Origin of the sequence: Streptomyces sp. NPDC002573, from assembly GCF_042889625.1 — a bacterium.
In the GTDB taxonomy this organism is placed as follows: domain Bacteria; phylum Actinomycetota; class Actinomycetes; order Streptomycetales; family Streptomycetaceae; genus Streptomyces; species Streptomyces gibsoniae.
In genome coordinates this window covers 1-55415 of sequence record NZ_JBIARC010000037.1, presented here as the reverse complement: position 1 = coordinate 55415, position 55415 = coordinate 1, and the positions used below count along the sequence as shown (strand labels likewise).

General features: G+C 71.9%; 54 protein-coding genes. 29 read left to right on the top strand and 25 right to left on the bottom strand.

The features are described from left to right. Nucleotides 1-45 precede the first annotated feature (45 nt). A complete protein-coding gene (locus tag ACFYX0_RS29750) occupies nucleotides 46-540 on the bottom strand; it encodes an FBP domain-containing protein (RefSeq protein WP_388974588.1) in 495 nt (164 codons plus the stop codon). A 125-nt stretch (nucleotides 541-665) separates the two neighbouring features. On the opposite strand from ACFYX0_RS29750, the gene ACFYX0_RS29745 reads away from it, so the two are divergent. Then, a complete protein-coding gene (locus tag ACFYX0_RS29745) occupies nucleotides 666-1655 on the top strand; it encodes a DUF3626 domain-containing protein (RefSeq protein ID WP_388974586.1) in 990 nt (329 codons plus the stop codon). On the opposite strand, the gene ACFYX0_RS29740 is transcribed toward ACFYX0_RS29745, so the two are convergent. Together ACFYX0_RS29740 and ACFYX0_RS29735 are read right to left on the bottom strand one after the other, a co-directional pair. Continuing rightward, nucleotides 1598-2236: a PAS domain-containing protein gene (locus ACFYX0_RS29740; protein ID WP_388974584.1), complete on the bottom strand. Its 639-nt coding sequence runs from the start codon at nucleotides 2234-2236 to the stop codon at nucleotides 1598-1600. The genes ACFYX0_RS29745 and ACFYX0_RS29740 overlap by 58 nt on opposite strands. A gap of 77 nt (nucleotides 2237-2313) precedes the next feature. Further along, complete coding sequence (locus tag ACFYX0_RS29735; protein WP_388974582.1) at nucleotides 2314-2592, bottom strand: hypothetical protein; 279 nt, start codon at nucleotides 2590-2592, stop codon at nucleotides 2314-2316. 271 nt (nucleotides 2593-2863) lie between these two features. On the opposite strand from ACFYX0_RS29735, the gene ACFYX0_RS29730 reads away from it, so the two are divergent. The 3 genes from ACFYX0_RS29730 to ACFYX0_RS29720 all read left to right on the top strand — a co-directional run bounded on the left by ACFYX0_RS29730 (nucleotide 2864) and on the right by ACFYX0_RS29720 (nucleotide 7867). After that, nucleotides 2864-6031, top strand: a complete 3168-nt coding sequence (locus tag ACFYX0_RS29730) for a cytochrome P450 (protein ID WP_388974580.1) — start codon at nucleotides 2864-2866, stop codon at nucleotides 6029-6031. 190 nt (nucleotides 6032-6221) lie between these two features. Beyond that, nucleotides 6222-7511, top strand: coding sequence for an ROK family protein (locus ACFYX0_RS29725; RefSeq protein ID WP_388974578.1), 1290 nt, complete (start codon nucleotides 6222-6224; stop codon nucleotides 7509-7511). Nucleotides 7512-7642: 131 nt separating this feature from the next. After that, nucleotides 7643-7867, top strand: a complete 225-nt coding sequence (locus tag ACFYX0_RS29720; RefSeq protein WP_388974576.1) for a hypothetical protein — start codon at nucleotides 7643-7645, stop codon at nucleotides 7865-7867. Between the two features lie 67 nt (nucleotides 7868-7934). Here ACFYX0_RS29720 and ACFYX0_RS29715 read toward each other — a convergent pair whose 3' ends face one another. The 3 genes from ACFYX0_RS29715 to ACFYX0_RS29705 form a co-directional block, all read right to left on the bottom strand. Then, the gene (locus ACFYX0_RS29715; RefSeq protein WP_388974574.1) at nucleotides 7935-8903 is read right to left on the bottom strand and encodes an SDR family NAD(P)-dependent oxidoreductase; all 969 of its coding nucleotides are present in this window, start codon (nucleotides 8901-8903) and stop codon (nucleotides 7935-7937) included. Nucleotides 8904-9265: 362 nt separating this feature from the next. After that, nucleotides 9266-9928, bottom strand: a complete 663-nt coding sequence (locus ACFYX0_RS29710) for an HAD family hydrolase (RefSeq protein WP_311695299.1) — start codon at nucleotides 9926-9928, stop codon at nucleotides 9266-9268. Nucleotides 9929-9979: 51 nt separating this feature from the next. Then, nucleotides 9980-11008, bottom strand: a complete 1029-nt coding sequence (locus ACFYX0_RS29705; protein WP_388974573.1) for a PHP domain-containing protein — start codon at nucleotides 11006-11008, stop codon at nucleotides 9980-9982. Nucleotides 11009-11107: 99 nt separating this feature from the next. Here ACFYX0_RS29705 and ACFYX0_RS29700 point away from each other — a divergent pair, with 99 nt between their 5' ends. After that, nucleotides 11108-11356, top strand: coding sequence for a hypothetical protein (locus tag ACFYX0_RS29700; protein ID WP_355915822.1), 249 nt, complete (start codon nucleotides 11108-11110; stop codon nucleotides 11354-11356). A 118-nt stretch (nucleotides 11357-11474) separates the two neighbouring features. Here the strand turns inward: ACFYX0_RS29700 and ACFYX0_RS29695 are convergent, their stop codons facing one another. Further along, on the bottom strand, nucleotides 11475-12713 hold the full coding sequence (locus tag ACFYX0_RS29695) for a ricin-type beta-trefoil lectin domain protein (RefSeq protein ID WP_388974571.1): 1239 nt from the start codon (nucleotides 12711-12713) through the stop codon (nucleotides 11475-11477). A gap of 186 nt (nucleotides 12714-12899) precedes the next feature. Further along, on the bottom strand, nucleotides 12900-13508 hold the full coding sequence (locus tag ACFYX0_RS29690; protein ID WP_388974569.1) for a VanZ family protein: 609 nt from the start codon (nucleotides 13506-13508) through the stop codon (nucleotides 12900-12902). A 252-nt stretch (nucleotides 13509-13760) separates the two neighbouring features. Between ACFYX0_RS29690 and ACFYX0_RS29685 the strand changes: the two genes are divergently transcribed. Genes ACFYX0_RS29685 through ACFYX0_RS29660 form a run of 6 tightly spaced genes read left to right on the top strand, consistent with a single transcriptional unit; the run spans nucleotide 13761 to nucleotide 17513 of the window. Then, nucleotides 13761-13943: a hypothetical protein gene (locus ACFYX0_RS29685; protein ID WP_355915831.1), complete on the top strand. Its 183-nt coding sequence runs from the start codon at nucleotides 13761-13763 to the stop codon at nucleotides 13941-13943. Beyond that, nucleotides 13940-14392, top strand: coding sequence for a monovalent cation/H+ antiporter complex subunit F (locus tag ACFYX0_RS29680; RefSeq protein ID WP_355915947.1), 453 nt, complete (start codon nucleotides 13940-13942; stop codon nucleotides 14390-14392). The genes ACFYX0_RS29685 and ACFYX0_RS29680 overlap by 4 nt, the downstream gene beginning before the upstream one ends. Then, nucleotides 14385-14648, top strand: a complete 264-nt coding sequence (locus ACFYX0_RS29675) for a DUF4040 domain-containing protein (protein WP_355915834.1) — start codon at nucleotides 14385-14387, stop codon at nucleotides 14646-14648. The genes ACFYX0_RS29680 and ACFYX0_RS29675 overlap by 8 nt, the downstream gene beginning before the upstream one ends. Further along, entirely contained in the window at nucleotides 14645-15409 is a 765-nt protein-coding gene (locus ACFYX0_RS29670) for an MnhB domain-containing protein (protein WP_388974567.1), read from the top strand. The genes ACFYX0_RS29675 and ACFYX0_RS29670 overlap by 4 nt, the downstream gene beginning before the upstream one ends. Further along, nucleotides 15406-15753 (top strand): sodium:proton antiporter, encoded by a 348-nt coding sequence (locus tag ACFYX0_RS29665; RefSeq protein WP_355915840.1) that lies wholly within the window; start codon nucleotides 15406-15408, stop codon nucleotides 15751-15753. The genes ACFYX0_RS29670 and ACFYX0_RS29665 overlap by 4 nt, the downstream gene beginning before the upstream one ends. Continuing rightward, nucleotides 15753-17513, top strand: a complete 1761-nt coding sequence (locus ACFYX0_RS29660; RefSeq protein ID WP_388974565.1) for a complex I subunit 5 family protein — start codon at nucleotides 15753-15755, stop codon at nucleotides 17511-17513. The genes ACFYX0_RS29665 and ACFYX0_RS29660 overlap by 1 nt, the downstream gene beginning before the upstream one ends. A gap of 25 nt (nucleotides 17514-17538) precedes the next feature. On the opposite strand, the gene ACFYX0_RS29655 is transcribed toward ACFYX0_RS29660, so the two are convergent. After that, nucleotides 17539-18219, bottom strand: coding sequence for a DUF4230 domain-containing protein (locus ACFYX0_RS29655; RefSeq protein ID WP_311695291.1), 681 nt, complete (start codon nucleotides 18217-18219; stop codon nucleotides 17539-17541). Between the two features lie 301 nt (nucleotides 18220-18520). On the opposite strand from ACFYX0_RS29655, the gene ACFYX0_RS29650 reads away from it, so the two are divergent. Both ACFYX0_RS29650 and ACFYX0_RS29645 read left to right on the top strand, forming a co-directional pair. Then, nucleotides 18521-19474, top strand: a complete 954-nt coding sequence (locus ACFYX0_RS29650) for a ribose-phosphate pyrophosphokinase (protein WP_311695289.1) — start codon at nucleotides 18521-18523, stop codon at nucleotides 19472-19474. Between the two features lie 154 nt (nucleotides 19475-19628). Continuing rightward, nucleotides 19629-21878 carry a DUF1996 domain-containing protein gene (locus ACFYX0_RS29645; protein WP_388974563.1) on the top strand — a complete coding sequence of 750 codons (2250 nt, stop codon included), beginning with the start codon at nucleotides 19629-19631 and terminating at the stop codon, nucleotides 21876-21878. Nucleotides 21879-21972: 94 nt separating this feature from the next. On the opposite strand, the gene ACFYX0_RS29640 is transcribed toward ACFYX0_RS29645, so the two are convergent. Beyond that, nucleotides 21973-22359: an anti-sigma factor antagonist gene (locus tag ACFYX0_RS29640; protein ID WP_355915850.1), complete on the bottom strand. Its 387-nt coding sequence runs from the start codon at nucleotides 22357-22359 to the stop codon at nucleotides 21973-21975. A 138-nt stretch (nucleotides 22360-22497) separates the two neighbouring features. Continuing rightward, a complete protein-coding gene (locus tag ACFYX0_RS29635) occupies nucleotides 22498-23451 on the bottom strand; it encodes an NADP-dependent oxidoreductase (protein ID WP_388974561.1) in 954 nt (317 codons plus the stop codon). Nucleotides 23452-23522: 71 nt separating this feature from the next. Here ACFYX0_RS29635 and ACFYX0_RS29630 point away from each other — a divergent pair, with 71 nt between their 5' ends. Then, nucleotides 23523-24470, top strand: a complete 948-nt coding sequence (locus ACFYX0_RS29630) for a GlxA family transcriptional regulator (RefSeq protein ID WP_388974559.1) — start codon at nucleotides 23523-23525, stop codon at nucleotides 24468-24470. A gap of 12 nt (nucleotides 24471-24482) precedes the next feature. Here ACFYX0_RS29630 and ACFYX0_RS29625 read toward each other — a convergent pair whose 3' ends face one another. Next, nucleotides 24483-25046 carry a TetR/AcrR family transcriptional regulator gene (locus tag ACFYX0_RS29625; protein WP_388974557.1) on the bottom strand — a complete coding sequence of 188 codons (564 nt, stop codon included), beginning with the start codon at nucleotides 25044-25046 and terminating at the stop codon, nucleotides 24483-24485. Continuing rightward, a complete protein-coding gene (locus ACFYX0_RS29620; protein ID WP_388974555.1) occupies nucleotides 25043-25405 on the bottom strand; it encodes a DUF1304 domain-containing protein in 363 nt (120 codons plus the stop codon). The genes ACFYX0_RS29625 and ACFYX0_RS29620 overlap by 4 nt, the downstream gene beginning before the upstream one ends. A gap of 196 nt (nucleotides 25406-25601) precedes the next feature. On the opposite strand from ACFYX0_RS29620, the gene ACFYX0_RS29615 reads away from it, so the two are divergent. Continuing rightward, nucleotides 25602-25994 carry a VOC family protein gene (locus tag ACFYX0_RS29615; RefSeq protein ID WP_355915865.1) on the top strand — a complete coding sequence of 131 codons (393 nt, stop codon included), beginning with the start codon at nucleotides 25602-25604 and terminating at the stop codon, nucleotides 25992-25994. A gap of 31 nt (nucleotides 25995-26025) precedes the next feature. On the opposite strand, the gene ACFYX0_RS29610 is transcribed toward ACFYX0_RS29615, so the two are convergent. Both ACFYX0_RS29610 and ACFYX0_RS29605 read right to left on the bottom strand, forming a co-directional pair. Then, a complete protein-coding gene (locus ACFYX0_RS29610) occupies nucleotides 26026-26334 on the bottom strand; it encodes a DUF4235 domain-containing protein (RefSeq protein ID WP_311695280.1) in 309 nt (102 codons plus the stop codon). Nucleotides 26335-26406: 72 nt separating this feature from the next. Next, complete coding sequence (locus ACFYX0_RS29605; protein ID WP_388974553.1) at nucleotides 26407-27417, bottom strand: glutathione S-transferase family protein; 1011 nt, start codon at nucleotides 27415-27417, stop codon at nucleotides 26407-26409. 244 nt (nucleotides 27418-27661) lie between these two features. Here ACFYX0_RS29605 and ACFYX0_RS29600 point away from each other — a divergent pair, with 244 nt between their 5' ends. After that, the gene (locus ACFYX0_RS29600; protein WP_388974639.1) at nucleotides 27662-28606 is read left to right on the top strand and encodes a cation diffusion facilitator family transporter; all 945 of its coding nucleotides are present in this window, start codon (nucleotides 27662-27664) and stop codon (nucleotides 28604-28606) included. 38 nt (nucleotides 28607-28644) lie between these two features. Here ACFYX0_RS29600 and ACFYX0_RS29595 read toward each other — a convergent pair whose 3' ends face one another. Continuing rightward, nucleotides 28645-29076 carry a DUF3291 domain-containing protein gene (locus tag ACFYX0_RS29595; protein WP_388974551.1) on the bottom strand — a complete coding sequence of 144 codons (432 nt, stop codon included), beginning with the start codon at nucleotides 29074-29076 and terminating at the stop codon, nucleotides 28645-28647. A 156-nt stretch (nucleotides 29077-29232) separates the two neighbouring features. Here ACFYX0_RS29595 and ACFYX0_RS29590 point away from each other — a divergent pair, with 156 nt between their 5' ends. Both ACFYX0_RS29590 and ACFYX0_RS29585 read left to right on the top strand, forming a co-directional pair. After that, nucleotides 29233-29865: a MerR family transcriptional regulator gene (locus ACFYX0_RS29590; RefSeq protein WP_355915877.1), complete on the top strand. Its 633-nt coding sequence runs from the start codon at nucleotides 29233-29235 to the stop codon at nucleotides 29863-29865. A gap of 174 nt (nucleotides 29866-30039) precedes the next feature. Beyond that, entirely contained in the window at nucleotides 30040-32373 is a 2334-nt protein-coding gene (locus tag ACFYX0_RS29585) for a SpoIIE family protein phosphatase (protein ID WP_388974550.1), read from the top strand. Between the two features lie 63 nt (nucleotides 32374-32436). Here the strand turns inward: ACFYX0_RS29585 and ACFYX0_RS29580 are convergent, their stop codons facing one another. After that, nucleotides 32437-32883: a nitroreductase family deazaflavin-dependent oxidoreductase gene (locus tag ACFYX0_RS29580; RefSeq protein ID WP_388974548.1), complete on the bottom strand. Its 447-nt coding sequence runs from the start codon at nucleotides 32881-32883 to the stop codon at nucleotides 32437-32439. A gap of 152 nt (nucleotides 32884-33035) precedes the next feature. Beyond that, nucleotides 33036-33668, bottom strand: a complete 633-nt coding sequence (locus tag ACFYX0_RS29575) for a LysE/ArgO family amino acid transporter (protein WP_388974546.1) — start codon at nucleotides 33666-33668, stop codon at nucleotides 33036-33038. A 400-nt stretch (nucleotides 33669-34068) separates the two neighbouring features. Between ACFYX0_RS29575 and ACFYX0_RS29570 the strand changes: the two genes are divergently transcribed. Both ACFYX0_RS29570 and ACFYX0_RS29565 read left to right on the top strand, forming a co-directional pair. Beyond that, on the top strand, nucleotides 34069-35277 hold the full coding sequence (locus tag ACFYX0_RS29570; RefSeq protein ID WP_388974544.1) for a cytochrome P450: 1209 nt from the start codon (nucleotides 34069-34071) through the stop codon (nucleotides 35275-35277). A gap of 31 nt (nucleotides 35278-35308) precedes the next feature. Further along, complete coding sequence (locus ACFYX0_RS29565; protein WP_311695364.1) at nucleotides 35309-35527, top strand: ferredoxin; 219 nt, start codon at nucleotides 35309-35311, stop codon at nucleotides 35525-35527. A 168-nt stretch (nucleotides 35528-35695) separates the two neighbouring features. Here the strand turns inward: ACFYX0_RS29565 and ACFYX0_RS29560 are convergent, their stop codons facing one another. After that, nucleotides 35696-36250, bottom strand: coding sequence for a TetR/AcrR family transcriptional regulator (locus tag ACFYX0_RS29560; RefSeq protein ID WP_388974542.1), 555 nt, complete (start codon nucleotides 36248-36250; stop codon nucleotides 35696-35698). A gap of 105 nt (nucleotides 36251-36355) precedes the next feature. Here ACFYX0_RS29560 and ACFYX0_RS29555 point away from each other — a divergent pair, with 105 nt between their 5' ends. Both ACFYX0_RS29555 and ACFYX0_RS29550 read left to right on the top strand, forming a co-directional pair. Then, nucleotides 36356-36886, top strand: coding sequence for a flavoprotein (locus ACFYX0_RS29555; protein WP_388974540.1), 531 nt, complete (start codon nucleotides 36356-36358; stop codon nucleotides 36884-36886). Nucleotides 36887-36921: 35 nt separating this feature from the next. Then, complete coding sequence (locus ACFYX0_RS29550; RefSeq protein ID WP_388974538.1) at nucleotides 36922-37809, top strand: alpha/beta hydrolase; 888 nt, start codon at nucleotides 36922-36924, stop codon at nucleotides 37807-37809. Between the two features lie 30 nt (nucleotides 37810-37839). Here ACFYX0_RS29550 and ACFYX0_RS29545 read toward each other — a convergent pair whose 3' ends face one another. Beyond that, entirely contained in the window at nucleotides 37840-38298 is a 459-nt protein-coding gene (locus tag ACFYX0_RS29545) for a TetR/AcrR family transcriptional regulator C-terminal ligand-binding domain-containing protein (RefSeq protein ID WP_388974536.1), read from the bottom strand. On the opposite strand from ACFYX0_RS29545, the gene ACFYX0_RS29540 reads away from it, so the two are divergent. Then, on the top strand, nucleotides 38188-39951 hold the full coding sequence (locus ACFYX0_RS29540) for a TIGR03086 family metal-binding protein (protein WP_388974534.1): 1764 nt from the start codon (nucleotides 38188-38190) through the stop codon (nucleotides 39949-39951). The genes ACFYX0_RS29545 and ACFYX0_RS29540 overlap by 111 nt on opposite strands. Nucleotides 39952-40369: 418 nt before the next feature. Further along, nucleotides 40370-42409, top strand: coding sequence for a ricin-type beta-trefoil lectin domain protein (locus tag ACFYX0_RS29535; RefSeq protein WP_388974532.1), 2040 nt, complete (start codon nucleotides 40370-40372; stop codon nucleotides 42407-42409). Nucleotides 42410-42427: 18 nt separating this feature from the next. Here ACFYX0_RS29535 and ACFYX0_RS29530 read toward each other — a convergent pair whose 3' ends face one another. Further along, nucleotides 42428-44812: a SpoIIE family protein phosphatase gene (locus tag ACFYX0_RS29530; RefSeq protein WP_388974637.1), complete on the bottom strand. Its 2385-nt coding sequence runs from the start codon at nucleotides 44810-44812 to the stop codon at nucleotides 42428-42430. A gap of 251 nt (nucleotides 44813-45063) precedes the next feature. Between ACFYX0_RS29530 and ACFYX0_RS29525 the strand changes: the two genes are divergently transcribed. The 3 genes from ACFYX0_RS29525 (at nucleotide 45064) to ACFYX0_RS29515 (ending at nucleotide 47897) form a co-directional block, all read left to right on the top strand. Then, nucleotides 45064-45309 carry a hypothetical protein gene (locus tag ACFYX0_RS29525; protein ID WP_355915910.1) on the top strand — a complete coding sequence of 82 codons (246 nt, stop codon included), beginning with the start codon at nucleotides 45064-45066 and terminating at the stop codon, nucleotides 45307-45309. A gap of 3 nt (nucleotides 45310-45312) precedes the next feature. Then, nucleotides 45313-45690 (top strand): toxin Doc, encoded by a 378-nt coding sequence (locus ACFYX0_RS29520; RefSeq protein WP_388974530.1) that lies wholly within the window; start codon nucleotides 45313-45315, stop codon nucleotides 45688-45690. Nucleotides 45691-46226: 536 nt separating this feature from the next. Beyond that, a complete protein-coding gene (locus ACFYX0_RS29515) occupies nucleotides 46227-47897 on the top strand; it encodes a ricin-type beta-trefoil lectin domain protein (RefSeq protein ID WP_388974528.1) in 1671 nt (556 codons plus the stop codon). Between the two features lie 101 nt (nucleotides 47898-47998). Here the strand turns inward: ACFYX0_RS29515 and ACFYX0_RS29510 are convergent, their stop codons facing one another. After that, nucleotides 47999-48976 (bottom strand): 2-hydroxyacid dehydrogenase, encoded by a 978-nt coding sequence (locus ACFYX0_RS29510; RefSeq protein WP_388974526.1) that lies wholly within the window; start codon nucleotides 48974-48976, stop codon nucleotides 47999-48001. Further along, entirely contained in the window at nucleotides 48973-50142 is a 1170-nt protein-coding gene (locus ACFYX0_RS29505) for a lactate 2-monooxygenase (protein WP_388974524.1), read from the bottom strand. Before ACFYX0_RS29505 ends, ACFYX0_RS29510 begins: the two co-directional genes overlap by 4 nt. 114 nt (nucleotides 50143-50256) lie before the next feature. On the opposite strand from ACFYX0_RS29505, the gene ACFYX0_RS29500 reads away from it, so the two are divergent. Next, nucleotides 50257-51426, top strand: coding sequence for a PucR family transcriptional regulator (locus ACFYX0_RS29500; RefSeq protein WP_388974522.1), 1170 nt, complete (start codon nucleotides 50257-50259; stop codon nucleotides 51424-51426). A 78-nt stretch (nucleotides 51427-51504) separates the two neighbouring features. Here the strand turns inward: ACFYX0_RS29500 and ACFYX0_RS29495 are convergent, their stop codons facing one another. Together ACFYX0_RS29495 and ACFYX0_RS29490 are read right to left on the bottom strand one after the other, a co-directional pair. After that, nucleotides 51505-52185: a cyclase family protein gene (locus tag ACFYX0_RS29495; RefSeq protein WP_388974520.1), complete on the bottom strand. Its 681-nt coding sequence runs from the start codon at nucleotides 52183-52185 to the stop codon at nucleotides 51505-51507. Continuing rightward, nucleotides 52185-53774 (bottom strand): purine-cytosine permease family protein, encoded by a 1590-nt coding sequence (locus ACFYX0_RS29490; RefSeq protein WP_388974518.1) that lies wholly within the window; start codon nucleotides 53772-53774, stop codon nucleotides 52185-52187. The genes ACFYX0_RS29495 and ACFYX0_RS29490 overlap by 1 nt, the downstream gene beginning before the upstream one ends. 454 nt (nucleotides 53775-54228) lie before the next feature. Here ACFYX0_RS29490 and dnaK point away from each other — a divergent pair. Further along, a partial coding sequence (gene dnaK, locus ACFYX0_RS29485; protein WP_388974516.1) for a molecular chaperone DnaK occupies nucleotides 54229-55415 on the top strand: 1187 nt, incomplete at its 3' end.

The following is a 55415-nucleotide window of genomic DNA, read 5'->3' as shown; positions in this document are numbered from 1 at the left end:
GTGCCGTGCCGTGCTGGCGCGGCGGGTGGCAGCCGCCGCCCCACGTCAGGCGTGCAGCTTGTCCAGGAAGGCCGACAGGTTGTCCGTCATCCGGGCGAGCTGCTGCTCCGTGGTGAGCGTCTCCTCGAAACGACCGCCGGCCTCGGGCACCTTCTTCCCGCGTATGTACAGAGGGCAGGCGAGGTCGGTGCACATGTAGATCCCGACCGAGTTCCCCTCGCGCCCCGCCGCGCCCGCCTTGCGGGCGGTCATCAGAGAGACGCCGTTGCCGGAGTGGGTGGTCAGACAGAGCGAGCACATGCTCCGGTGCAGGAAGCCGCGCTGCGAGGACGGGAAGCGCAGCGCGATGCCGACGAGCCGGCCGGTCCGCTCGGTGACGAGGTAGCTGCGGTCCGGTGCCCCGGGGTCCCGCCAGCCCAGGAAGTCAAGGTCGGCCCAGGGGCGCTCGTCCAGGTCGCGGGGGATCGCCAGCCGCTTCGCCTCTCCCTTCGAGCAGTTGACGAACGAGCTGCGGATGTCCTGCTCGGTGAGCGATCTCATGAGGAGTCCTTCTGCGGAACGGTGCTGAATCCGGAAAACATGAGCCCTGGGTCCCAGGCCTGACCTTGAAACCTAGGGTCCATAGTTTCGTGCCTAAATTAACAAGGTGGATCGGGGGAGGACCAATGAATTTCCGAAGTGACCCGGACACGGTCTCGGCGGCCGAGCGCGCCCTGCGTCATGTGGCCGCCCGCTCAGCGGGGCCCGTGGTGAGCCGCGGGCTGCGGCTGACACTCAACTTCCATCCCGACCGGCTCGCCGGCGACCGGCCGATCCTCGAGGCCCTGGCCGCGGACGGCGCGTACCGCTCGCAGTTCGTCACCGGCACCAGCAACGGCGGGCTCACCGCACACCCCGGCGGCGATCGCCGGCGGTGGGAGAGCCGGATCTTCGGCGGGGCGTACGACACCGCGCCGGCGCACCAGCGGCCGGTGTACGGGGCGCTGAACTTCCGGCATCAAGTGGTGGGCGCGGCGCCACGCTTCGGCTCCTCCCACTTCCGACTGACCGCCGACACGCTGGAGCGGGCCACGTTCTGCTACCCGGACAGTGCGGCCGAGCCGTCCCACTTCGGGGTGGCCACAGGGATGGATCTGATCGAGCGCGCCGAGGCGGACGACCGGGACACCCTCGACGACTACATCGAAGCGCATGTGCACGGTCCTGTCGTGCCGGCGCTGCACGCGGAGGCCCTGGTCCTGGACGCGAGCTACCGCGGCACCCCGGTCGAGGCCGCCGCCCGCCGGCTCCCCTGCCCGCTGGAATGGCACCCCGGGTACCGACTCTCCGTCGCCGAGTTGCGCCGTCATCCGGACTTCCGCGGTCCGCAGTACGTCGAGTTGGGGGCGCACATCGCCGAGGGGGGAGACCTCGACCCGAGGATCATCGGTGACGCCGTGCGCACGGGCCGATACGACCCGCACGACCTGAAGAAGGTATGGCACTGCCTGGCGCGCTTCGGTGCGCCGGAGGGTGCGGGGACGGCGTCGGTGGCGCGAGCGGTGCCCGGCGAGCCCGGCGTGATCCGTACGAGCGGTGGGTCCGAGGCGCTCGTGCCTCAGCGCCCCGCCGCCACCGGCGGCCACGCGCCCGGAACGAGAACGCCCAGTGCGTAGGCGCGCGCCACCAGCTCCGTACGGTTCGCCGCGCCCCAGCGTTCGGACAGGCGCCGCAGATGGTAGGCGACGCCGTCGGTGGTGAGACCGGTCTCCCGCGCCGCCTGGGCCGTGGTCGCGCCCCCGGCGAGCAGGGCGAGGATCCGGGCCTCGGCGGGGCTCGCCTGCGGAGCCGGGGAGCACTGCTGCGCCGCGGGCCGCTCGCCCAGTACGCGCACCACGACCAGCAGCGCGGTCGTCGCCTCGGCGGAGTCGCTCACCGGGTCCGCGGTCAGCTCGCCGTGGCGCGGCACACCGTCGGCCGCGTCCCAGCACACGGACACCGGATAGCGCGAGCGGTGCCGCAGCCGCAGTGCATGGGCGATGCGCTCGATCTGGGTCGGTTCCTGTGGCCGGAACAGGTCCAGTACGTTCCGCCCCCGCAGGCTCCCCGGCGTGCCGCCCCACTCGGCCGCCATCGCCGGATTGGCCAGTACGACGGCCCCGTACACATCGCACACCGCGACCGGTATCGGGATCCGGTCGAAGAGCGTCAGGGCCCGATTCCGCCACACGACGTCGGGCGCCTGCCCCGACTCCATCCGCACCCCTTCCAGCCGCCTGGGCAACGATAGACGCCCGGGTGAGGGGTTGAGGACGAGGCCGCACGGCGAAGTCGTCAGGCGTCCTCCTCCGGAACGCCCGCCTGCGTTCGCGCCTCGGCCTCGACGTCGCTGCGCGTCCTGCCGTGCTCCTTCGCGTACTCGGCGATCTCGACCTGAAGATCGCGGTCGAGGTCCCGCCACGCCCGCAACGCGGTCTCGTACAGGTCGGACTGCCGCTTGGTCCACGTCGTCGCGGTGGGCGGCCCGTACATCTCGCGCAGTCCGGCCGCCTTCGTCTCCGCCTCGCTCGCCGCCCGCTGCATCTCCACGATTTCTTCAAAAGTCTTCGCCACGGCCGGATATTAGGCGGGCTTCTGGGGGCCGTCTTCCATGACCCGCTCGACAGGCGCGGAGATCGACCGGTCGGCCCTGGGGCACGCCATCGTGCGCGCACGACCCGCCCCTTGCGCACCCGGGCCGACTTGGCAAGGGGCGGCATCCGGATTGCCAGTGCAGATTCCTGTAGTGCGGAGCCACGGACCGCACGGGTCCGGCCCGCAGGCTGGGAGCAGTACTCCCTCACTGGGAGCTGTACTCCCTTACGGCGAGAGGAAGTTGTCGCCCATGCCCCCCGCCCTGTCCCCGCAGCCCCTTCACACGTCGCACGGCGTCCCCGTGGTCGATGTGTCCGGCGAGGGCCCGCGTCGCGATCCCATCCAGCAGATCATGGAGCTGATGCGCCGACACGGACCGGTGCTCGTCCGCCGGCTGCACGGACGGGACGCACTGTTCGTGAGCGATCCCGACCTGGTCACCGAGCTCGCCGACGAGACGCGGTTCGCGAAAGCCGTCGGGCCGGCGCTGGAGAACGTCCGTGAGTTCGCCGCCGACGGCCTGTTCACGGCGTACAACGACGAACCCAACTGGGCCAAGGCCCACGACATCCTGATGCCCGCCTTCGCGCTGGGATCGATGCGCGCCTACCACCCCGTGATGGTGCGCGTCGCGCGTCGCCTGATCGACTCCTGGGACCGGGCGAGCCGGGAGCACCGTCCGGTGGACGTCGCCGACGACATGACGCGCATGACCCTCGACACGATCGGGCTCGCCGGGTTCGACTACGACTTCGGCTCCTTCGAACGGGACGAGCCGCACCCCTTCGTCGCGTCGATGGTCCGCTGCCTGGAGTGGAGCATGACCCGGCTGAGCCGGAAGCCGGGCGAGGACACCACGGTGGCGGACGAGGCCTTCCGCGTGGACGCCGCCTACCTGGCCGAGGTCGTCGACGACGTCATCTGCGCACGTACGGCGGACCCGGGGCAGACCGATGCGGAGGATCTGCTGGGCCTGATGCTCACCGCCCGGCACCCCGGCGACGGTACGACCCTCGACACCGCCAACATTCGCAACCAGGTCATCACCTTCCTGATCGCCGGGCACGAGACCACCTCCGGCGCGATGTCCTTCGCCCTGCACCATCTCGTCAAGGACCCCGCCGCGCTCCAGCTGGTGCAGCGGGAGGCCGACGCCCTGTGGGGCGACACCGCCGACCCCGAGCCCACGTTCGACGAGGTGGGCAGGCTCACCTACACCCGGCAGGTGCTCAACGAGGCACTGCGGCTGTGGCCGACCGCCGCGGCGTTCAGCCGGGAGGCCCGCGAGGACACCCTGCTCGGCGGACGCATCCCGGTGCGCGCCGGACAGGCCGTCACCGTCATCGCGCCGATGCTGCACCGGCAGCCGCTGTGGGGCGACAACCCCGAGCTGTTCGACCCCTCCCGCTTCACGCCCGAGGCGGAGGCGGCCCGCTCACCGCACGCCTTCAAACCCTTCGGCACCGGTGAACGCGCCTGCATCGGACGGCAGTTCGCCCTGCACGAGGCGACCATGCTGCTCGCCATGCTGGTGCACCGCTACCGCCTGCACGACCATGCCGACTACCGGCTCACGATCAAGGAGACGCTCACCCTCAAGCCCGAGGGCTTCACCCTCACCCTGACCCCGCGCGCGGCGGCCGACCGGGAGCACGCGCCCTTGCCTGGCGCCGTTCCCGCCGCCCAGGAGTCCCCGGTCGACGCCGCCGCCCTGCCCGCCCGGGTGCGCCCCGGCACCCGCGCCCTCTTCCTGCACGGCAGCAACTACGGCACCTGCCGTGCCTTCGCCGCGCAACTCGCCGACGAGGCGGCCGCGCTGGGCTGCGAGACGGAGGTCGCGCCCCTCGACGCCTACGCAGCAGGGCTCCCCACCGACCGCCCCGTCGTGATCACCGCAGCCTCCTACAACGGGCAGCCCACGGACGACGCCACCGCCTTCGCGGCCTGGCTGTCCGCGGACTCCTCGACCGCGGCGGACGTCGGCTACGCGATCCTCGGCGTGGGCGACCGCAACTGGGCCGCCACCTATCAGCACGTCCCGGTCCGGATCGACGAACGCCTGGCGGAGCTCGGCGGCACCCGTCTACTGGAGCGCGAGGCGGCCGACGCCTCCGGAGACCTCGGCGGCGCCGTGCGCGCCTTCACCGCGCGGCTGCGCACCGCCCTCCTGGAGCGGTTCGGCGACCCGGACGCCACCACCGCGGCCGAGGAGCCCGCCCGGGTCTACGAGGTCCGGACCCTCACCGGCGGGCCCCTGGACGCGCTCGCCGAGCGGCACGAACTCGTCCCCATGACCGTCACCGCCGCGGACGACCTGACTGCTCCCGGCCACCCCCGGCTGAAGCGGTTCGTGCGCCTCGCGCTGCCCGAGGGCACGACCTACCGGACCGGCGACCATGTGGCGGTCCTCCCCGTCAACGACAAGGCCCTCGTCGAGCGGGCGGCCGACGCGCTCGGCGTGGACCTGGACACCGTACTGGACATCCGCGCGGCCCGCCCGCGCCGGGACGGCCTCGCCGTCGACCGTCCCCTGACCATACGTCAACTGCTCTCATACCACGTCGAGTTGCAGGAGCGGCCCACATCTGGCCAACTGGCCGCGCTGGCCGAGGCCAACCCGTGCCCGCCCGAACGCGCGCGTCTGGCCGCCCTCACCGACGACCCGCGTACCCTCCTGGAGGTGATCGAGGCCCACCCCGCGCTGCGCGGCGCCCTGGACTGGCCGACGCTGCTCGACGTCCTCACGCCCCTGCGCCCCCGGCACTACTCGGTGTCCTCGTCGTCCGCTGCCGACCCCGGTCATATCGACCTCATGGTCTCGCTGCTCCAGGCCCCGGCCCGGTCCGGCAACGGTACGTACCGGGGCGTGGGCTCGGGCCATCTCGCCACCGTCCAGCGCGGTGACACCGTCCTGGCGCGGATCCGGCCCTGCCGCGAGGCCTTCCGCGTGGACCACACGGCCCCGACGATCATGATCGCCGCGGGCACCGGTCTCGCCCCGTTCCGCGGTGCCGTGGCGGACCGCGTCCGGGCGCTGGCCGAGGGCGCCCATCTCGCGCCCGCCGTCTGCTACTTCGGCTGCGACGCGCCGGACGAGGACTTTCTGCACGCCGACGAACTGCGCGCGGCTGAGGACGTCGGCGCGGTCTCGCTGCGCCCCGCCTTCAGCGCGGCGCCCGTCGACGGCGTCTCCTTCGTCCAGCACCGCATCGCGGCCGAGGCCGACGAGGTGTGGCGGCTGCTCGACGCCGGAGCCCGGGTCTATGTGTGCGGCGACGGCTCCCGTATGGCGCCCGGCGTCCGCGCGGCGTTCCGGGCGCTGCACGCCGAGCGCGCGCCGGGCGAGCACTCGGAGCGATGGCTCAACGAGCTGGTCGCATCCGGCCGTTATGTGGAGGATGTGTACACGGCGGGCTGATCAGCGAACCGAACGTGTCGCCGGGGCTCGCAGCGCGTGACGAGCCCCGGCGACACGGCATTTCGGACGGCGAAATCGGCCCCACGATTGTCATGTCTTAAATTAGGTCCTGATTTAAGATCGCGTTAAGGGGCGCCCGGAGGGCGGCGCGACGGTATCGTGCAGGTCGTGCAGGGCCGGAAGGAGTCACATGGCGGGGCGGAACGGGCGCACGGTACGTGACCTGCGTCGGGGCAATCGCGCCGAGGTGCTGCGGCGGTTGTACTTCGACGGCCCGATGAGCCGGTTCGAGCTGGGCCCGGTGACCGGCCTGAGCTCGGGGTCCATCAGCAACGTGGTCGCCGAACTGGTCGCGGACGGACTGGTGGAGGAGGCTGGCAGCGTCGACTCCGACGGCGGCCGCCCGCGCACGCTGCTGCGTGTCGCGCCCGCCAGCGGGCACATGATCGGCGTCGATGTCGGCGAAACCCGGGTCCGCGTCGAGCTGTTCGACCTGGCCCTCACCGAACTCGCCCGGGCGGACAGGCCGTTGGAGCATCAGCGGTACGACGTCGAGGTCGTCGTCGGGCACATCCGCGACGGCATCGCGGAGGTCCTGGCCGCCGCCGACATCGCCCCCGAACGGCTCCTCGGCGTCGGCATCGGCGTACCCGGCATCGTGGCCCGTACCTCCGAGCAGGGGGCCGTCGTGCACGGCCAGACCATCGGCTGGGACGCCGTACCGGTGGAGTCCCTGCTCCGTTCCACCTCCCGGCTCCCGGACTCCGTCCCGTACTTCATCGACAACGGGGCCAGGACCCTCGGCCAGGCCGAGATGTGGTTCGGCGCCGGGCGCGGCGCCCACAGCGCGGTCGTGGTCCTCTTCGGCTCCGGCGTCGGGGCCTGCCTGGTCACCGAGGAGGGCGGCAGCGGGCAGGCCGTGGAATGGGGCCACCTGACGGTACGGGTGAGGGGGCGACGGTGCCGCTGCGGGGCCCTCGGCTGCCTGGAGGCGTACGCGGGTGCGGAAGCGCTCATCGACCGCTGGCGCGAGCAGGGCGGCAGGCCGCCCGAGCACACCGACGAGGAGACGGCGCTGACCTCCCTGCTGGCCGCCGCCTACCCGCCCGAGGGCACCGAGGCGGACCCGGTGGCGCTCGCCGTCCTGGAGGAGACCGCCGAGTACCTGGGCGCGGGCCTGTCCGACCTGATCAACCTTTTCCAGCCCGAGCGGATCCTCATCGGCGGCTGGGCGGGGCTGCAGCTCGGTTCCCGCTTCCTGTCCTCGGTGCGCCGGCACGCCATGGCCTACGCCCTGCGCTATCCGGCCGAGCGGGTCTCCCTCGACATGGGCAGGCTCGGTCCCGACGCGGTGACGGTCGGGGCGGCGATCCTGCCGCTCGCGGACTTCTTCGCCCGCGGCGGGCGGCGTGCGGAGCCCGCGGACGAGGGACGATGGCCGACCTGGCGGACGGCGCTGGAGGAACGAACGCCCCGCTGACCGCTGCCTCTAGGTGCGTCGGGCACCGTTTTGCCGATCCCTGCCGGGGTACCCGGGGCTCGCCCGGAAAGGGGCCCGCTTCCCGCTCGCGGGCCCCGTCAGCCGGGCGAGCGAGGAACGGAGTGAGCGCCGTGACCGAACAACGGCCCCAGGGTCCCGGCGAGCGCGCCCGTCGGATCCCACGGGACATGCCGGACCAGCAGGCCAGCAGGGTCGAGGACCCGTGGGACGTCCGCGCCGGCAGACACGGCCGCGCCCACCCGCCGGACACCGCCGAGTCCGCGAAGGACGTACCCGACACCGACGAGGACATGGCCCCCACGGACCACCCCGTCCCGGACGAGCCTTCCGACTGACCCGCCCCGCACGGGCAGCGCCGGAAACGGACCGGGGCCGCACTGCGGCCGGCCCCGGTCCGTCGTCTCAGGCGCGGGACGCGAACGCGTTGATTCCGGTCAGTTCCGCCGACAACGCCCACAGACGTGCAGCCTGCTCCGGGTCCGTCGCCCAGGCCTTGACTCCACCGCGACCGCCGTCCGCCGGCGCGGGCTCCGCGATGTCACAGTCCTCGCAGTACACCCCGCCCATCCCGGCGAGCTGCGGCGAGGTCGCGGCCCACACCTGGGTGGCCGCTCCCTGCTCGGGGGTCTTGAAGGCGTCGGGGTCCACCAGTGCGCCGGTCTCGTCGATCCAGCCGCGCTCGACCATCTCCTCGCGGCTGAGGTGGCGCTGCAGCGGGGTGAGGATGCCGCCGGGGTGCAGGGAGAAGGCGCGCACGCCACGGTCCCTGCCGAGCCGGTCCAGGTGCACCGCGAACAGCACGTTCGCGGTCTTGGCCTGGCCGTACGCCTCCCACTTGTCGTAGCCCTGCTCCCAGTGCGGGTCGTCCCAGCGGATCGGGGAGCGGTGGTGACCGGCGGACGACACGGACACGACCCGGGCCCCGCCCGGCTCGATGGCCGGCCACAGGTGGTTGACGAGCGCGAAGTGGCCCAGGTGGTTGGTGGCGAACTGGGCCTCCCAGCCCGGACCCACCCGGGTCTCGGGGCAGGCCATGACGGCGGCATTGTTGATCACGAGATCGAGGCTGCGGCCCGAGGCGAGGAAGCGTTCGGCGAAGGCGCGCACGCTCGCGAGGTCACCGAGGTCCAGCTCGTCCACCTCGACCTGGTCGAGGCCCGACAGCGCCGCCTCGGCGGCGGCACGGCGCCGCGCCGGGACGACGACCCGGGCACCCGCCTCGGTCAGCGCCCGCGTGGTCTCGAGACCGAGCCCGGAGTAGCCGCCGGTCACGAGCGCGAGCTTGCCGGAGAGGTCGATCCCGTCCAGGACGTCCTTCGTGGTGCTCCTGGCGCCGAAGCCCGACCCGATTCTGTGCTGTGCAGTGCTCATACGTCGCACGCTACGAATTGGAGCGCGCTCGAAGTCAACCCGGGAACGGCCCCGGCCCTCGTCGGGCCCAGGGCGAACGCGCCTGTCCCGTTCCGGGCAGAAAAGAGCCCCGACCGGACGGGGGGATCGCGGTCGGGGCCGACTGTGGTGGGGGCGCACGGCGGTCGCCTCTCGGCGAGACGCTCCACAGGGCTTCAGCCGAACGATCGTCCCTGTGGGCTGGAGTTGAGGCCCGGGGACGCTGTCCCGTCCGCTCCCACGGCTGGTTCAACGGAAAACTATCGGTCGGTGTTCCGGAAATCCGGCGACCCAAGAGTGATCTGTGTCACCTTGCGTATCCGCCGGGGATTCGGGCCTCGGAGCTACGCGTCCGGCGCCAGCGGACTGTCGCCCAGCCTGGCCAGCAGATGGGCCGGATCCCGGAAGACGGAACGGGCACCCGCCTCCCGCAGATCCGGCTCCGGAATGCCGCCCGACAGCAGACCGACGCAGGTCACCCCGGCCCGGGTGCCAGCCCGCATGTCCCAGACGGTGTCGCCCACGAACACCGCCGACTCGGGCGGCACCCCGGCCAGCTCCAGGGCGTGCTCGACGGGCTCGGGCGCCGGCTTCCCGGCCTGCACGTCGTCGGAGCTCGCCGTCGCCGCGATGGCGTCGTCCGCCCCGATCGCCCGGCGCAGCGCCGACAGCTCCCGGCCGCTCGCCGACGTGGCGAGGACGACGTTCCAGCCGTCGTGGTCGAGGCGCCGCAGCAGCCGCCCGGCGTCCTTCAGCGGCGGCAGACGGTCGAAGTACGTCCCGTACAGGGCCGTGTGCGTGGCGACCAGCAGATCGACCTCGTCCCGGTCCCGGCCGCCCAGAAGATGGGCGATCAGGTCCTCCGACCCGAGGCCCACCGACCGGTGGATCGCATGCATCGACACCTGGTGGCCCGCCTGCCGAAACGCCTCCCACCACGTCGTGACATGGAGATGATTGGTGTCGACAAGGGTCCCGTCCACGTCGAACACGGCCGCCCGTCCCATGATGGATCTTCCTCCCTCGCGTACGGGCTCGGGTACCACGGGACATGCCCGTCACACGCGCGAGGGCACTGTCCGCTCCCGGGTCCAGGCCAGCAGCTCCTCGGCGGTCCAGGTGGTGATCACACGCTCGGCGGGCACCCTGCACTCCTCGGCCCGGGCACAGCCGTGGATCTGCCAGTCGAGCTGACCGGGCGCGTGCGCGTCGGTGTCGATCGAGAACAGCACGCCCGCGTCCACGGCCCGGCGCAGCAGGCGGCGCGGCGGGTCGAGCCGCTCGGGCCGGCTGTTGATCTCCACGGCCGTACCGGACTCGGCGCACGCGGCGAACACCGCGTCCGCGTCGAACTCCGACTCGGGCCGCCCGCGGCCGGTGACCAGCCGTCCCGTGCAGTGGCCGAGCACGTCGGCCCGCGGATTGCGGACGGCGGCGATCATCCGACGGGTCATCGAGCGCGCGTCCATCCGCAGCTTCGAGTGCACCGAGACCACCACGACGTCCAGCCGGTCCAGCAGCTCCGGCTCCTGGTCCAGCGCGCCGTCGTCGAGGATGTCGCACTCGATACCGGTGAGCAGCCGGAACGGCGCCCACTGCGCATTGAGCGCGGCGACCACCTCCAGTTGCTCGCGCAGCCGCTCGGCGGACAGCCCACGGGCCACGGTGAGCCGGGGGGAGTGGTCGGTGAGCACCGCCCACTCATGACCGAGTCGCGCGGCCGCCCTGCCCATGTCCTCGATCGGGCTGCCACCGTCCGACCAGTCGGAGTGCAGATGGCAGTCACCGCGCAGCAGCGCCCGCAGCGGCTCGCCGCCCTGGGCCAGCGGTGTCTCGCTCTCCCGTTCCAACTGCTCCAGATAGCCGGGGACCCGCCCGGCCAGGGCCTCCCGCACCACCTGGGCGGTCTTCGGGCCGATCCCGCGGAGTGCCTCCAGCGTCCCGGCCGCCGCCCGTTCGGCGACCTCGTCCTCGCCCAGCGCGGACAGCACGGAGGCCGCGGTGCGAAAGGCCCGTACGCGATAGGTCGGCGCACCGGCGCGCTCCAGCAGGAACGCGATCCGGTCCAGCGCTGCGACGGGACCCATCGGCACCTCCTCACCCCCAGCCTTGCCCACGGGCACCCGGCTCGCACGGCGGACACCGCCCGGAGCGCTGCGGCTCCTCGGGCGCTCTACGCTCTATGCATGACCGAAATCGCGAGCCCCCACATCTCCCATCCGCGGATCATGGTGCTCGGAGTCCAGCCGGGCTCTCCGCCGTTCCGAATCGTGGAGATCGACGGCCAGGTGGTCGCCGAGGCGAGGTCGCTCACCGATGTGCTGGCGGTCGCCGCGGAGGCCGGCATCCCGATCCATGACGTCGACGATCCCGACGTGGTCCGCTGGGTGGGCGGCGACAAGCTGACCTGGACGCTGCACCACCGCCACCCCTAGACACCACCGGCAGGCCCGGTCCCGCGCCCCGGCGCACGCGTACGGCGGGCCCCGGTGTTCCCACCGAAGCCCGCAGTCGAGTACGTCCACGGCTTCCGTCGCACGAACGGACGACGGATCAGCCGACCGTCCACTTCTGGTTGGCGCCCCCGGAGCAGGACCAGATTTGCAGCCGGGTGCCGTTCGCGGAGTTGTTGTCGGTCGCGTCCAGGCACTTGTTCGCCTGTGGATTGACGATGTCGTGGGCCGCGGTGACCGTCCACTTCTGGTTGGGGCCGCCGGTGCAGTCCCACAGCTGGACCTTGGAGCCGTCCGCCGTACCGTTGCCGACCACGTCCAGGCACTTGCCGAGCGCCCGCAGGGTGCCGTCCGACCCCACCGTCCACTTCTGGGCGGCCGTGCCGTTGCAGTCGTAGAGCTGGACCGGGGTGCCGTTGGCCGGGTTCGCGCCCGCCACGTCCGCGCACTTGCCCGCGAGCCCGGTGATCGGGACACCGGTGCCGCCGGAGGTGTCGCTCGTCGTCACCTTCACCCAGTCCACCACGAGTTGCTGGGGGAACGCGGTGGAGCCGTCCGGGTCGCCCGGCCAGTAGCCGCCGACGGCGAGGTTGAGGATGAGGAAGAAGGGCTTGTTGAACACCCAGGTCTTGCCGCCCAGATCGGCCGGGGTGCGCCGCTCGTAGACCGTGCCGTCCACGGACCAGGTGATCGAGTCGGGTGCCCAGTCCACGGCGAAGGTGTGGAACGCGTCCGCGAACGCCTGGCCGTTCGGCAGGGAGTAGCCGGCGCCTATACCGGCGGAGCCCGAGTAGCCGGGCCCGTGGATGGTGCCGTGGACGGTACCCGGCTCGAAGCCGACGTTCTCCATCACGTCGATCTCACCGCTGTTGGGCCATCCGACCTGCCCGATGTCGTTGCCCAGCATCCAGAACGCCGGCCACATGCCCTGCCCGCGCGGAATCTTCATCCGGGCCTCGACATGGCCGTACTGCGCCGCGAACTTGCCCGAGGTGTTGAGCCGGGCCGAGGTGTACTGGCAGGTGCCGTACCAGCACTGGTAGTTCGCCGGGTTCTCGCGGCGGGCCGTGATCACCAGATGCCCCCGGCCGTCCAGCGCCGCGTTCTTGTTGCCCGAGGTGTAGTACTCACGCTCGTGGTTGTTGACGTTGTCGCCGGTCTCGATCTGCCACTTGGACAAGTCGACGGCGGCACCGGCCGGGCCGTCGAAGTCGTCGGAGAAGACGGTCGCGTCCGCCGCCTGCGGGGCCGCGTGGGCCACCGGCGTGAAGGCGGACGCGGCGAGTACGGCGGAGAGCGCGGCGAGGAGACATCTGCGCAGCAGGCGTGGGGAGTCCATGACGCTGCCTTTCCGTACGGCCGCCCGGACACGGGTGGCCGACTGGGGTGGGGGGTGGCCGGTGCGGCCGGGCATGCCGGGCGCGCCGGAAGCGGCGTGTTGATTCAGTTCTTGATTCAAGAGATGAGGTAAGGGGTCGTCAAGACTTTGGTCCGGACTAATCATGTGACGTGTGCTGATGGGTGCTCATGTCGAACGCCTGCCCCGCCACAGGCGTCGGGCGGGTGCCGCTGATCGGTTCTTCTTCTCCCGTTCCTTGTCGCCGCGCGGTCGCACGCGCGCGTGCACGGCGCGCCCCAGCCGCCGTCCGAGCAGCAGATAGCCGAGCAGCGCGCCCGTCGTGTTGAGGATGACGTCGTCGATGTCGAACGCGCGGCCGGTGACGAGCGCGCCCTGAGCCAGCTCGACCAGCAGCATCACCACCGCCGTCACGAGGCCCACGCGCACGATGCCCCGGGTGCCGGGCGCCAGCACCGGCAGCAGGATCCCGAAAGGCACACCGAGCAGGATGTTCCCGCCGATCTGCTTGACGGCGTCGCGTGCCGCGGGCTGCTCCAGATAGGCACGCAGCGAACGGCCCGGGTGCAGATTGCTGTGGACCAGGGCCCGGGAGGCGGGCGACGGCTCCAGCGTCATCCGGGCCAGTGCCGCCGCGAAGGCCACCATCGCCACGAAGGCGAGCGCCATGACCAGCAGCCGGACGGGGAGCGGGAGCGGTCGCCGCTCCTTTCGTAACCCCGTGGTCCGGCGGCGACCGGCCTTCGCGGTGCGCGCGCCCGACACTGTACGTGCCATCTCACCCTCCCGGTTTCAACTTCCTTCTGGTTAGGCCCTGTTACCCCCGATGGTTTGCCTGATACCCGGTCGCGCCGGACCCGGAGGAGCAGTTGACCCGATGCGCCCCAGGTGTGCCGCAGGCGGTTTCCCGTCCCGCGGGCGGGGCACTCCGGGCAGCAGCCACCGAGCGCGCCGCCGCTTCCCGGGAGCGGCGCGGTGCTTGGATGACATGCCGGACATACCTGGCGGAAAGGTGAGTGGAGGTGGAGCATGAACGCGCGTACGGCACTCGGGGCCGCCCTCGAAGTGCTCGGCTGGTGGGCCGCCCTCACGCTGCTCTGGCTCGTCCTCATCAGCACCGTGTACACCCTGGAGTGGGTCGTGGGGGCCTGTGCCGCACTGGCCTCCGCGATCGCGGCATGCGCCGCGCGACGGGCGGTGAGCGAGCGGTGAACGGCTGGACCTGGACCGCTACCGTCGCGCTCGGCGTGGGCGTCGGCGCCACCGTGTGGGGCGTCGCCACCGGGCCGCTGCGCCGGCGCGTCGTCGCCCAGAACATGTCCAGCGCGGTGGCCGCACCGGGACTGCTTCTGCTCGCCCAGGGCTACGAACGCCCCGCGTACATCGATCTCGCCCTGCTCCTCGCCCTGCTCGGCCCGGTCGGCACCCTCGTCTTCGCCCGGCTGCTCGCCGACGACCTCGCCGCCGACCCGCCGCACGCGCGGGCCGTCACGTTCGTCGTCGCCGGCTACGGGGCCGTGGTGGTGTTGGTCCTGTGCGCCGTCACCGGCCCCGGGCGGGCCATGGTCAAGCTGCTGGTCATCGGGGCGCTGCTGATCGGCGGCAATCTCGTGGCCTCCCGGGCGCTGTCCGGCGGATTCACGGAGAGCCGGCGTGGATGACCCGCTGATCGTCGTCGTCCTGCTGCTGGTCGCCGCCGCGGCGACCGCGGCCGTCGCCGTGCGCGACCCCGTGCGCCAGGCCCTCGTCCTGGCTCTGCTCGGCGTCTGCCTCGCGCTGCTGTTCACCGTCGCGCAGGCCCCCGACGTGGGTCTGTCCCAGCTCGCCGTGGGCTCCGCGGTGACCCCGCTCCTGATCATGCTCTCGGTGCGCAAGGTCAGACGCAGGCACAAGGACGGGAAGGACGGCGCGCGATGACCCGGCGCCTGCGCATGGTCCTACTGGTCCTCGGCGGCACCGGCCTCGCGGCCCTGTTCGTCGCCGCGTGCCTCGGCCTGCCGGACTTCGGCGGCGACCGGCACCCCTACGGCGACCGGGCCGTGCGCGCCTCGCTCGCCCGGCACACCGCCAACACCATCGCCTCCGTCAACTTCGACCAGCGTGCCTTGGACACGCTCGGCGAGATGAGCATCCTGTTCGCCTCCGTCCTCGGCACCGTCGTACTGCTGCGGCAGACCCGCGACGAGAAGCGCGGCCGACCGGATCCGGAGGAGGCCGTGCCCGCCGTCCGCCGGTACGCACTTGTCGTCCTGCCCGTCGCCCTCGTCTGCGGCCTCTATGTGATCGCCCACGGCCAGCTCAGCCCCGGCGGCGGCTTCCAGGGCGGAGTCGTCGCGGCGACCGCCCTGCATCTGCTCTACCTCGGCGCCGACTACCGCGCGCTGGAACGCATCCGGCCGCTGGGCCTGTTCGAGGTCACCGACGCCCTCGCCGCCTGCGCCTACCTGGTCACGGGCCTCGCGGGCGTCCTCGCCGGCACGTCCTTCCTCGCCAACACCCTGCTTCCCTACGGCACCTTCAACATGCTGTCGTCCGGCGGGACGGTGCCGCTGCTCAACGCCGCCATCGGGATGGAGGTCGCCTGCGCGGTCGTGGTCCTGCTCGCCCGCTTCCTCGACCAGGCCGTCGAGATCGAGGACGACCACGAGCACGACAAGGAGGACGACGCGAAACGATGACCGTACTGCCGTACCTCGTCGCCGTGTGGATCTTTCTGACCGGCTGTTACGGCCTCGCCACCAGCCGCAATCTCATCCACGCGGTCGGCTGCCTCGCCGTCTGCCAGTCCGCCACCTACGTCCTGCTGCTGGCCGTCGGCTACCGCGCCGGCGGGACCGCGCCCGTCTACTCCGACATCAAGCCCGGCTCGCGCCCGGTCGTGGACCCGGTGGTGCAGGCCCTCACCCTCACCGATGTCGTCGTCGGCGCCACCGTCACGGCCCTGCTGCTCGCCCTCGTCATGCAGGTCTCCAAACGCCATGGCACGGTCGACCCGGACGCACTGCGGGAGCTGCGCGGCTGATGAACCATCTGCTGCCCCTGCTGGTGGCCGCGCCGCTGCTCGGTGCCGGCCTGCTGATCGTGTGCGGGCGCCGGCTGCCGCGCATCGCCGCCGAGAGCTTCGGCTGCGCCGTCTCGGCCGGGACCGCGGCCCTCGCGATCCTGCTGTGCCTCAACTCCTCACCGCCGCTCACCGAATGGGTCGGAGCGTGGACGCCCCACGACGGCGTGAGTGTCGGGATCGTCCTCATCGGCAACGGCCCCGGGCTGGGCCTGGCCGCCCTGGTCTCCCTGCTGACCCTGGCCGCCCTCGCCTACTCCTGGCACTACTTCGACGAACCGCCCCGCAGGCACGCCGGTTCCTACCCGGCCCTCATGCTGCTGTTCCAGGGCGGCATGTGCGGCTTCGCGATCACGGGCGACCTGTTCAACGCGTTCGTCTTCTTCGAGCTGATGGGCGCCGCCGCCTACGCCCTGACCGGCTATCGCGTCGAGGAGGCGAAGGCCGTCCAGGGCGCCCTGACCTTCGGTGTGCTCAACTCGCTCGGCGCCTACGCCATGCTCATGGGCATCGGGCTGCTCTACGCGCGCACCGGCGAACTGTCCATGATCCATATCGGCCGGGCCCTGGACACCCACGGCGGACCGGACGCCCTGACCCTCGCCGCCTTCGTGCTCGTGCTGACCGGGCTGCTGGTGAAGGCCGCCGCCCTGCCCTTCCACTTCTGGCTGCCCGACGCGCACGCGGTCGCACCCACCCCGGTGTGCATGCTGCTGTCCGGTGTCATGGTCGAACTCGGCGCGTACGGGGTCTGGCGCGTCTACGGCACCGTCTTCTTTGGACCGGGCGGGATCCCGGCGGCCGACTTCGAGCGCGCGTTCACCGTGCTCGGTGTCCTGACGGGCGTGACCGGAGCCCTGACGTGCTGGTACCAGCGCCATGTGAAACGGCTGCTGGCCTGCTCGACCATCGCTCACATGGGCCTGTTCCTCGTCGGCATCGGCTCCCTGCTGCCCGACGCCGACGACGGGGTCGCGCTGTACCTCCTCGGCCATGCCGGTGCGAAGGCCGCCCTGTTCGCCTGCACCGGCCTCCTGCTGGACCGGTTCGGCTCGGTCGACGAACACGCGCTGCACGGGCGCGCCCGGCCGCTGCGCGGGGTCGCGGTGATGTTCGTGCTCGGCGGACTGGCGCTCGCCGGACTGCCGCCGTTCGGCATCGCTCTCGGCAAGGCGGTCGTCGAGGAGGCGGTGGGCGGACCGCTGACCGTGGTGTACGTCCTCGTGTCCGCGGTCACGGGCGGCGCGGTGCTCCGGGTCGCCGCGCGGGTCTTCTACGGACTGGGGCGGCCGCCGCGGGTCGGGTCCGCGTACGAGACCACCGGGACCGGCGAGGAGCCCGAGACCCGGCACCGGTTGAGCCGGATCCCGGACACCATGACGGCCGTGCCCGGCCTGCTGCTCGCCGGCTCGCTCGCCGTGGGGGTGGTGCCGGGATTCGCCGGGGCCGTGGCGCGCTCGGTGAACGAGGCCGGGTCCGGCGGGGCGCTCGCCACCCCGCACTGGACCGCGGCCGGTGTCCTGCTGGGGCTGGCCTCCACGGCGCTGGCCCTGGCCCTGGCGGCGCTCGCCGTCAGCCGCCCGGAAGTGCTCGGCGCACGGCCGTGGACCCTGCCGCTGCGGCGGTTGCAGTCCGGGCACATCGGGGACTACGTGGCCTGGTTCCTGGTGGGCACGGTCCTGCTCGGGGCGTTGGCGCTGCCCGGGATCCTGACCGGCTGACGGGCGCCCCCGTCGTGCGGGGCTCTCAGGTGCCGTAGGACACCTTCACCTCCTCGAAGCCGAGGGACTTGAGCAGACCGTCCAGCATGCTCGTGGTGTTCGCCTCGGCGCGCCGGGTCAGCTCGCTGTCCTTCGCGGCCTCGCCGATGTGCCGGACCGCGAGTTGCTGCACGGCGCGTTCGCTGTTGGGGTTGTCCGAGAAGAGGTCGCCGATCCGGTCCAGCAGGCCCCGCTGCTTGGAGACGGCGTAGGAGCGGTCGGCGTCGAGCGCGGGCTTGCCCAGCGCCGCGTGCGGCAGCCGGAGCGTGGCGGACGTCCGGTCGCCGTTGACCGTCACGTCCTGTTTGCCGACCTTGCCGAGGTCGACGTACGCGTCGACGGTGCCCGCGCCCACGTACAGCGTGCGGGTCCCGCGGATCGCGGACGGCAGGAACCTGGAGTCCTTCTCCAGGTCCACGACCACCTGGAAGTTGCCGGAGGCGGCCTCGTAGCGGCTCATGTCCTGGATGGACGCGAGCAGCGCGGGCCCCGACCGGTCGTGCGTGTCCGTGCCGAACAGATCACGCAGTCCCGGCAGCACACTCAGCCGCAGCCCGGCGAACAGCACCGCGAGCACCGCGACGAGGGCGATGACCGCCTTGACCCAGCCGGGCGTCCGCCGCTGCACGGGCGTCGGCTCGGGCCTCTGCTTCGTGGACGTCGTCATGTCGACAGCCCTCCCTTCTTCTCGCCGGTTTCCCGCCATATGCCGTGCAGGAACGCGGACTTGGGCGTTTGAAGCCACCGAAGGCCGCACGCCTCGGTCCCGCGTACGGGCGGCTTTCCCCCGGCACCGTGATGGCCGTAGGACGACTGCGCACCGCGTCCGCTCCGGGTACTGCGTCCATGGGGCTTCGTCTCGTACCGGGGGGACACCCCACGGACGCCGACCCGCCTCACCGGGCGGTGCGGGGGCCGTCAGTAGCATGTGGCGCGCAGTTCCTTTTCGATCATTCGAGGAGCGGATCGTGCGTGACATCGCCGTCTTCAGCGGCAGTGCCCATCCCGAGCTGGCGGCGGAGGTGTGTGCGCACCTGGGGGTGCCGCTCAGCCCGGTGCGCGTCAGCAGGTTCGCCAACGACTGCCTGGAGGTGCAGCTCCAGGCCAACTGCCGCGAGCGGGACGTCTTCCTCGTGCAGCCGCTGGTCACCCCCGTGCAGGAGCATCTCGTCGAGTTGCTGCTGATGTGCGACGCGGCACGCGGCGCCTCCGCCGGGCGCATCACGGTGGTCATGCCGCACTACTCGTACGCCCGCTCGGACAAGAAGGACGCGCCGCGGATCTCGATCGGCGGGCGGCTGGTGGCCGATCTGCTGGTCGCGGCCGGGGCCGGCCGTGTGCTGGCCATGACCCTGCACTCGCCCCAGGTGCACGGCTTCTTCTCGGTGCCGGTCGATCATCTGCACGCCCGCCGGGAGCTGGCCGCGTACTTCCGCCGGTACGACCTCTCGCACGCCACCGTCGTCTCGCCCGACCTCGGCAACGCCAAGGAGGCGGCGGCCTTCGCGCGGATGATCGGGGCGCAGGTGGCGGCGGGCGCGAAGCAGCGGTTCGCGGACGACCGGGTCAGCATCAACTCCGTCATCGGCGATGTCGCCGGACGGGATGTGATCGTGCTGGACGACGAGATCGCCAAGGGGAGTACGGTCCTGGAACTCCTGGACCGGCTGCGGGAGGCGGGTCCGCGGTCGATCCGGATCGCCTGCACCCATGGCCTGTTCGCGGCGGGTGCCCTCAAACGGCTGAGCGAGCAGCCCGATGTCCTGGAGATCGTGTGCACGAACACGGTGCCGGTCGCGGTCGAGGAACGCACCGAGAAGCTGCGCGTCCTGTCCATCGCCCCCGCCCTGGCCGAGGCCGTGCGCCGCATCCACAACGGCGAGTCCGTCAGCGCTCTGTTCGAAGCGCCCCGGGACGAATAGGGAGGAGACGCACGTCGGCATCGCGAAGTCATATGAGCTGACTGTGAATTCGTGATGCGTTTGAACACGCCCGGGCCCGGCTGCGTACAGGGGAGGGGATTTTCGTGCCAGGCCCCACGACGTGCCAGGCTCCACGACGTGTAGGAGTACTCCCTTGAGACGCAATTCGCGCAGACGCCCGACCGGCGCCCGGCGCGCGACTTTCGCAGCAGTCGCGCTGATCATGGGGGGAGGGGGACTGGTGGCGGTGAACGTCTACGCCTCGGCGAGCGAAGGCGGCTGGGGCGGTGCGTCCGGCCAGAGCGGCGGCGACCAGACCCTGGCGTCGCGCACCGTCACTCTCGACTGCCCGGACGTCGGCCAGCAGTTGACCCAGACACCGGCCAAGGCGAAGCAGCAGGTCGACGCGGATCTGGCCACCCTCGACAAGCAGATCACCGACGCGTACGAACGGCTTGCCTCGACGCGCCAGGCGCAGACGGACGACGGGAACTACGTCCAGAACGCGATCCTCGGCCCGCTGAAGGACAAGCGCGCCGCGATGATCGACCGGATCAAGGCCGACTACCAGCAGGCGGGCGCCACCGCTCCCGGCGCGATCGACGGCATGGCCCCGTGCACCGGGGTCCCCGCCGACCAGGGGCAGCCCCCGGCCGACGGGCAGAGTGGCACCGGCCAGAGCGGCACCGGTCAGACCGGAAGCAGCCAGAACAGCGCCGACCCGAGTGGCACCGGCCAGAACGGCACGGGTCAGACCGGAAGCAGCCAGAACGGCGGCGGCCAGAACGGTCAGCAGCAGGGCAACGGTGGGCAGGCCGCCAGCGGCCCCGTCGCCTCGGACTTCGTGGACATCCGAAGCGTGCAGCCGAACGTCCAGAAGCCCGCTCAGCAGGGCGACGCCTCGACCGGCGCCTTCGTCACCAAGTGCGGTGTCAACGCCAACGGCAACCACAACACGGACAACGTGATCGTGGCGCCGGGCGTCAAGAACGGCGCTCACCATCTGCACGACTACGTCGGCAACCAGTCGAACGACGCCTTCGCCACCAACGACACGTTCGCGGCGGCCCAGACGAGCTGCGAGAACCAGGGGGACAAGTCGTCGTACTACTGGCCGGTGCTGCGGGTGCAGGACGGCACGCAGGACTTCGACCAGAACAACGACGGCGGCGGCAAGGAAGGCAACATCGGCAAGATCCTGGTCGCCAAGAAGGCCCAGATCACGTTCGTCGGCAGCCCGACGAGCAAGGTCGTCGCGATGCCGAGGTTCCTTCGGATCATCACCGGTGACGCCAAGGCGTTCACCAACGGTCCGGCGAACGCCAACGCCCACTGGAGCTGCACCGGCTTCGAGGACCGCCAGCTGACCGACAAGTACCCGATCTGTCCCTCCGGGAGCAGCGTGGTCCGCTCGTTCGCCTTCCAGAGCTGCTGGGACGGTCAGAACATCGACAGCGCCAACCACCGCACCCATGTCGCCTTCGCCGACGCCAACGGCAACTGCCAGAACGGCTTCAAGGCGATCCCGCAGCTCACGATGCGCCTGGTGTACGACGTTCCGCCGCCGGTCATCGAGAACGGCCAGGTGAAGAACCCCTACGCGGTGGACGGCTTCCCCGAGCAGCTGCACAAGCCGGCCACCGACCACGACGACTTCATCAACGTCATGACCGACGAGCTGATGGGCCAGGTCGTCGACTGCATCAACAACGGCCGCCAGTGCGGCGGCGGGTCCGGTGACTCGTCGCAGAACACGCCGCCGCCCTCCGACCCTTCGTCCGGTGGCAACGCGGGTTCCGGCCAGGGCTCCTCGTCCGGTGGCAACTCGGGTTCGGGTCAGGGTTCTTCGTCTGGTGGCAACTCGGGTTCGGGTCAGGGTTCTTCGTCTGGCGGCAACTCGGATTCCGGTCAGGGCTCCTCGTCCGGCCACAACTCGGCTGGGGGTGCCGGTTCCTCGGCGGGCGGCAACGCGGGTTCGGGGTCCTCGGCCGGTGACCACTCCGGGTCCGGGTCCGGCTCCGGCGGCGGGCAGACGACGCAGCCGACGACGGGTGCCACGGGCGCCTCGGGTGCCGGTACGGGCTCGGGCGGTGGCAACGGTGGTGGCGCCCCGCGCGTCTTCGCGTCGGCCTCGGCGGCCCATGGTGAGGCGTCGGCCGCGCCGCAGGGCACCTCGGACGACAGCCACAGCGGATCGGGCGCCGCGCAGCCCTCGGCGACCGCGCAGCCTTCCGCCGCGGGCGGGTACGCCCCGACCGCCCCGCCGCAGACCGAGCCCCAGGCGGTCACGGGCGGACTGGCCGAGACCGGTGCCAACCTGTGGCCGGCCGCCGGCGGAGCGGTGCTCGTCATCGCGGGTCTGGTGCTGCTGCGCCGCATCGCACGCAGGCCCGCCCGATACTGATCACGGACGGCACATGAAGGGGGGCGGGACCCGTCGACGGGTCCCGCCCCCCTTCACTCGTCCCGGACCGGACGCCTTCCGCGCCCCCACCGGCTCAGTTGATCTCCAGCGTGCCGGTCGCCTCCGACCGGCTGAGCACCTCGTCCAGCGACGCCATCGGCGGCAGCACCTCGGCGAGCCGGGTGAGGTGCAGAATGCGCAGTGTCAGCGGATGGGTGCAGACGAGGTGCAGCGCGCCGCCCTGTGCGAGCACCCGGCGCCGGGCGCGGAAGAGCAGACGCAGCCCCGAGCAGTCGAAGAACTCCACCGGGCTCAGATCGATGACGACCCTCGGTCCCGGGCGCCCCGTCGCGGCGTCCAGGAACGGCGTGATCTCGAGCGCCGCGGCGACATCGATCTCACCGTGGAACTCGATCACCAGATGACCGCGGTCCCGGTGGATGCGCAGGGACCGGGGGAGCGGTGCGGGGCCGTGCTGCACGTCGACATCGCCTCCACCGGCTCCGGGCTGGAGTGGACCCAAGTGCATTGTCCACTCTGCAAGTTACCTCGATGGAGCGAATTTCAGCATGTTCGGTTGACATATGTCTTCCCCATTGCGCGCGCAGCTGAGGAACCGTCAGTCCACCAGCAGGACCAGTTTGCCCGTGGTCCGGCCGGCGTCGCCGATCTCGTGCGCCTTGGCGGCCTCGGCCAGCGGGAACGTCCCGGCGATGGTCGCCCGCAGCCTGCCCTCCTCGACGAGCCCGGCGATGGCCCGCATCCCGTGATGGTCGGCGTCGACGAGCATCTCGGTCGCGCGCACCCCCAGCTTCTCGGCCGCAACGGGCAGTTCCTTCGATCCCGTGGGCAGGATGGTGACCAGGATTCCGCCCGGGCGCAGGGTGCGCAGCGAGCGCTGGACATAGTCACCGCCGATCGTGTCGAGGACCACGTCGACGTCCCGTACCGCCTCCGCGAAGTCCGTCTCCCGGTAGTCGATCAGCTCGTCCGCGCCCAGTTCCCGCAGGAAGTCGTGCTTGCCCGCGCTGGCCGTGCCGATGACATGCGCGCCACGCGCCTTGGCGATCTGCACGGCCACGTGCCCGACGCCGCCGGCGGCCGCGTGGATCAGCACCCGCTGGCCCGGCCGCAGGTCCGCCGTCTCGACCAGGGCCTGCCAGGCGGTCAGCGAGACCAGCGGAAGCGCGCCGGCCTGGGTGTGGTCGATCACCGAAGGCTTGTGGGTGAGGGCGCGGGCCGGGACGGTGACGTACTCGGCGTGCGAGCCGTGGCCGAAGGGATAGGGCAGCATCCCGAAGACCTCGTCCCCGGTCTTGAAGAGGGCGACGCCGAGTCCGGTCTCCTCGATCACGCCGGAGACGTCCCATCCGAGGACGAACGGCGGCTCGCCGAGGAATCCGCCGGTGGCGCGGTGCTTCCAGTCGGTCGGGTTGACCCCGGCCGCGTGTACCCGGACCAGCACCTCGTTGGGTCGCGGAGAGGGGCGCTCCAGCCGGACTTCCCTGAGGACCTCGGGGCCGCCGAGGACGTCCTGGCGGATGGCGCGCATCGTCGTGTTCACAGTGCTCATGGTGTCCCAGCGTGCCGGGGCGCGCCCGCCGGGGAAATGGCATGATTGCCAAGCTTCGATAGAATCCTGCCATGCGGCATGTGGAACGGATCGTGGTCCTGGCGCTCGACGGCGTCTACCCCTTCGAGCTGGGCATCCCCAGCCGGATCTTCGGCGCGGCCGACGGGCGCTACGAGGTGCTGACCTGTTCGGTCGACGGGCGGCCGGTGCGCAGCAACGCGGACTTCTCGATCACGGTGGAGCACGGGCCGGAGGTTCTGGCCACGGCCGACACCGTCGTGGTCGCGTCCGTCGCGCCCTCGTACATCACCCCGGACCTTCCGGAGGACGTCGCCGCGGCCCTCGCGCGGATCCGCCCGGACGCCCGTATCGTCTCGATCTGCACGGCGGCCTTCGTGCTCGCGGCGGCCGGCCTGCTCGACGGCCGGAGGGCGACCACTCACTGGCAGGTCGTCGACCAGTTCCGCCGGAGCTTTCCGCAGGTCGACCTCGACCCGGACGTGCTCTTCGTCGACGACGGACGGCTCCTCACCTCCGCCGGAGCCGCCTCCGGGATCGACGTCTGTCTGCACATCGTGCGCACGGACCACGGCAGCGCGCTGGCCAACGCGGTGGCCCGGCGGTGTGTGGTGCCGCCGTTCCGGGACGGCGGACAGGCCCAGTACATCGAGCAGCCGATTCCCCAGCAGGGGGCGGCGAGCACGGCCGCGGCCCGCGCCTGGGCCCTCGAACACCTCGATGAGCCGCTCGCGCTGGCCGATCTCGCCCGTCACGCCGGGATGAGCCTGCGCACCTTCGCCCGCCGCTTCCAGGAGGAGGTGGGCCTGAGCCCCGGCCGCTGGCTCATCCAGCAGCGGGTCGTCCGCGCCCGTCATCTGCTGGAGTCCACCGATCTGTCGGTGGACCAGATCGCCGGTGAGGTCGGCTTCGCCACGGGCGCCTCGCTGCGCCAGCATCTGCACGCGGCGATCGGTGTGTCCCCGCAGGCGTACCGCCGCACCTTCCAGGCGGTCCGCTGAGGGGAGTGCCGTTCACCGACTGCGGTGCAGGGCGACCAGCAACTGCCACGACTGGTCAGCGATCTGACGGGGTGTCGCCTCGATCAAGCCGTGCAGCCAGTCCGCCAGCACACCCGCGAAGGAGGCGGCCACGGCGGACGCCACCAGGGGCGCGTCCGCGGCGCCCGCGAGTTCACGCTCGGCGAGGCTGCGGGCGCGCAGATCCCGGTGCAGTACACGGCCGAGCGGGCCGCCGCCGCCCGGCGTGAGCAGCGTCCGGTAGAGGGCGGCGTGCGGGGCGAGCCCCGCGAAGAAGTCGTGGAGTGCCGCCGGGGCGTGCACCGGGTCCGGCCGGCCGCGCCAGGCGTGCAGCGCGTCCACCGCCTCCCGTACGACATCGGCGCAGGCGTCGACCGCCAGCGCCTCCAGATCCGCGTAGTGCACATAGAACGTGGCACGCCCGACCCCGGCCCGGCGCACCAGCGCGGCGACGCCGATCTCCTCCAGCGGGCGCTCGGCGCACTCCCGCAGCAGGGCCTCCCGCAGTCGCGCACGGGTGCGGGAGGCCCGGGGGTCCGCCGGCTCCGCCGCGGTCATCGCGCCACGAGCACGGCGGCCAGGGCGAGCGCGCCGGGCAGCGCCTGGACGACCAGGATGCGCCGGTTGGCGGTGACGGCCCCGAACACGCCCGCGATGACCACGCAGGCCAGGAAGAAGACCTGCACCCGGTACCCGGTCGGGTCGCCGGCCACGAGCCCCCACACCAGACCGGCCGCCAGGAACCCGTTGTACAGGCCCTGGTTGGCGGCCATCGGCGCGGTGGCGCGCGCCATCTCCGGCGCGAACCCGTGCAGCCCGCGCCCTGGCTTCTTCTCCCAGAGGAACATCTCCATCGCAAGGATGTACGCATGCAGCAGGGCCACGAGCCCCACCAGCACGTTCGCCACGATCTCCATCGACGACCGACCCCACCCCGAAGACAACTGACATGGACAGATGTCCAGCATACCTGGACAGGTGTCTCGGAATTCCCCCGGACGTCTCACGGCAGCGCGGCTCCCGCCCGGCGCAAGCCGACTGAATGCGGAGGAGGGGGATATCCGGAGAGGGACGCGGGCGGGGAAGCCCGCCCTGGGCACACAGGGAGGAAGCATGTCACCGGTCGTGGCGGGCGTCGTGGTCCTGGACTGCGCCGAGCCCGAGAAGCTCGCCGTGTTCTATCAGCAACTGCTCGGCGCCGAGGAGACCGACGCCACCGCGAACCGGGTGGAGATACGGAGCCCGGACGGGCTGCGGCTGGCGTTCCGCCGCGACGCGAACGCCACCCCGCCGAGCTGGCCCCGCCCCGAGAACTCCCTCCAGGTCCATCTGGACTTCCTGGTCGACGACCTCGACGAGGCCGAGCGCAGGGTGGTCGGCCTGGGCGGCCGTCCGCTGGAGGCAAAGGACGCGGCGGGGCCGTTCGAGGAACGAGGCTACGCCGACCCCGCCGGGCACTCCTTCACCCTCTGTCTGACGAGGGCCACGGCGCCGAAGCAGGGCTGAGACGGCGCCTGGCCGCGCGGCGGCGCGGGACTCAGTCCCGGCCGCCCTTCGTCGTGGCCGGCCACACACCCGTGGACCGCTCGATCGCCTTCGCCCCCGCGCGGTCCGCCACACTGCGGGCCACGGCGAAGAGCGCGCCCTGGACGGCCGCCGCGAGCACTATCTCGCCCCAGCCGCGGTCCTTGTCCAGCGCGTCGGGTGCGTTGTCCTCGTGTCGGATCGCCTTCCACGCCTTGCGGAAGACGACCCCCGCGAGGGCGCCGCTCGCCCAGCCGAGGGCGAACCCGACCGGCTTGTAGACCAGGGGAAGGCCGGCCTTCCCCTTCTTGCCCTTGGACACGTTCTTCTCCTTCGTCGTGTGCGTGGCCCTCGCCGCTCCGCTCCGCTCGTCCACCCGTTGCCTGGGGCGTTCTCAAGGCCGCCCGGGGGCGGGGACCTCCTCGCCCGGCCGTACCGGTCCGGGCGGTGTCCCGTCCCCGAACGGGCGCCCGCCCAGCTCCTCCCGGCCGTGCGCCGAGAGCCAGCCGGCCAACTCCGGTCCGAGCGGCACGATGCCGGTCGGGTTGATCCCCGTGTGGACCTCGTAGTAGTGCCGCTTGATGTGGTCGAAGTCGACGGTGTCCCCGAATCCGGGTGTCTGGAACAGGTCGCGGACGTACGCCCACAGCACCGGGTCCTCCGCCAGCTTCCACCGGTTGCACTTGAAGTGGCCGTGGTAGACGGGGTCGAAACGTACGAGCGTGGTGAACAGCCGGATGTCGGCCTCGGTGATCGTGTCGCCGACCAGGTACCGCTGCCCGGCCAGACGCTTCGACAGCCACTCCAGCCGGTGGAACACCGCGGTGCACGCCTCCTCGTAGTCCTTCTGGTCGGTGGCGAACCCGGCTCGGTACACCCCGTTGTTGAGGTCCTCGTACACGCCGTGCATCACGTCGTCGATCTCGTCGCGCAGCCGCTCGGGGTAGAGGTCGGGAGCCCCCTCGCGGTGCAGGGCCGTCCACTCGGTGGCCAGATCGAGGGTGATCTGCTGGAAGTCGTTGGTGACCAGTTGCCCGCTCGGCACGTCTACGATCGCGGGCACGCTGACGCCGCCCGGATAGCCGGTCTCCCGGGTGTCGTAGGCCTCGCTGAGGAAGCGGATGCCGAGAACGGGGTCGCGGCCGTCGGCGTCGAGGGTGAACCGCCAGCTGCGGTCGTCCTGGATCGGATCGACGATGCCCATCGACAGCGCGTCCTCCAGGCCGAGCAGCCGCCGGGAGATCACGGCACGGCTCGCCCAGGGGCAGGCCCGGCAGGCCACCAGTCGATAGCGCCCTTCCGCCACCGGCCAGCCGTCGCGCCCGTCCGCCGTGATCCGGTCGGCGAAGTGGCTTCTGGACCGGTTGAACTTCTTCTTGCCGTACGCGCTGTTGCCGTCGCTCATTCCCCGCCTCCTGACGCGGACGTTCGCCCGCACGGTGGTTGGGTTCCCCCTCTGTCCCCCGATTTACGTCCCGGCGCCGTGTGAGATCGGTCGACGGGGGCAGTCGGGCGAGGTGAGCGGGACATCATCCAACGCGGACGAGCGGGAAGGGCCACGGACGGCGGGGGAGCCTCCGGACGGCGATGCGCCCAAACACGGGCCCGCGCGGCACGACGGGGACTCGGACGGCAGGACACGTGTCACGGTGCTCGTGGCGCTCGGCGCGAACCTGCTGATCGCCGTGGCCAAGACGGTCGGCGGACTGTTCGCGGGCTCGCCCGCGCTGTTGTCGGAGGCCGCGCACTCCGTCGCCGACAGCCTGAACGAGATCTTCCTGCTGGCCGCGCTGCACCGCAGCCGTCGCCCGGCCGATCGCCGCCATCCCTTCGGCTACGGGAAGGAGCGGTTCTTCTGGTCGCTGCTCGCGGCCGTCGGCATTTTCGTGATGGGCGGCTGCTTCTCCTTCTTCCAGGGGCTCGGAGCCCTCAAGGGTGGCGCGAAGGAGTCGCACAGCGGCTATGCGGCCGGGCTCGCCGTGCTCGGGGTCGCACTGCTGTCGGAGGGCGCCTCGCTGGCGCGGGGCCTGCACCAGGTGCACCGGCAGCAGGGCACGACCGCGCAGCGACTGCGCGACCCCGCGTTGCGCACGGTGCTCGCCGAGGACAGCACGGCGGTGCTCGGCGTGCTGCTCGCGATCGCCGGCATGTCGCTGCACATGGTCACCGGGAGCGTCGTGTGGGAGGCGTCCGCCTCGCTCGCCATCGGCGCCCTGCTGGTCTACGTGGCCTACCGGCTCGGCCGGGACGCCCGGGACCAGTTGATCGGCCAGGCCGCCGATCCGGAGCTCAGCGAGCGGATCCACGCGCTGCTGAAGGCGCAGCCCGAGATCGACAGCGTGGAGGCGCTGCTCACCATGCAGCTCGGCCTCGGGTCCCTCCTGGTGGCCGCGCGTGTCGACCTGGTCCCCGGTCTGGACAGCGAGGAGGTCGAGGAGGTCGCGGTGCGCATCAAACGCTCGGTCGCGCACACCGTCCCCGAGGCCGACCAGATCTTCCTCGACATCACGGACGCCCCGACCCGTGCGGCGGAGCGGCAGGCCAACGGCGACGCGACGGGCCCCGCCGCCGCGAGGGCGTACGGCGGGACCTGACGGCCGCGTGCCCGGCCGGTGGACAGCGCGAGGCGAAGTCAGACGGCCGTGGCGGGCCCCTCGGCGGTCTGTGCCTCGCGGTGTTCCTGCTCGGCCAGCCGGCGCCGGGCGTCCGCCCAGCCGAGGGGCAGCTCCGCGGCCGGTACCTGCCAGAACGTGAAGACCGAGCGGCTCATCGTGGAGCGCAGACCGGTCATGACCGACCGATGCGGCTCGGCCTTGGCGTACGCGTACACGGCCTGCTTGCTCTCCCAGGTCGACAGTGTCCAGAACGTGCGCTTGAACGGCTGGGCGACCAGCGAGACGCCGTACGCGCCCGGCGCGCTGCGGGCCTGCTTCCACGCCGCGAGCGACTTCAGGAAGAACCGCGGTACGTCGGTGAGTGAACGGACCTCCAGCCGGGAGGCCATCACGAAGGCCTCGGCGTCCGACGGGGGAGTGCTGACGGTGGTCCAGCGGAGTGTGGGCACGGCGCGTCCTTCTTCCGGCGGGAGTCGAGGGCACCGCGGTGCGCGGAGACCGAAAGGGGCGCACAGCGGGCAGGCATGATCGGAGGTCCCATTGGATACCTCCACTATCCATGTTAGACAGTGAAGGTATCCAATGACCAGAGTGGAGCCGCCCCGATGCGTCTGTCCGAACTGAGCCGCCGCAGTGGCGTCTCCGTCACGACGATCAAGTACTACCTCCGTGAGGGCCTGCTCCCGCCCGGCCGTCAACTGTCCGCGACCCAGGCCGAGTACGACGACGACCATCTGCGCCGGCTCCGTCTGATCCGCGCGCTCACCGGCCCGAGGGGCCTGTCCGTCAGCATCACCCGGGACCTCCTGGGCGCCCTGGAGGAGCACACCGGCGACATCCATGTGCTGCTGGGCCTCGCTCTCGGCGCGATCGGCCCGGGCGGGGAGCCGGGCGGCGACGCCCCGGAGGGCTCCCCGGAGCGTGGCGAGGTCGACCGGCTGGTGGACGAGTTGGGCTGGGCGGTCCACACGGGCGCCCCGGCCAGGACCACCCTCGCCGAGACCCTGGCCTCACTGCGTGGCCTCGGCGTCCCGCTCGACTGGCGTGTCCTGCTGCCGTACGCGCGGCTGGCGGAGCGGACCGCGGCGCTCGACTTCGACCAACTGGAGGGCATCGACGACTCGTTGGAGGTCATGGAGCGCGCGCTGCTGCTGACCGTCCTGCTGGAGCCCGCACTGCTCGCGCTGCGGCGCCTGGCCCAGGAGAACGAGTCGGCCCGCCGGCACGCCCGCGCCTGACCGGGGCTCCGGCTGCCGCGTTCCACCTGGTGTCCGCCCGGGGCCCCGGCTCGCGCGCCGCACCCGGCGCCCGCCCGGCCGCCGTACCTACCCCAGCACCCCGGACCGTACGACCGCCGTCACCGCCGCCGGGCCGGGTTGAGGCAAAGTCCGCGAGGGATCATTCTGGACCATATGGAAGAAGTCGCCGCCGCGGCGATCGTCGACGCCCGGGGCACGGTGACGGGATGGACCGAGGGCGCACGGCGGCTGACGGGATACGCGGCCGAGGAGGTCGTGGGTCGCGCGGCGCAGGACCTGCTCGCCGAGAACGTGTCCCCGCCCGTGCTGACCGCGCTCACCGGCACCGTCGTCCTGCGGCACCGGGACGGTGGTTCCTTCCCCCTGCGCGTCAGCGCCTACCCGGTGCTCGGCGTGGACGGCGAGCCGCAGGGCTTCGTGGTGACCACGACGCCCGAGGCGGCGGAGTCGCTGGTGGTGGCCCTGGCGTATCAGCAGGCACCGGTCGCGATGTCCGTGTACGACACACAGCTGCGCTTTCTGCGCGCCAACGACAGGGCCGCCGAGCTCCTGGAGGCGGTGGCGGACACGCTCGCGGGACGGCGCTTCGCCGATCTCCTGTCCGAGGACGACGAGTCCGGCTGGCACTTCCACCGCTCGTTGCGCCAAGTCGCGGAGACCGGGCGCCCCGTGCACTACGAGAACCACACCCGTCCCTTGCCGCAGCACCATGAGCATGCCTGGACCATCGACATGTGGCCGGTGAAGGACGCCGCCGGCGAGGTGACCGCGGTCGCCGTGGCGGCCGTCGACGAGACCGAGCAGTACTCGGCCCGGCGACGCCTGATGCTGCTGAACGAGGCCGCGGTCGTCATCGGCACCACGCTGGACGTGCCGCGCACCGCCGAAGAGCTGCTGGAGGTGGTGGTCCCGCGGTTCGCCGACTTCGCCAGCGTGGATCTGCTGGGCTGGGTCCTCGGCCAGGACGAAGGGCCCACGGAACGTGGCGACCCGGTCATGCGCCGGATCGCCCACCGGTCCGTCACCGAGGGGACACCCGAGGCCGCGGTCAGGCTGGGAGACGAGGACATCTATCTGCCGCACTCGCCTCCCGCACGCGCGCTGCGCGAGTGCCGGGCCGTGCTCCGCAGGGCGGGCGAAGCCGACTTCGACCACTGGGCGCAGGAGCGCAACGCACGGGACGTCGGCGACCCCGCGGCCCGGAACGGCGCTCACTCCCTGATGGCCGTCCCGCTCATGGCCCGCGACACGATCCTGGGCGTCGCGGTGTTCGTGCGCATCCGCAACCCGGACCCCTACGCGGCCGACGACACCGTCTTCGCCGAGGAACTGGTCAGCCGGGCGGCCGTCTGCATCGACAACGCCCGCCGCTTCGCCCGCGAGCGGTCGACCGCGCTGGCCCTCCAGCACAGCCTGTTGCCGCGTGCCCTGCCCGGACCGGTCGGTCTCGAAGTGGCCCACCGCTATGTCCCGTCCGGGTCGACGGCCGGATTCGGCGGGGACTGGTTCGATGTGATCCAGCTGTCCGGCAGCAGGGTCGCCCTGGTCGTGGGCGACGTGGTCGGCCACGGCATCGGGTCCACGGCGACCATGGGGCGCCTGCGCACCGCCGTCCGCACCCTCGCCGACGTCGACCTCGCGCCCGACGAACTCCTCACCCATCTTGACGACCTGGTCTCCCACCTCGCGTCGGAGGGAGCCGGTGACGAGGTCGCCGAACTCGGCGCCACCTGCCTGTACGCCATCTACGATCCGGTCTCGTGCCGCCTGGACCTGGCCGCGGCGGGACACCCCGCCCCGGCCGTGCTGCGGCCCGACGGCAGCGCACACCTCGTCACCATGTCGGCCGGGCCGCCCCTGGGAGTCGGCGGTCTGCCCTTCGAGTGCCTTCGACTGGAGCTGCCGGAGGGCTCGCTGATCGCCCTCTACACCAACGGGCTGATCAGGGGCCACAGGCGTGATCTGGACTGCGGCACCAACGCACTGTGCCATGCGCTGGAGGTGCCGAAGGACTCCCTCGACGCCCTGTGCGACGGGGTGCTGAAGGCGGTGCTGCCCGACGAGCCCGGCGACGACGTGGCCCTGCTGATGGCGCGCACCCGGGCCCTGGGCGCCGACCGGGTGGCCACCTGGGACGTCCCCACGGACCCGGCGTATGTGGCCACCGCACGGCAGAACGCCATCGACCGGCTGGCCGAATGGGGCCTGGAGGAGACCGCGTTCGTCACGGAGCTGGTGGTCAGCGAGCTGGTGACCAACGCGATCCGCTACGGCGGATCGCCCATCCGGCTGCGGCTGATCCGCGACCGCTCACTGATCTGCGAGGTCTTCGACGGCAGTTCCACCTCGCCGCATCTGCGCCGGGCACACGTCTTCGACGAGGGCGGCCGAGGTCTGCTGCTGGTCGCCCAGCTCACCCAGCGCTGGGGCAGCCGGCAGACCGACCAGGGCAAGACCATCTGGGCCGAACAGCCCCTGCCCGGCTGAGTCCCCGTGACACAAGGGCGGGCCGCACGGCGAGAGCGCCGCGCGGCCCGCCACTGCCGGGACTCACTTCCCGGTGGGCTCCAGCACGAAGAGGGGGATCTCCCGGTCCGTCTTCTTCTGGTAGTCGGCGTACGGCGGGAAGGCGGCCACGGCCCGCTCCCACCACTGCGCCTTCTCTTCGCCCGTGACCTCACGGGCCGTCATCTCCCGGCGCACCGGCCCGTCCTGGAGCTCCACCGTGGGATGCTCCGTCACGTTGTAGTACCAGACCGGGTGCTTGGGCGCGCCGCCCAGCGACGCCACCGCGGCGTACCGGCCCTCGTGCTCCACGCGCATCAGCGGAGTCTTGCGGATCTTGCCGCTCTTGGCCCCGAGAGTCGTGAGGATGATCACCGGCATCCCCGTGTCCTGGAGCGTGGTGCCCTCGGTGCCACCGGAACGCTCGTACAGATCCACCTGTTCGCGCACCCACTGCGTCGGGCTGGGTTCGTACTCGCCCTCAAGAGGCATGTCATCCGTCCCATCGTCGCGTACGACTGTTGTCGCGTCCGCCGCGTGGCGGACCCAGTCCTGCCGCGAACGCATGCTTCGTGATTCAACACCAGCCGCACCCGGTTTCATCCACACCACGCTTCCGGCGCGGAGCCCGGATCGCCGCCGCCTCACCCGGGACCGGTCAGCACTCGCACCGCCAGCGCCGCGATCACCGTGCTGGAGACGAGCGCCGTCACCAGGCGCCCGCGCCGCCCGGTCAGCGCCCGGCCGAGCAGCGCGCCGCCCCCGGCCAGCACCAGCTGCCAGCTCGCGGACGCGGCGAACGCCGCGAGGACGAACAGCCCCTGCTCCAGCGGCCGTACGGAGTCCGTGGCGCGGCCCCCCAGCACCAGCGCGGCGAAGTAGATCACCGTGGTCGGGTTCAGCAGGGTGACGCCGAGCAGCCCCAGATACGCCCGCCCGGGTCCCGCCGGTGCCGCGCGCTCCGGGACGGCCCGCCCCTCGGAGCGGTACCGGCGCAGTGCGCCGACGGCGCCGCGCACGGCGAGGGCGGCCAGCACCAGCGCGGACACCCAGCGCAGGGGGACCAGTACCGGTTGCAGGGCGGCGGCGAGGGCGGTGCCGCCGCCGGTCGCCGCCAGGGCGTAGATGCCGTCGGCCGTGGCGACACCGAGCGCGGCGCACACACCGGTGCGCAGGGACGTACGGGCGGAGAGGGAGAGGAGATAGGCCGAGACCGCTCCGACGGGTACGGCGATGCCGTATCCCGCGACCAGTCCGGCCACCAACGCGGCGGTCACGACCGGCGCGGCGAGAGCCTCCGGGGATGGCCGGACTGCTGCTGTCGGCCCCGGCCGGAACATGCGGGGGCGACAGATGGCGGCAGCACGGTTTCGGCGGTGAACATGCGCCGATCCTTCAGGAGCGGCGGATGCGCGGGCAAGCGAATTACGATGGTCGGAGCGGGGGCGCACGACGCGCTCCCGCAGGGTGCGGCGGTACGGGCGTCCTGCCGACGGCGGTTCACGGCCGGACGTCGGCCGCCTTCGGCCGTCGGCCGACGACAGGCTTCGGCCACATACGGCATCCGGCGGATCTGGCCGAACTTCGGGTGGCCCTGTAGATGCCTCGGGCATCTAATTGATGATGATCGGCAAGAGCGAATCTTCGCCTGCGAGGTCATACATTGCGAGGTCATACATGACGAAACCCGCTGTGACCCAGTCAGAAACCGTCGCCTTCCCCCAGGACCGCACCTGCCCCTACCACCCGCCCGCGGCCTACGACCCCTTGCGCAGCGAGCGGCCCCTGACCCGCGTCACGCTCTACGACGGACGCGACGTCTGGGTGGTCACCGGCCACTCCACGGCCCGGGAGCTCCTGGCGGACCCGCGCCTGTCCTCCGACCGGAACAAGGACACCTTCCCGGCGACCAACCCACGCTTCGCCGCCGTCCGCGACCGCAGGGTGACCCTGCTCGGCATGGACGACCCCCAGCACCGCACACAGCGCCGCATGCTGGTTCCGAACTTCACGCTCAAGCGGGTCAACGTCCTGCGTCCGCGCATCCAGGAGACCGTCGACCGGCTGCTGGACGCCGTGGAGGCGGCCGGCCCGCCGGTCGAGCTCGTGAGCGCCTTCGCGCTGCCCCTGCCGTCGATGGTGATCTGCGCGCTGCTCGGCGTCCCCTACGCCGACCACGAGTTCTTCGAGGAGCAGTCCCGCAGGCTGTTGCGCGGCCCCACCCCGGCCGACACCCAGGACGCCCGTGACCGCTTGGACGCCTACCTCGGGGACCTGATCGACGCCAAGCGCGAGCGGCCGGGGGACGGACTGCTCGACGAGCTGATCCAGGAGCAGCTGCGGGACGGAGGACTGGACCGGTCGGAGCTGGTCTCGCTGGCCACGCTGCTGCTGGTCGCCGGGCACGAGACGACCGCGAACATGATCTCCCTCGGCACGTTCACCCTGCTGAGGCACCCCGAGCAACTCGCGGAGCTGCGGGGCGACCCGGGCCTCATGTCCGCCGCGGTCGAGGAGCTGCTGCGCTTCCTGTCCATCGCCGACGGGCTGATTCGGGTGGCCACCGAGGACATCGAGGTCGCCGGGTGCACCATCCGCGCCGACGAGGGTGTGCTGTTCTCCACGTCCGTCATCAACCGGGACACCGCCGCCTTCCCCGAGCCGGATCTCCTGGACTGGCACCGCACCAACCGCCACCATGTCGCCTTCGGGTTCGGTATCCATCAGTGCCTCGGCCAGAACCTGGCGCGGGCCGAGCTGGAGCTCGCCCTGAGCACCCTGTTCGACCGGCTCCCCGGGCTGCGACTGGCCGCACCGCCGGAGGAGATTCCCTTCAAACCGGGCGACACGATCCAGGGGATGCTGGAACTCCCCGTGACCTGGTAAGAGGCTGTCGACCATGACTGATGACATCTCCATCTCCATCTCCATCGACAGGGACGTCTGCATCGGTGCGGGCCAGTGCGCCCTGACCGCGCCGGGCGTCTTCACCCAGGACGACGACGGCTACAGCGAGGTCCTGCCCGGCAAGGAGGACGGTGGCGGCGACCCGCTGGTGCGGGAGGCGGCACGCGCCTGTCCGGTGAGCGCCATCACCATCAGCGAGAAAGGAGTCGAGGCTTCCCGGGCGAGCTGACACCGTTGCGGCTCCGAGTCGAGAACTTCGAGAACTTCGAGGACAGAGAGGACAGCGGGGGACGCCACCGGAGCCGTCCTCGGCGGCCACCGTCGGCCCGTGCGGGCCCCACCGCGCCGTAGCGGCGGTCCGCCGTCGTCCGGCGGTGGCATCCGGCCTGCCGGAGCGTCACCGGTAGGCCGCCAGCAGCAGCCCGGCAGCCCGGCCCGCTTGATCGGCGGGCTCCGTGGAGGCCTCTGTGCCCGCGGTCACGATGGCGCCCTCGGCCAGCAGGAACAGCTGGTCGCCGAGGGGGGCGGGCAGCCCGGCGTCGGACACCAGACCGGCCAGATACGCCCTGAAGGCCCGCTTGTGGGCGCGTACGAGAGCCAGCACGCGGGGTGATGTGGCGCCCAGCTCGCCGTACGAGTTGATCCAGGCGCAGCCGCGGAACCCGGGCTCGGCGAACCACTCCCGCAGCCAGGCGAACACGGCCAGGATGCGTTCCACGGGGTCCGTGTGCCGGTCCACGTGCTCCGTCAGCCGCTGCCGCCAGCGCACGTCACGCCGCTCCAGATAGGCCTCGACCAGCTGCTCCTTGGCGGGGAAGAGCTGGTACAGCCGCTTGAGGGACACACCTGAGGTGCCGCGGATGTCGTCCATCCCGACGCTCTGTATGCCACGGCCGTAGAACAGCTTCTCCGCCGCGTCCAGCGCCCGGTCGCGGGCGACTTCGCTGTCCATGCACGAACTCCTTCTGGGGTCCCCGACCGAGAGAACCAGCGTTCTCTACGGTAGCAGCGCGTCGGCGCGCCGCATCGTGCCGGGTGGACGGCCTAGAGTGCAGGCGTGACCCAGGACGTCTCGAAACCCTTTCTGTACGTCGTCGTCTGCGCCGCGGGCATCGCCCAGGACGTCGGCAAACTGGTCGCGGCCGCCCTGGAGGACGGCTGGGAGGTGGGGGTCATCGCCACCCCGCTCGCCCTGCGTTTCTTCGACACCGACGACGTCGAGGCGCGGACGGGCCACCCGATCCGGTCCGCCTGGCGCGCCCCGGGCGACCCCCGGCCGTTCCCGGACCCGGACGCCGTCGTCGTGGCCCCGGCCACCTTCAACACCGTCAACAAATGGGCCGCCGGGATATCCGACACCCTGGCACTGGGCACCCTGTGCGAGGCGTACGGGCTCGGTGTGCCGATCGCCGTCCTGCCCTGTGTGAGCGAGGCGCTGGCGGCCCATCCCGCCTATCGCGCCAGCCTCGAACGGCTGGGCGGCATGGGGGTCCGGTTCGGGGACCCGTACGCCGGAGAGACGGACGAGGACGGCGGGCGTCCCGAGTTCCGGTGGGAGCGGGCCCTGGACCTGCTCCGTTCGCGCTGACAGCGGAGACCGCCGCGGCGCTCTACTGTCGATTCATGACCGGAGACCGCATCGTGCCGGCCTTGCACGACCACGGAGGCGAAGGCCCGCCCCTGCTGCTCCTGCACGGTGCCGGACGCACGCTCGCCGACTGGGCCGCCGTCGCACCCCTGCTGGTGCCGCACCACCGGGTGCTGGCCATGGATCTGCGCGGCCACGGTCACTCGCCCTCCGGTCCGTGGCGCCTGCCCGAGGTGCTCGCGGACATCGAGGAGGTCCTCGCGGACCACGGGATCCCCGGCGCCCTTCCCGTGGGGCACTCTCTCGGCGGCATGCTCGCCGTGCGGTACGCGCTGGAGCACCCGGACGTCACCCCCGGCGCGGTGAACCTCGACGGATTCGGCTGGGGGCGCCCGGACCAGTACGTGGGTCTCGACCCGGGTCAAGTCGTACAACGCCTCGCCCAGATCAGGGAGTTGAGCGTCGTCGACCGGAAGAGGAAACTGCCCGCGGAGGGGCTCAGGAACCTGCTCGCGGAGGAGCGCGTGATCTCCGAACAGCTGGGCATCCCCTATGAGTTGCTCGAGGCCGGTGTGCTGCGCTCGGTGCGGGAGCGGGGCGACGGGATGCTGGAACTGCGCCCCGGCCGGAGGGAGATGCTGGAAATGTGCGCGGTGATCGACTCCCTCGACCTCTTCGGCCTCTTCCGCAGGATGACCGCGCCGCTGCTGCTCGGCCGCGCCCGGCGGCAGGTGCCCCGCGTTCCGGATCTGGACTGGTTCGACCACATGATGGCCGCCTACGCCAAGGGGCTCGCCCGGGACCTCGCCGCGCTGGCCGAGGAGCGGCCGAACGTCACGGTCGTCCCTGTCGACGCCACGCACGCCATGCTGCTGGAGAACCCCCGGGCGGTCGCCGAGGAGATCCTCGCCTTCGCCTCCTGAGGGCCGTGGCTCAGTGCCGGTTCACCTCGGTCAGCGCGCGAGCGCGCGGTCGACCAGGCCGTCGATGTAGTCCGATGTCAGTGGTCCGACGCCGAACAGCACCCGGACGTACATCGGCGCCAGGATGACGTCCAGCATCTCCAGCGCGTCGGGAGGATGCTCGCCGCGTGCGCGGGCCCGGTCGAGCATGCCCTGGATCTGTTCGGAGCGGGCGCGAAGGAATCGGTCGCGGGCTGCTTCGCCGGACGGGCCGGCGGCCAGCACTGTGACGACGGTTCGCAGCAGCGCCAGGCCGTCCGGCCCTGAGACGTCCTTGGCGGCCTTGGCGGCGAAGGCGCGCAGGTCGCCGGCGAGGCCGCCGGTGTCGGGCATGGGTGAGTGCTCGGTGAGGCGGCTGACGACCACGTCCATCAGCAGCGCCTCCAGGCTGCCCCAGCGGCGGTAGATGCTGCTGTCGGCGACACCGGCGCGGGCGGCGACCTCGGCCACCGCGAAGGTGCCGTAGCCGCTGGCACGACCGCTGGCTGGCCACCGCCGAGAGGGTCGCCGGCCAGGCGCGCACCTCCCTGGCGGGTGGCCACCGCGTCAGCGCCCGCGACGGGTTCCTGCGCGCCTCGAACTACTACCGCTGTGCCGAGTTCTTCCTGCACGGCGACGGCGCCGGCCCACGCATCCGCGACGCCTACGACTCCTCCGTGCACTGCTTCCGCCAGGCCGCCGCCCTGTTCACCCCGCCGTCGAACCGGTCGAGATCCCTACGACGGCACGACCCTGCCCGGCTACCTCTACCGCTCCGACGACTCGGGCGCGCCGCGCCCGACCGTGGTCATGTTCAACGGCTTCGACGGAACCGCCGAGGAGATGCACTTCTTCGGCGCGGCGGCGGCCGTCGAACGCGGCTGCACCGTCCTGACCTTCGACGGCCCCGGTCAGCCCGGCACACGCCACCGTCAGGGGCTGATGTTCAGGCCGGACTGGGAGAACGTCGTCACACCGGTGCTCGATTACGCCGAGACGCTTCCCGGGGTCGACCCGGAGCGGATCGCCGTCCTCGGCGCCAGCATGGGCGGCTGCCTCGCGCCTCGCGCCGCCGTGTTCGACCGCCGGATCGCAGCCGTCATCGCGCTCGACGGCGTCTACGACCTCGGCGACATCAGCACCGCCTCCATCCCGCTGCCCCGCCAGGAGGCCGAGCGGCGGCTGCGGGCTCCGCACGACCTCGGCATCGACGCGGCGCTCGAGGCCGCCATGGCCTCCGATCCCAGCACCAAGTGGGCTTTGGAGCACGGCATGTTCGCGATGGGCGTCGACACCCCGCGCGTGTTCCCCGCTGCCTACCTCGACTACCACCTGCGCGACGGCATCGCCGAGCGGATCGCCTGCCCGGTTCTGGTCTGCTCCGGCGAGGAGGACGGGTTCTTCAAGGGGCAGCCGGAGAAACTGTACGACCACCTGACCTGTGAGAAGACCTTCATGGCGTTCAAGGAGCGTGAGGGTGCGGAGGCGTACTGTCAGTCCGGCGCCCAGCGGCTGGCGTTCGCGCGGATCTACGACTGGCTGGCCCGCGTGGTGGTCGAGCGGCCCGCGGCGGTCGGGCGCATCGGGCGGGCGCTCGCCATGACGGGCTCGGTGGTCGAAGCGATCGGCGGCGACGTGTGGTCCGCGCCCACCCCCTGCCCGGAGTGGGATGCGCGCACGACGCTCAATCACGTCGTCGGCGGCATGCGGATCTTCGCCGCCGAGCTGACCGGCACCGACCCCGGCGGCGAGCACCACGACGACTGGCTCGGCACCGATCCGGTCCACGCCTACAAGGCGGCCGCCGAGGCCGACCGCGCGGCCTGGCAGCAGGCGGCACCCACCGACGCCGACCTCGCCAAGGCGATGGTCCGACTCGGGTTCGGGCCCGTCCCCGGGCCGATGGCGGCGTTGATCCACCTCACCGAGGTGCTCGTTCACGGGGTGGACCTGGCGACAGTCGCCGACCGGACGCACCGGCTGTGCGAGGACCTGCTCACGCACATGCGGCGCACCGGTATGGACGCCTTCCGCAGGCCCGGTATGTTCGGGCCGGAGAATCCGGCCCCGGAGGGCGCGGCGGCGCACGTGCGACTGCTGGCGTTCCTCGGGCGGCAGGTCTGAGAGGGAAACAGGTGCGTCGCCGGTGGCGGCGCACCCACCGACCGCCTACCGCTCGACGCAGCGCCGTACCACTGGATGAATATCCGGGCGAGCGAACCGGACAACCCGGCATTTCCAACGCCGATTCCCGATCTATTGACTTTCTGTCAACTCACCGGCGGGGCACAGGAATGCAAAAGTGAGGGCCTGTCTTGTTCGTGCTCGGCGACCTGTGCAAAAGTGTCACTGTCGGCGCGTGGACCATTCCCTTTACCGCAGCGCGGCCGACGATGTCGTGCACCGCCCGCTTCACCGGAGCTACCTCGGGCGAGTGTTCGATATACCGGATAATCCTCAGGGCACTTCCCCATGCGTGATCGGTCGGATGGTGCCTCCATTGGTATGTACTAAAGAACTTCCGTGCGGGCTTTGGAGGAACGTGGACGTGCAAGGCGGGGCCCAGCGGAATTCCCCGGACTCCTTCCCGTCGTACGACGCTACGGACGAACAGCTCGCGGCCGAGCTGAAGAAGTCCGCCGGCAAGAGGCCCGTACACCATCCGGTCGGCGAACTGCTCGGCCGCCACTGGGAGGCCGCCTTCTCCTACGCCCGGTTGTGCACGGACGGGGCTCACCCCGCCGGAATGCTCACCACGGCGGCATTCACCCGGCTCTTCGAGGATTCCGCCCGGCAGGGCGGGCCCACGGCCGCGTGGCGGCCCCATCTGCTCGTCACCATCCGGCGTCTCGCGGGGGAGTGGCTGACCGACCACCGGCACGCCCTGCTGCACCCCGACCTCCGCTCCGACCCCGCGAGCGGCGAGCGTGCCGCGGCGCGGCTACTGCCCCCCGAGACCCGCCGTCTGGTGTCCCGTGCCTTCCAGCGGCTCCCCGAGCCCGCCCGCTGTCTGCTGTGGCACGCCGAGGTGGAGCGCGAGGAACTCGTCGTCCCCGCCGCCCTGTTGGGCCTGGGGACGGCCGACGCCGCAGTACGGCTGGACCGCGCGCGAGAGCAGTTGCGCGAGGGGTGTCTGGACGTCCATCGCGAGTCCGCCCCCGACGAGGGGTGCCGTCGCTATGCGGGCCTGCTGGACGCCTCACTGCGCCGGGAGGACGGCGTGCTCGATCCCGACCTGCGCCGTCATGTCGACGGTTGCGTCCACTGCCACCAGGCCGCCGAGCAGTTGGAGGGCTTCCACCGGCGCCTTCCGCTGCTGCTCGCGGAGGGCGTGCTCGGCTGGGGTGCGCAGGCCTACCTGGAGACGAAGAACGAGCCCGGCGCGGGGGCCACGGCACCTGCACCGCCCGTGATGCCCCTCGTCGGCGGGGAACCCCTGGTCGGCGGCGAGCCCCTCGTCGGCGGCGAACCCCTGGTCGGCGGGGAGCCGCTGGTCGACCCGGCCGACGTACGCCCCCGGGCCACCGCTGCCGCCACCGACTCCATGGCCCCCGTCGGCCCGGCCGGTCCCGGCGCTCAGGGCGCCCCCGCGACGGGCGCCCCGGACAACGACGCCTCGGTGCCGACCGCCGCAGGCCGGCGCTCCGCCAACGGGCGCAAGGCTCCCCGGCGTTCGCCGCGTCGTCGGCAACTCACCCTCGCCGTGGCCACGGTGAGCGCGCTCGTCCTCATCCCGCTGGCCGTGTGGTCCGGCGCCAGGTCGGGCGAGGGCGCCGCGACCGGCAAGGGCACGCCGTCCGGTGAGCCCAGCCCGGGAGCGACGAGCGGCTCCGGATCGCCCTCCCTGATCGGCGCCGCCGCCGACGTGCCCACCGGCGCCTTCGAGGGCCGGCTGCGCAACGAGGACAGCGGTCTGTGCATCGGCCTCGACCAGGACAAGGCGGTCGTCGGCGCCGAGGCCGTGCTGCTGTCCTGCGCGGCCTCCGTGACCCAGCAGTGGGCCTACGAGACCGACGGACTGCTGCGAAGCGCCGCCGCGCCGGATCTGTGCCTCGACTCCCACCTCGGCTACTCGGTCCAACTCGTCGCCTGCGCGGGGGCCACGGGGTCTGCGGGGAAGAACGTCCGCTACGACTTCACCCTCCAGGGCGCGCTCGTACCGCGCTTCGACCAGGACCTGGCCCTGACCCCCGCCTCCTCCTCCCGGGACGCCTCGCTCGTACTCAAGCCGCGGACCGGGGACGACACCCAGCGCTGGCACGCGGACACCTCGAACACGCTGCGGATGCAGACGGCCGACTGGGGCGCCGTGGCCTCACCGACGCCCACGGCGACGCACGACGCCGAGCCGTCCCGCGCGGCGGCCGCGGCGAGCGCGAGCACACCGACGCGGACCGCCGCCCCGAGCGCGAGCGCATCGGTGACGGACCGGCCCCTCTCCGGGAGCGAGGGCGGCTGCTCGGGCCCGTACTGCCCGCCGGACGGCCCGGGCGGCGGGGGTGGCTACGGTGGCTGGGGCGGGCACCACGGCTGGAGCGGGAACCATGGCTGGGATCCGTCCGGGGGCCGCGACGGCCACTGACCGGCACCGGCCGTCGGCTCACTGTACCGGACCCAGCTCGGCCCAGATCACCTTGCCCTCGCTGGTGTGGCGACTGCCCCAGCGCTGGGCGAGCTGGGCCACCAGCAGCAGACCGCGACCGCCCTCGTCGTAGGTCCGGGCCCGGCGCAGATGCGGGGCGGTGAGGCTGCCGTCGGAGACCTCGCAGATCAGCGTGGTGGCGTCATGGATCAGCCGCAGCCGGATCGGATCTTCGCCATAGCGGATGGCGTTGGTGACCAGCTCGCTGACCACCAGCTCGGCGGTGAACGCGGCGTCGCTCATCCGCCACACCTCCAGCCGTCCCACGACCTGCTTGCGGACCGTGGCGACCAGTGCCGGATCGGGGGAGATCTCCCAGGTCTGCACCTGTGCGGAGGGCAGCCCGTGGGTACGGGCGAGCAACAGGGCCACATCGTCCGGGACACCGCCCGCGGGCAGCAGGGTGTGCAGGACCCGGTCGCAGGCGTCGTCCAGCGAGCCCTGACCGGAGGAGGATCCGGCGAGCGTCGAGCACAGCAGCCGGTGGTTCGTGTCGATGTCACGCTCACGGCTCTCGATCAGCCCGTCCGTGTACAGCCCGAGCACCGTGCCCTCGGGCAGGTCGATCTCGGTCGATTCGAAGGGCAGCCCGCCGAGTCCCAGCGGCGGCCCGCCCGGCAGTTCGATCTGCCGGGCCGCTTGGCCCGGCGGCACCATCACCGGGGCGGGATGGCCCGCCCGCGCGAGTGCGCACCGACGCGAGACCGGGTCGTAGACCGCGTACAGACAGGTGGCACCCACCTCACCGGTCGGGCCCTCGAGCCCCGTCTCCTGGGACATGCGTATGACGAGATCGTCGAGATGGGTGAGCAGTTCCTCCGGCGCCAGATCGATGTCGGCGAGCGTCCGCACGGCGGTGCGCAGCCGCCCCATGGTGGCGGAGGCCTGGACCCCGTGCCCGACCACGTCGCCGACCACCATGGCGATCCGCATCCCGGACAGCGGGATCACGTCGAACCAGTCGCCGCCCACACCCGCGCGGGCCGCCGGCAGATAGCGGGAGGCCGCCTCCAGTGCGGCGGTACGCGGCAGACTGCGGGGCAGCAGACTGCGCTGGAGCGCGAGTGCCGTCTCGCGCTCGCGCTCGAACCGCCGGGCGTTGTCGATGCAGACCGCGGCCCGCGCCGTGATCTCCTCGGCGATCAGCACATCGTCCGCAGTGAAGGGGTCCGACCGCCGGAACCGTCGCAGCACGGCCACCCCGAACGTTCCGCCGCGGGCCTGGATGGGGACCGACATCGTGGAGTGCACGCCGAGTTCGCGGACGCGTCTGCCGCGCTCCCGGTCCCATTCGAGCCACTCGGTGAGCGTCGTGGCGAGATTGGTGGCCACCATCGTCCGGCCGGCCACCAGCGAGGTCGCCTGCGGGGAGGAGGCGGGGTACCGGCCGACCCGGCCGGGCTCGATCAGTGCCTCCGGGCAGCCCGGCGTGATCGACTGATGGGCGGCGCGGCACAGCGTGACCGGCGGGGTGACCGAGGAGGGCCCCGGCCCGGCCCCTTCGCCCGGCGGCTCCAGCAGATCGACGCTGACGAAGTCGGCGAGCGCGGGCACGCACACATCGGCCAGCTCCTGTGCCGTGCGGGTCACGTCGAGGGTGGTCCCGATGCGGACGCTGGCCTCGTTGACCAACTGCAGCCGCTCCCGCGCCAGATACTGCTCGGTGAAGTCGTGCGCGGTGACGCACACCCCGCACACCCGGCCGCGGTCGTCGACCAGCGGCGCGAACCGGGACAGCCAGGCATGCGACAGAGTCTCGCCGCCGCTGCGCCGGTGTGTCTGCACATCCCGGCTCCGGCCGGTCTCCAGGACCTCGCGGGCCTCGATCTCCAGATCCTCGCTCTCGGGTCTGCCGCTGATCTCCGTCAGCCGCAGACCGCGGATCCGCTCCCGTGGGAGTCCGACCAGGCCCGCCATCGCCTCGTTGCAGGCGTACAGTCGCAGGTTCTCGTCGAAGACGGCGAGGGCGCAGGGCGAGCAGGTCAGCGCCGTGGTGAGCAGCCGGTCGTCCTCCAGCAGGCGGTCCAGGTCGCCGAGCGGGGCGACGACCAGCCATTCGCCGCCGTGCTCCTGCGGACGGTGATGGGCCAGCAGCCACAACGGCAGGGTGCCGCCGTCATGGTGACGCAGCTGCACCGTGCCGCTCCAGCGGGTACCGTCCGGCTCGGCTCGCGGTACCGGGCTGCCCGGGACGAGCAACTCCGCGGCGGGGCGGCCCTCGGCCTCCCCGGGCGCATACCCCAGCAGTCGGCGTGCGTCCTCGTTCCAGTGCACCAGGATGCCGTTGTCCTCGATGACTGCCCGAGCCGTGGCGGCTTCGCCTGGGGGACGGACCGGGCTCATCGCCACTCCCTTGCGCACACTCTCGGTGAACAAGTGCATCGCTCGTGTTCCAGCCTAGTCCGTGGCCGGAATACACACCCCCGAAGCCGACGGCCGGGAGAGCGGTGGCGCGTCGACCGCCTCGCCGGTCCGCCCACCGCATTCCGTCCCGGCCCGCACGACGGGCCGCTCACCCGCTTCCGGTACCTCTCTCACCCTCTTCCCACCTGCGGGTATTTACCGCCGAGTACCCGAGAGGTACCGTGTGGGACATGCCAGCCCTCAACGTGGAGTTCAGTGATCGGGAGCTAGCGGACCTGCGACGGATCGCCAAGGAGCGCGGTACGTCGATGAAGGCCCTGGTACGCGAGGCAGCCGCGGCCGACATCGCGCGGCATCGGGCCCTGCAGGAGGGCGCCGAGGCGTTCCGTCGGTTCTTCGAGGGGCACGCGGACGAGTTCGCGGCGGCCTTCCCCGAGGACGAGCCGCCCACGAAGAGTGAGGGGCAGGACGCCTGACCCATGGCCGCCGTCCTCCACATCGATGTGCCATGGCTGCTGCAGCGCCATGAAGAGGTCCTTCCCGACCAGCCCGTCATCAACGACTTCTCCGCGTTGGTCGCCGCGGTCGCCCGCCACCGTGTGGACCCACCCCGTCTCGGTGTGGACTCCGATCCGGCCTGGCGCGCCGCCGCCCTGCTGCACACTCTGACGCTGCTCAAGCCGCTGCCGTCGGCGAACGCGCGCTTCGCCTGCGCCACGGCGATCGCATACATGTTCGTCAGCGGTGTCGGCATCGACCCGCCGTACGGCGCCCTGGTCGACCTCGCGCGCGATCTCATCTCCGGCAAGACCGATGTCTACGGGGCGGCGGACCGGCTGCGGTCCTGGCAGATCTGACCTACGACCTTCCCGCGGGAAAGCCGTGACCCGCGCCCCGGGGAATGCCGGCGCGCGGGGCGCGGGGAATGCCGGTGCGCCCGGGGCGGGGAATGCCCGTACTCGACGGTGCGGGCAATGCCCGTACTCGAGGCCGAAGGCATTGTCGGCGGGTGCGGGCGGGGATTACCGGCACTCGCAGTGGGGGATTGGCGGTACTTGGACCAAGGGTGTGCCGAAAGCCGGTGCGAGCGCGCCGAGTTGCCGAGGCGACCCGCCTTGACTTTTCCCCGATACCGATGTTGTTCAAGCGCCTTGTTGGCCCTGAGCGACCTGTGCGAAGGTGACCTTCGCGCGCAGGGGCCATGGCCGCTCGGAATCGCCGCTCTCCGCTTTGGGCCGCCGGCGAGCTCACAAAGCTCATCACCCGGCGGCCGTCGTGCGGCTTTCCCGCGCCGTGTACCCGGCGCCCCCGCCGCAATGGTCCCCACACGCCAGGGCCCTTTCGGCGACCCGAACCCCGTGTGCCGCCTTGTGCCTTGGAAGGAACCCGCTCAGTGCACACCCCCCACCCCCCGCGTCCGTCCTATGCTCCGCGCCCCGGCCTGGCCCTCGGGGAATCCGACGAGGTCCTGGCCTCCCGGCTCAGGGGCCGGCCCGTGGGCGAGGTCCCCGAGCCCGTCGCGCTGCTGATGGCGCGGCACTGGCAGCCCGCGCACGAGTACGCGGTCATCTGCCTCGCCTCCTCGGCGGACATCGCCTCGATGGTCACCGCCACCGCCTTCCACCGGATCCTCGGCCAGCTCATGCGCTCCGCGTCCGCCGGCGCGTTGCGGCCCCGGATTCTGGTGGCGGTACGGGACACGGTCGGGGACTGGGCCGCCGACGAACGGATATCGGAGGTTCTGCGCGAGCTGAGAAAGCCCGCGGGGGGCCGGGGCATGCGCGCCGCGAAGTCACTGACTCCCGAGAACCGCCTCCTCGCCCAGCGCGCCTTCGAGGCGCTTCCCGAACTCGACCAGTGCCTGCTGTGGCACATCGAGGTCGAGGCCGAGGACGTGTCCGTCCCGGCGGCTCTGCTCGGCATGACCCCCGGGGCCGCGGCGGGAGCGCTGGAGCAGGCCCGCGATCAGTTCCGGGCCGGCTGTGTACGGGCTCACCGGGGACTGGCCCCCACCGACGAATGCCGCTTCCACAACCGACTCCTCGACGTCCCTCTGCGCCGTGGCGGCGCGCTGCTGCCCGATGTGCAGCAGCACCTCTTCGAGTGCCCCTACTGCCGCTCCGCAGCGGAACAGCTGAGCCATTTCGAGGGCGGGCTCGGCGGACTCCTCGCCGAAGCGGTCCTCGGCTGGGGAGCACGCCGCTATCTCGACTCCCGGCCCGGCCGCACGCCGTCCCGAGCCGCCGCCCGGACCGGGGCGGGCCCCGGCGGCAGACACGCGGGCGGCGGACGCCGCCGCCTGCTGTCCCGGATCCCCCCGCAAGGCCGCCGGTTCCTGGCGGACGAGCGGAACACCCGGGCACTGCTGACCGGGGTCGGCTTCACCGCCGCCGTCGCGCTCGCGTCCCTCCTGGTGGCCGGCATGTGGTCGGACGACGGTGGCGCCGACCCCGTCGCCTCCACCAGCGCGAGCGGCAGGACCGGAACGCTCTCGGCCGGTCCCGACTCCGCGCCACCGCCCGGCGCCGCCGGACAGTCTGTCGCCCCGCAGCGGACCCGGCTGCGCAATGTCGCCGCCGGCCTCTGCCTGGACGTCCGCGGCACGGTCCGGGCCGGCGCGGACACCCGGCTCGCGGCGTGCACGACGGCGTGGACCCAGCAGTGGTCGTACGAGGGCGACGGTCTGCTGCGCAGTGTCGCCGACCCGGGGCTCTGCCTCGACTCCCGTGCCACCGACGGGGTCGTGACGCTCGCCCAGTGCGTCGACGCGGGCGAGGCGGGCGCCGACGACGTCCGCTACGACCTCACCGTGCGGGGCGAGTTGCTGCCGCGCAGGGCCGAGAACCTCGCCGTCGCACCCGCGAGCACCGACTCCGACACCGATGTCGTCGTCAAGGCCCGCGACGGCTCCGACACCCAGCGGTGGACGCCCGACGGCCGGTCGGCGGCGCCCCGGTCGCTGTCCATCGCCGGGACGGACGAGCAGCCGACCACCCCGGTCCCGCGTGGTTCCGATCCCGCGCGAACCCGGTCCCCGCGCACGACCGCGCTCTCGCCGGCCTGACGGACGACGACGTTCTGACCGCCCTCGGCACCGGCGGGCTCGCACCTCCGCCTGCCGGGCCGTGGCAACCCCACGACCCGGCGCGCGATCCTGAGACTCCGTCAGGAGACGATGTCCCGGGGCTCCTTCCCGGCCAGGAAGTCGCCCGCGTTCTGCACGGCCGCCAGGGCGATCCGTACCAGGGTCTCCCGGGTGACCCCGGCGACATGCGGGGACAGCACCACGTTCGGTGCCCTGAGCACCCGGAGGGCCGCGGTGGGCGGTTCGGGGTCGAAGACGTCGAGGCCCGCCCCGGCAAACGCGCCCCGCTCTAGTGCGTCCGCGAGGGCGTCCTGGTCGATGAGGGCGCCCCGCGCCGTGTTGATCACGAACGCGGTCGGTTTCAGCAGGGCCAGACGGTCGGCGTCGAGCAGATGCCGGGTGTCCTGCGTGAGCGGCGCGTGCAGCGTCACGTAGTCGGATGTGCGCAGCAGTTCGTCGAGGGGGACATGGCGCGCCCCGCCGAGCCGGGCCTCGGTCTCCGCGTCCACGCCCTCGGGACCCGCGTACAGGATCCTCATGTCGAAGGCGACCGCGCGCTGCGCGACCTCCAGACCGATATGGCCGAGTCCGACGATGCCGAGGGTCTTGCCGGACAGCTCGGTGATGGACTGCTGCAGCCGCGGCAGCGCCCAGTCGGCGTCGACGAGCGCGGTGTGCGCCGGCACCAGCTGCTTGGCCAGGGCGAGCATGAGCGCGAAGGTCTGCTCGGCCACGTTCTGCTTCTCGGCGCCGCTGGAGCCGATGTTGCACACGGGCACGTCATGGGCGCGGGCCGCGTCCAGGTCGACGTAGTCGAAGCCATGGCTCGCGCACTGGACGAGTTCCAACTCCGGTGCGGCGGCGATGTGTTCGGCCGTGACCGGGGCGAGGCCCGTGACGATGACGTGCGCCGCGCGCAGCGCCGCCGGGTCCTCGTCGGTCCGCTCCACCAGGGTGACGTTCGCCTCGCCGGGGAAGACGGCGGAGAGCGCGGCGCCCGCCGTGCGTCCGCCGACGTGGGGCGAGATGACGGCCAGAACGTTCTTGAGGTCGGTCATGAGGTCTCCTCGATCAGATCGGCGGGGCCGAGGGTGGCGGGGCGGGCGTGCCCGGACAGGGCGAGCGTGAGGTCGAACTCGGCGAGCAGACAGCGGACGACGTGCTCGACGCCCGCCTGGCCGTCGAGCCCCAGTCCATAGGCGTACGGCCGTCCCACGAGCACCGAGCGCGCCCCCAGCGCGAGCGCCTTGAAGATGTCGTCGCCGGTGCGTATCCCGCTGTCGAACAGCACGGTGAGCCGGTCCCCGACCGCCTCCACCACCCGCGGCAGCGCGTCCGCGGCCGCCACGGAACCCGCCACCTGCCGGCCGCCGTGGTTGGAGACCACCACTCCGTCCATCCCCGCGTCGAGGGCCCGCCGTGCGTCGTCCGGGTGCAGGATGCCCTTCAGCACGATGGGCCCATCCCAGTTCTCCCGCAGAAACGCCAGGTCCGGCCAGGTCTTGCCGGGGTCCGCGAACATGCCCACGAAGTGCAGCACGGCGGCGTTGGGATCCTCGTGCACCGGCTTCGCCAGACCGGCCTGGAACGCCGGGTCGGTGAAGTAGTTGGCGGTGCCCACCCCGTGCAGGAACGGCAGATATGCCTGGTCCAGGTCCCGGGGCCGCCAGGCCAGCAGCGGTGTGTCCAGCGTGACGAACAGGGCCGTGAACCCGGCCGCCTTCGCCCGGGCCAGGAAACTGCGGGTGACCTCGCGGTCCTTGGCCCAGTACAGCTGGAACCAGCGCTCCCCGTCCCCCGACGCCTCGGCCACCTGCTCCATCGGCGTGCTGGAGGCCGAGGACAGGATGAACGGCACACCCTGTGCCGCGGCGGCCCGTGCCGCCGCGGACTCCGCGTCCGGATGCATGATCGACAGCACGCCGACCGGAGCCAGAGCCAGCGGAGCGGGCAACGTCCGCCCCAGCACCTCGACGGACAGATCCCGTTCGTGCACGTCCCGCAGCATGCGCGGCACGATCCGGCGGCGCTCCAGCGCGGCCCGGTTGGCCCGTGCGGTGCTGCCGGTGCCCGCGCTGCCCGCCACATAGCCGACCGGTCCCGGCCCGAGCCGCTGCTCGGTCAGCTCCTCCAGCCGGGTCAGATCGGTGGGCAGCCGCGGCACCGCGCCCGTCATGCCGTTCAGATAGATCTCGTACTGGAAGTCCGCCCAGTGCCGTGTCATCCCGTGCGCTCCGCCTCTCGTCCCTGAGACCGCGTGGTGTGGCGACGATCCTTGCGACCCTGACAAGTTCCGTCCACCTTGGTGCGCACAACGCACGGCTGTCATCATCACCCGGTGATAAACCAGCCCCTGCCGTCCCGCAGCCGTGTCCGGGACGAGATCCTCGCCGACCGGCGGGTCGTGGAGGGGGTCGTCGCCGCCGTCCACGCCCAGGTGCCGGTCTACGCCGCGCTCGACGACGGCAGGCTGACGGAGGTGCGCGCCATCGCCGCCTGGGGGGTCGACCGGCTGCTGCAGCTGTGGGCCACCGACGGCACGCTGGCCCCCGCCGACCTACGCAGATTCCGCGGCATCGCGGCGGCCCGCGCGGCCGACGGCCGGCCCGTGCAGGCGGTGCTGCGCGCCTACCGGGTGGCGGCGACCGTGCTGACCGACGAGGTCGCCGCCCGGGCCGGGGACCTCACGCCGGCGGACGGCTTCGCACTCGCCCGGGTCCTGCTCACGGCGCTGGACACGCTGTCCGAGGTGGTGGCCACGGCCTACGCGGCCACCACCGAGGACCTCGCCGGGGACCGCGACCGGGCCCTGCGGCTGCTGCTCGACGATCTGATCGCGGGACGGCACGCCTCGGCGGGAGCGCTGACGGACCGCTCGGCGCGGCTGGGCGTCCACCTCCCCGACCCCTACTGCCTGCTGGTGGCCGAGCCGACGACCGAGGGTGGCCCCGACATGTCGTACGAGGCGGCCGCGGAGCTGCTCGCCGCGCTCGGCGACGGCGGTGTGTCACTGTCGACGGTCCGCGGCTCCCGGGCCGTGCTGCTGCTGCCCCGGGCTGCGGGCCGGCGGGCGCCGGCCGCCCTCGACGAGCGGGCCTGGCGGGCCTGTGTGATCTCCGGCGAGGGCCTGGACCGGGTCGCCGTGGCCCACCGGCTCGCCGCCGACGCCCTCGACACGGCACCCGCGCACGCCCACCGTCCCGGCCGGGTGCTCACGGACGCCGACGCGCATATCCTCGCCCTGCTCGCCGGGCACCCGGCCGCCACCCCGGATCACATCGCCCATCTGGTCCTCGGCCCGCTGACCGAGCCGGGCCAGCGCCATCTGCTCCAGGCCCTGACCGCGTACATCGAGGCGGGGTCGGCCACCGCCGCCGCCCGCGCGCTCCATCTGCACCCGCAGTCGCTGCGCTACCGGTTGCGCCGGATCCACGCCCTGACCTCCCGCGATCCGCGCGATCCGTGGCAGCGCCTGACCCTGGACCTCGCCCGTACGATCAGGACCTGATCCGGCGTCATACGCCGAGCCGCACCCCCCTCGCGGGAGTGCGGCCGCGGAGCCACTCCCGTGCAACCCCGGGCGACCCTATGCGTACGCCGCCGGGCCGCCGACACGGGCCACGGCCCGCACCGGGGCGCCGTCCGAGCCGGGCAGGTGCAGCGGGAACAGATGGACCTCCACCGAGCGGCCCGCGCGCTGCGCGGCGAGCACCCGGTCGAGACCGGTGAGGTTCTCGGCGATCACCCCGGTCGCGCCGCACAGCACCCGATGGGCCGGCAGGTCCGGATCGCCGGACGGGTCCACGCTCAGCGCGTCCACCCCGACCGTGCGGACACTCGCGTTGACGATCGCCTGCGCCGACTCGGGCGTCAGCCAGGGGTGGTCCGCATAGGCGTCGGTGCCCCAGTAGGCCGACCAGCCGGTCGCCAGCAGCAGGATCGCGCCCGGCTGGAGCCGCAGCAGACTGAGCGCGGGCGCGAGCAGCTCGGGCGTGATCGCTGTCCTGGCCGGCAGGCCCCGGATGTCCGCCACCACGGCCGGGCCCGCGAACCGGTCCAGCGGCAGCGCGTCCAGCGCCGGCCACGCCGAGTTCACGTGGTACGGCGCGTCCACATGCGTCCCGGACTGCGAACCCATGTGCAGGCTGAGGACGTTCACGCCGTCCGTCGCCACCCGCAGCGCCCGTTCCACCTCGACCTGCGGGTCACCGGGATAGACAGGCATCCCGGTGGCCAAGGGCACCGACAGGTCGAGCCAGGTGTCCATCAGCCGCCCTCGACCACGAGCGCCGGAGCGCTCTCGTCCAGCGTGCCCGGCCCGGTGATCGGCGGGATCGGCGCCTCGACGGTACGAGCCAGCCGCGCACCCTCGGGCCCGTACGCCGCCCGGGGCTCGGGGAAGAGCCGCAGCAGAGCCAGGAAGAGGATCGCGGCGACGGCCAGCGACAGCGGAAGGCTGATGTCGACGCCGTTCGCCAGATCGCCCAGCGGGCCGACGAACTGGCCGGGGATGTCGGTGAACAGCACGCCGATCACCGCCGAGACCCACCAGGCGGTCATGCCCCGCCAGTTCCAGCCGTGCGTGAACCAGTAGCGGCCGCCGCGCTGGCGGCGGTTGAAGACTTGCAGCGCGTCCGGGTCGTACCAGCCGCGCCGGGTGTAGAAGCCGAGCATCATCACGACCATCCACGGAGTGGTACAGGTGATGATCATCGTGGCAAAAGTGGAGATCGACTGCACCAGGTTCAGCCCGAAACGGCCGATGAAGATGAACGCGATCGACAGCACGCCGACCACCAGCGTCGCCTGAACCCGGGACAGCCGGGGGAACACCGACGAGAAGTCCAGGCCGGTTCCGTACAGCGACGTCGTACCCGTCGACATACCGCCGATCAGCGCCAGCAGACACACCGGCAGGAAGAACCAGGTCGGTGAGATGGCGAGCAGACCGCCGACGAAGTCCGGGGCCGACGGGTCGACGTACTTCGGCGCCTGCTTGGCGATGATGCTCGCGGTCGCCAGCCCGAAGACGAACGGCAGGAGGGTCGCGATCTGGGAGAGGAACGCGGCACCGACCACCTTGCGGCGCGGTGTGTTCGCGGGGATGTAGCGCGACCAGTCACCGAGGAACGCGCCGAACGACACCGGGTTCGACAGCACGATCAGCGCCGCGCCGATGAACGACGGCCAGAACAGCGCCTTCGTCGCAGGATCGGCGGAGGCGGTGAAGGTGCCGGCGTACGAGGGGTCGAAGTCACCGGCGAAGGCGATCGCCCCGAGCAGGAACAGCACGGTCGCCGAGGTCACCGCGATCTTGTTGACGAACAGCATGAACCGGAAGCCGTAGACGCACACCGCGAGCACGAGGCCCGCGAACAGCGCGTAGGCGACGACGTACGACAGATTGCCGCGCTCCAGGCCGAAGAGCCGGTGTGCGCCGCCGACCAGGGCGTCACCCGAGCTCCACACAGAGATCGAGAAGAACGCGATGGCCGTGAGCAGGGAGAGGAACGAGCCGACCACCCGGCCGTGCACCCCGAGGTGGGCGGAGGAGGAGACCGCGTTGTTCGTGCCGTTGACCGGGCCGAACACCGCCATCGGGCACAGGATCAGCGCGCCCGCGAGCACTCCGAGGACCGTCGCCGCGAGCCCCTGCCAGAAGGAGAGGCCGAACAGGATCGGGAAGGCGCCGAGGACGCAGGTGGAGAAGGTGTTGGCGCCGCCGAAGGCGACCCGGAACAGATCCAGCGGGGTCGCGGTGCGATCCGCGTCGGGGATGCGCTCGACGCCGTAGGTCTCCACCTCGGTCAGGGACGGGGGTACGGCGGCGGAGGAGGAATCGGGGTTCTCGGGCAACGGAAGCTCCAGCGGGGGAAGGGCGGCGGAGCGCGTTCGTGGCGCGATGGGTGGGACGGCACCCGGGCCGCCGCAGGGGTGTGCGGGGGAGACGGGGCCGTCCGCTGGTGGTGTGCAGACGGTAAGGCGCCCCGCACGGCCCGCACCAGAGGATGCTTCGTCCAATTTTCGCGTTCCGGATGGATGGTTCCTCCATATCTCCTCGTCCGGGGAGAGGTGCCGCGTCCTCGGCCGGGGGAAGGAGCCGGATCGCCGTCCGTCCGATCAAGGCAGACGATGAAAGAGGCGAAAGGGACGAGGGAGTCGTCGCCGGCCCGGTGGGCATCGCGTGGTGCCGTCGGTCCGGCAGGAACCATCTTGACAAGGGGCCACTCAAGTTTTATTCAGGCAGGTAGGAAACCAGGACAAAAACCGCAGCCCGGAGGGGTACCGGGAGACGAGGAGGCAGGGTCCCATGGCACGTCCGGTCGGTATCGACCTCGGCACCACGAACTCGGTGGTCTCGGTCCTGGAGGGCGGCGAGCCCACCGTCATCACCAACACCGAGGGCGCCCGGACCACGCCGTCGGTCGTGGCCTTCGCCAAGAACGGAGAGGTGCTGGTCGGCGAGGTCGCCAAGCGGCAGGCGGTGACCAACGTCGAGCGCACCGCGCGCTCCGTCAAACGCCACGTGGGCGACCAGTCGTGGCGCTTCCCGGACAGCGGCACCATCGACGGCAAGAAGTACACCGCACAGGAGATCTCCGCGCGTGTGCTGCAGAAGCTGAAGAGGGACGCGGAGGCCTACCTCGGCGAGGACGTCACCGACGCGGTGATCACCGTCCCGGCGTACTTCGACGACTCCCAGCGGCAGGCCACCAAGGAGGCCGGGGAGATCGCGGGTCTGAACGTCCTGCGGATCATCAACGAGCCGACGGCGGCCGCACTGGCGTACGGACTCGACAAGGAGAACGACCAGACGGTCCTCGTTTTCGACCTCGGCGGCGGCACCTTCGACGTGTCGCTGCTGGAGATGGGCGAGGGAGTCATCGAGGTGAAGGCCACCAACGGCGACACCCACCTCGGCGGTGACGACTGGGACCAGCGGGTCGTCGACCACCTGGTCAAGCAGTTCAAGAACGGCTACGGCATCGATCTGTCCCAGGACAAGATGGCGGTGCAGCGACTGCGCGAGGCCGCGGAGAAGGCCAAGATCGAGCTGTCGAGTTCGTCCGAGACGACCATCAACCTGCCCTATGTGACGGCCTCGTCGGAGGGGCCGCTGCACCTGGACGAGAAGCTCACCCGCGCCCAGTTCCAGCAGCTCACGGCCGATCTGCTGGACCGCTGCAAGAGCCCCTTCCACCAGGCGGTCAAGGACGCCGGGATCAAGGTGTCCGACGTCGACCATGTGATCCTCGTGGGCGGCTCGACCCGGATGCCCGCCGTGACGGACCTGGTCAGGGAGCTGACGGGCAAGGAGCCGCACAAGGGCGTGAACCCGGACGAGGTCGTGGCCGTCGGCGCCTCGCTCCAGGCCGGTGTCCTCAAGGGTGAGGTCAAGGATGTCCTGCTCCTCGACGTGACCCCGCTGTCCCTCGGTATCGAGACCAAGGGCGGCATCATGACCAAGCTGATCGAGCGCAACACCACGATCCCGAC

Excerpts from the sequence above, each read along its gene's own strand:
- ACFYX0_RS29495 (WP_388974520.1), bottom strand. The coding sequence starts at position 52,185 with ATGGACACCTGGCTCGACCTGTCGGTGCCCTTGGCCACCGGGATGCCT.
- ACFYX0_RS29620 (WP_388974555.1), bottom strand. The coding sequence starts at position 25,405 with ATGGAGATCGTGGCGAACGTGCTGGTGGGGCTCGTGGCCCTGCTGCAT.
- ACFYX0_RS29690 (WP_388974569.1), bottom strand. The coding sequence starts at position 13,508 with ATGGCACGTACAGTGTCGGGCGCGCGCACCGCGAAGGCCGGTCGCCGC.
- ACFYX0_RS29560 (WP_388974542.1), bottom strand. The coding sequence starts at position 36,250 with ATGGACAGCGAAGTCGCCCGCGACCGGGCGCTGGACGCGGCGGAGAAG.
- ACFYX0_RS29550 (WP_388974538.1), top strand. The coding sequence starts at position 36,922 with ATGACCGGAGACCGCATCGTGCCGGCCTTGCACGACCACGGAGGCGAA.
- ACFYX0_RS29530 (WP_388974637.1), bottom strand. The coding sequence starts at position 44,812 with ATGAGCCCGGTCCGTCCCCCAGGCGAAGCCGCCACGGCTCGGGCAGTC.
- ACFYX0_RS29725 (WP_388974578.1), top strand. The coding sequence starts at position 6,222 with ATGGCGGGGCGGAACGGGCGCACGGTACGTGACCTGCGTCGGGGCAAT.
- ACFYX0_RS29625 (WP_388974557.1), bottom strand. The coding sequence starts at position 25,046 with ATGACCGCGGCGGAGCCGGCGGACCCCCGGGCCTCCCGCACCCGTGCG.
- ACFYX0_RS29660 (WP_388974565.1), top strand. The coding sequence starts at position 15,753 with ATGAACCATCTGCTGCCCCTGCTGGTGGCCGCGCCGCTGCTCGGTGCC.
- ACFYX0_RS29695 (WP_388974571.1), bottom strand. The coding sequence starts at position 12,713 with ATGGACTCCCCACGCCTGCTGCGCAGATGTCTCCTCGCCGCGCTCTCC.
- ACFYX0_RS29715 (WP_388974574.1), bottom strand. The coding sequence starts at position 8,903 with ATGAGCACTGCACAGCACAGAATCGGGTCGGGCTTCGGCGCCAGGAGC.
- ACFYX0_RS29525 (WP_355915910.1), top strand. The coding sequence starts at position 45,064 with ATGCCAGCCCTCAACGTGGAGTTCAGTGATCGGGAGCTAGCGGACCTG.
- ACFYX0_RS29740 (WP_388974584.1), bottom strand. The coding sequence starts at position 2,236 with ATGGAGTCGGGGCAGGCGCCCGACGTCGTGTGGCGGAATCGGGCCCTG.
- ACFYX0_RS29580 (WP_388974548.1), bottom strand. The coding sequence starts at position 32,883 with ATGCCTCTTGAGGGCGAGTACGAACCCAGCCCGACGCAGTGGGTGCGC.
- ACFYX0_RS29570 (WP_388974544.1), top strand. The coding sequence starts at position 34,069 with ATGACGAAACCCGCTGTGACCCAGTCAGAAACCGTCGCCTTCCCCCAG.
- ACFYX0_RS29750 (WP_388974588.1), bottom strand. The coding sequence starts at position 540 with ATGAGATCGCTCACCGAGCAGGACATCCGCAGCTCGTTCGTCAACTGC.
- ACFYX0_RS29700 (WP_355915822.1), top strand. The coding sequence starts at position 11,108 with ATGACCGAAATCGCGAGCCCCCACATCTCCCATCCGCGGATCATGGTG.
- ACFYX0_RS29605 (WP_388974553.1), bottom strand. The coding sequence starts at position 27,417 with ATGAGCGACGGCAACAGCGCGTACGGCAAGAAGAAGTTCAACCGGTCC.
- ACFYX0_RS29590 (WP_355915877.1), top strand. The coding sequence starts at position 29,233 with ATGCGTCTGTCCGAACTGAGCCGCCGCAGTGGCGTCTCCGTCACGACG.
- ACFYX0_RS29655 (WP_311695291.1), bottom strand. The coding sequence starts at position 18,219 with ATGACGACGTCCACGAAGCAGAGGCCCGAGCCGACGCCCGTGCAGCGG.
- ACFYX0_RS29730 (WP_388974580.1), top strand. The coding sequence starts at position 2,864 with ATGCCCCCCGCCCTGTCCCCGCAGCCCCTTCACACGTCGCACGGCGTC.
- ACFYX0_RS29630 (WP_388974559.1), top strand. The coding sequence starts at position 23,523 with ATGCGGCATGTGGAACGGATCGTGGTCCTGGCGCTCGACGGCGTCTAC.
- ACFYX0_RS29520 (WP_388974530.1), top strand. The coding sequence starts at position 45,313 with ATGGCCGCCGTCCTCCACATCGATGTGCCATGGCTGCTGCAGCGCCAT.
- ACFYX0_RS29510 (WP_388974526.1), bottom strand. The coding sequence starts at position 48,976 with ATGACCGACCTCAAGAACGTTCTGGCCGTCATCTCGCCCCACGTCGGC.
- ACFYX0_RS29705 (WP_388974573.1), bottom strand. The coding sequence starts at position 11,008 with ATGGGTCCCGTCGCAGCGCTGGACCGGATCGCGTTCCTGCTGGAGCGC.
- ACFYX0_RS29670 (WP_388974567.1), top strand. The coding sequence starts at position 14,645 with ATGACCCGGCGCCTGCGCATGGTCCTACTGGTCCTCGGCGGCACCGGC.
- ACFYX0_RS29685 (WP_355915831.1), top strand. The coding sequence starts at position 13,761 with ATGAACGCGCGTACGGCACTCGGGGCCGCCCTCGAAGTGCTCGGCTGG.
- ACFYX0_RS29635 (WP_388974561.1), bottom strand. The coding sequence starts at position 23,451 with ATGAGCACTGTGAACACGACGATGCGCGCCATCCGCCAGGACGTCCTC.
- ACFYX0_RS29745 (WP_388974586.1), top strand. The coding sequence starts at position 666 with ATGAATTTCCGAAGTGACCCGGACACGGTCTCGGCGGCCGAGCGCGCC.
- ACFYX0_RS29615 (WP_355915865.1), top strand. The coding sequence starts at position 25,602 with ATGTCACCGGTCGTGGCGGGCGTCGTGGTCCTGGACTGCGCCGAGCCC.
- ACFYX0_RS29505 (WP_388974524.1), bottom strand. The coding sequence starts at position 50,142 with ATGACACGGCACTGGGCGGACTTCCAGTACGAGATCTATCTGAACGGC.
- ACFYX0_RS29585 (WP_388974550.1), top strand. The coding sequence starts at position 30,040 with ATGGAAGAAGTCGCCGCCGCGGCGATCGTCGACGCCCGGGGCACGGTG.
- ACFYX0_RS29710 (WP_311695299.1), bottom strand. The coding sequence starts at position 9,928 with ATGGGACGGGCGGCCGTGTTCGACGTGGACGGGACCCTTGTCGACACC.
- ACFYX0_RS29665 (WP_355915840.1), top strand. The coding sequence starts at position 15,406 with ATGACCGTACTGCCGTACCTCGTCGCCGTGTGGATCTTTCTGACCGGC.